Source organism: Streptomyces doebereineriae (genome assembly GCF_031845645.1).
Taxonomy (GTDB): domain Bacteria; phylum Actinomycetota; class Actinomycetes; order Streptomycetales; family Streptomycetaceae; genus Streptomyces; species Streptomyces canus.
Genome location: NZ_JAVREZ010000007.1, coordinates 57,672 through 115,342 on the forward strand (window position 1 = coordinate 57,672; position 57,671 = coordinate 115,342).

Annotated in this window: 45 protein-coding genes and 1 pseudogene (2 of these 46 cut by a window edge); 15 read left to right on the forward strand and 31 right to left on the reverse strand. The window is 70.8% G+C overall.

Annotated elements, in window-relative coordinates:
* A protein-coding gene (locus tag RNB18_RS21295) for a TetR/AcrR family transcriptional regulator (protein ID WP_069760480.1) crosses the window boundary here: on the forward strand, positions 1-286 show its final stretch. It extends 380 nt beyond the left edge of the window; only the last 286 of its 666 coding nucleotides appear in the window; its start codon lies beyond the left edge, outside the window; the stop codon is at positions 284-286.
* Positions 287-410: 124 nt separating this feature from the next.
* The gene (locus RNB18_RS21300; RefSeq protein ID WP_311715682.1) at positions 411-1,751 is read left to right on the forward strand and encodes an MFS transporter; all 1,341 of its coding nucleotides are present in this window, start codon (positions 411-413) and stop codon (positions 1,749-1,751) included.
* 90 nt (positions 1,752-1,841) lie between these two features.
* Here RNB18_RS21300 and RNB18_RS21305 read toward each other — a convergent pair whose 3' ends face one another.
* Together RNB18_RS21305 and RNB18_RS21310 are read right to left on the reverse strand one after the other, a co-directional pair.
* A complete protein-coding gene (locus tag RNB18_RS21305) occupies positions 1,842-2,252 on the reverse strand; it encodes a VOC family protein (protein WP_311715683.1) in 411 nt (136 codons plus the stop codon).
* Positions 2,253-2,408: 156 nt separating this feature from the next.
* On the reverse strand, positions 2,409-2,864 hold the full coding sequence (locus tag RNB18_RS21310; RefSeq protein WP_311715684.1) for a PPOX class F420-dependent oxidoreductase: 456 nt from the start codon (positions 2,862-2,864) through the stop codon (positions 2,409-2,411).
* A 158-nt stretch (positions 2,865-3,022) separates the two neighbouring features.
* Between RNB18_RS21310 and RNB18_RS21315 the strand changes: the two genes are divergently transcribed.
* Positions 3,023-4,249, forward strand: a complete 1,227-nt coding sequence (locus tag RNB18_RS21315) for a serine hydrolase domain-containing protein (protein ID WP_311715685.1) — start codon at positions 3,023-3,025, stop codon at positions 4,247-4,249.
* A gap of 15 nt (positions 4,250-4,264) precedes the next feature.
* Here the strand turns inward: RNB18_RS21315 and RNB18_RS21320 are convergent, their stop codons facing one another.
* From RNB18_RS21320 to ribA, 5 genes are read right to left on the reverse strand one after another with little or no spacing between them, the layout of a single operon-like run.
* Positions 4,265-5,419 carry a saccharopine dehydrogenase family protein gene (locus RNB18_RS21320; protein WP_311715686.1) on the reverse strand — a complete coding sequence of 385 codons (1,155 nt, stop codon included), beginning with the start codon at positions 5,417-5,419 and terminating at the stop codon, positions 4,265-4,267.
* Positions 5,412-6,476 carry a saccharopine dehydrogenase gene (locus RNB18_RS21325; protein WP_311715687.1) on the reverse strand — a complete coding sequence of 355 codons (1,065 nt, stop codon included), beginning with the start codon at positions 6,474-6,476 and terminating at the stop codon, positions 5,412-5,414. Before RNB18_RS21325 ends, RNB18_RS21320 begins: the two co-directional genes overlap by 8 nt.
* A complete protein-coding gene (locus RNB18_RS21330) occupies positions 6,473-7,621 on the reverse strand; it encodes an NAD(P)/FAD-dependent oxidoreductase (RefSeq protein ID WP_311715688.1) in 1,149 nt (382 codons plus the stop codon). Before RNB18_RS21330 ends, RNB18_RS21325 begins: the two co-directional genes overlap by 4 nt.
* Positions 7,618-8,580: an ornithine cyclodeaminase family protein gene (locus RNB18_RS21335; RefSeq protein WP_311715689.1), complete on the reverse strand. Its 963-nt coding sequence runs from the start codon at positions 8,578-8,580 to the stop codon at positions 7,618-7,620. The genes RNB18_RS21330 and RNB18_RS21335 overlap by 4 nt, the downstream gene beginning before the upstream one ends.
* 45 nt (positions 8,581-8,625) lie before the next feature.
* Positions 8,626-9,285 carry a GTP cyclohydrolase II gene (gene ribA / locus RNB18_RS21340; protein WP_311715690.1) on the reverse strand — a complete coding sequence of 220 codons (660 nt, stop codon included), beginning with the start codon at positions 9,283-9,285 and terminating at the stop codon, positions 8,626-8,628.
* A 38-nt stretch (positions 9,286-9,323) separates the two neighbouring features.
* Between ribA and RNB18_RS21345 the strand changes: the two genes are divergently transcribed.
* The gene (locus tag RNB18_RS21345) at positions 9,324-10,076 is read left to right on the forward strand and encodes a creatininase family protein (protein WP_311715691.1); all 753 of its coding nucleotides are present in this window, start codon (positions 9,324-9,326) and stop codon (positions 10,074-10,076) included.
* Between the two features lie 62 nt (positions 10,077-10,138).
* On the opposite strand, the pseudogene RNB18_RS21350 reads toward RNB18_RS21345, so the two are convergent.
* From RNB18_RS21350 to RNB18_RS21370, 5 genes and pseudogenes are all read right to left on the reverse strand, one after another.
* Positions 10,139-11,434 (reverse strand): annotated as a pseudogene (locus RNB18_RS21350) (lysylphosphatidylglycerol synthase transmembrane domain-containing protein); the annotation flags it as partial.
* Entirely contained in the window at positions 11,431-12,438 is a 1,008-nt protein-coding gene (locus tag RNB18_RS21355) for a class I SAM-dependent methyltransferase (protein ID WP_311715692.1), read from the reverse strand. The pseudogene RNB18_RS21350 and the gene RNB18_RS21355, both read right to left, overlap by 4 nt.
* Positions 12,435-13,610, reverse strand: coding sequence for a glycosyltransferase family 4 protein (locus RNB18_RS21360; RefSeq protein WP_394817652.1), 1,176 nt, complete (start codon positions 13,608-13,610; stop codon positions 12,435-12,437). Before RNB18_RS21360 ends, RNB18_RS21355 begins: the two co-directional genes overlap by 4 nt.
* A gap of 5 nt (positions 13,611-13,615) precedes the next feature.
* Positions 13,616-14,014, reverse strand: a complete 399-nt coding sequence (locus tag RNB18_RS21365) for a 6-pyruvoyl trahydropterin synthase family protein (RefSeq protein ID WP_311715694.1) — start codon at positions 14,012-14,014, stop codon at positions 13,616-13,618.
* A 115-nt stretch (positions 14,015-14,129) separates the two neighbouring features.
* A complete protein-coding gene (locus RNB18_RS21370) occupies positions 14,130-15,110 on the reverse strand; it encodes a zinc-dependent alcohol dehydrogenase (RefSeq protein WP_311715695.1) in 981 nt (326 codons plus the stop codon).
* A 120-nt stretch (positions 15,111-15,230) separates the two neighbouring features.
* Here RNB18_RS21370 and RNB18_RS21375 point away from each other — a divergent pair, with 120 nt between their 5' ends.
* The gene (locus RNB18_RS21375) at positions 15,231-16,022 is read left to right on the forward strand and encodes a CDP-alcohol phosphatidyltransferase family protein (protein WP_311716020.1); all 792 of its coding nucleotides are present in this window, start codon (positions 15,231-15,233) and stop codon (positions 16,020-16,022) included.
* A 19-nt stretch (positions 16,023-16,041) separates the two neighbouring features.
* Here the strand turns inward: RNB18_RS21375 and RNB18_RS21380 are convergent, their stop codons facing one another.
* The 5 genes from RNB18_RS21380 to RNB18_RS21400 all read right to left on the reverse strand — a co-directional run bounded on the left by RNB18_RS21380 (position 16,042) and on the right by RNB18_RS21400 (position 21,831).
* Positions 16,042-16,491, reverse strand: a complete 450-nt coding sequence (locus RNB18_RS21380; RefSeq protein WP_311715696.1) for a GNAT family N-acetyltransferase — start codon at positions 16,489-16,491, stop codon at positions 16,042-16,044.
* Between the two features lie 306 nt (positions 16,492-16,797).
* Entirely contained in the window at positions 16,798-18,009 is a 1,212-nt protein-coding gene (locus RNB18_RS21385) for an MDR family MFS transporter (RefSeq protein ID WP_311715697.1), read from the reverse strand.
* Positions 18,006-19,799, reverse strand: coding sequence for an ABC transporter permease subunit (locus RNB18_RS21390; protein ID WP_311715699.1), 1,794 nt, complete (start codon positions 19,797-19,799; stop codon positions 18,006-18,008). Before RNB18_RS21390 ends, RNB18_RS21385 begins: the two co-directional genes overlap by 4 nt.
* A gap of 3 nt (positions 19,800-19,802) precedes the next feature.
* Positions 19,803-21,287, reverse strand: a complete 1,485-nt coding sequence (locus tag RNB18_RS21395; RefSeq protein WP_311715700.1) for an ABC transporter substrate-binding protein — start codon at positions 21,285-21,287, stop codon at positions 19,803-19,805.
* Between the two features lie 7 nt (positions 21,288-21,294).
* Positions 21,295-21,831, reverse strand: a complete 537-nt coding sequence (locus RNB18_RS21400; protein ID WP_311715701.1) for a GNAT family N-acetyltransferase — start codon at positions 21,829-21,831, stop codon at positions 21,295-21,297.
* 116 nt (positions 21,832-21,947) lie between these two features.
* Between RNB18_RS21400 and RNB18_RS21405 the strand changes: the two genes are divergently transcribed.
* Positions 21,948-22,904 carry an ATP-binding protein gene (locus tag RNB18_RS21405; RefSeq protein ID WP_311715702.1) on the forward strand — a complete coding sequence of 319 codons (957 nt, stop codon included), beginning with the start codon at positions 21,948-21,950 and terminating at the stop codon, positions 22,902-22,904.
* 52 nt (positions 22,905-22,956) lie between these two features.
* Positions 22,957-23,349, forward strand: a complete 393-nt coding sequence (locus tag RNB18_RS21410; protein ID WP_311715703.1) for an SCO5389 family protein — start codon at positions 22,957-22,959, stop codon at positions 23,347-23,349.
* A 181-nt stretch (positions 23,350-23,530) separates the two neighbouring features.
* Here RNB18_RS21410 and fusA read toward each other — a convergent pair whose 3' ends face one another.
* From fusA to RNB18_RS21455, 9 genes are all read right to left on the reverse strand, one after another.
* Positions 23,531-25,567: an elongation factor G gene (fusA, locus tag RNB18_RS21415; protein ID WP_311715704.1), complete on the reverse strand. Its 2,037-nt coding sequence runs from the start codon at positions 25,565-25,567 to the stop codon at positions 23,531-23,533.
* 301 nt (positions 25,568-25,868) lie between these two features.
* Positions 25,869-26,981 (reverse strand): serine hydrolase domain-containing protein, encoded by a 1,113-nt coding sequence (locus RNB18_RS21420; protein ID WP_311715705.1) that lies wholly within the window; start codon positions 26,979-26,981, stop codon positions 25,869-25,871.
* 172 nt (positions 26,982-27,153) lie between these two features.
* On the reverse strand, positions 27,154-27,882 hold the full coding sequence (locus RNB18_RS21425) for a gamma-glutamyl-gamma-aminobutyrate hydrolase family protein (RefSeq protein WP_311715706.1): 729 nt from the start codon (positions 27,880-27,882) through the stop codon (positions 27,154-27,156).
* Positions 27,879-29,219, reverse strand: a complete 1,341-nt coding sequence (locus RNB18_RS21430; RefSeq protein WP_311715707.1) for a PLP-dependent aminotransferase family protein — start codon at positions 29,217-29,219, stop codon at positions 27,879-27,881. Before RNB18_RS21430 ends, RNB18_RS21425 begins: the two co-directional genes overlap by 4 nt.
* Positions 29,220-29,246: 27 nt before the next feature.
* Entirely contained in the window at positions 29,247-31,643 is a 2,397-nt protein-coding gene (gene hypF / locus RNB18_RS21435; RefSeq protein ID WP_311715708.1) for a carbamoyltransferase HypF, read from the reverse strand.
* Between the two features lie 12 nt (positions 31,644-31,655).
* Positions 31,656-32,687, reverse strand: a complete 1,032-nt coding sequence (gene hypE / locus RNB18_RS21440; protein WP_311715709.1) for a hydrogenase expression/formation protein HypE — start codon at positions 32,685-32,687, stop codon at positions 31,656-31,658.
* 80 nt (positions 32,688-32,767) lie between these two features.
* Complete coding sequence (locus RNB18_RS21445; protein ID WP_311715710.1) at positions 32,768-33,355, reverse strand: cysteine hydrolase family protein; 588 nt, start codon at positions 33,353-33,355, stop codon at positions 32,768-32,770.
* A 146-nt stretch (positions 33,356-33,501) separates the two neighbouring features.
* On the reverse strand, positions 33,502-34,911 hold the full coding sequence (locus RNB18_RS21450) for a condensation domain-containing protein (RefSeq protein WP_311715711.1): 1,410 nt from the start codon (positions 34,909-34,911) through the stop codon (positions 33,502-33,504).
* Between the two features lie 577 nt (positions 34,912-35,488).
* Positions 35,489-38,548 (reverse strand): condensation domain-containing protein, encoded by a 3,060-nt coding sequence (locus RNB18_RS21455; protein ID WP_311715713.1) that lies wholly within the window; start codon positions 38,546-38,548, stop codon positions 35,489-35,491.
* 308 nt (positions 38,549-38,856) lie between these two features.
* Between RNB18_RS21455 and RNB18_RS21460 the strand changes: the two genes are divergently transcribed.
* From RNB18_RS21460 to RNB18_RS21485, 6 genes are all read left to right on the forward strand, one after another.
* Positions 38,857-39,606: a 2OG-Fe dioxygenase family protein gene (locus RNB18_RS21460; RefSeq protein WP_311715714.1), complete on the forward strand. Its 750-nt coding sequence runs from the start codon at positions 38,857-38,859 to the stop codon at positions 39,604-39,606.
* Between the two features lie 8 nt (positions 39,607-39,614).
* Positions 39,615-40,901 (forward strand): MFS transporter, encoded by a 1,287-nt coding sequence (locus RNB18_RS21465; protein WP_311715715.1) that lies wholly within the window; start codon positions 39,615-39,617, stop codon positions 40,899-40,901.
* 1,127 nt (positions 40,902-42,028) lie between these two features.
* Entirely contained in the window at positions 42,029-42,208 is a 180-nt protein-coding gene (locus RNB18_RS21470) for an MbtH family protein (RefSeq protein ID WP_311715716.1), read from the forward strand.
* Positions 42,209-42,319: 111 nt separating this feature from the next.
* Entirely contained in the window at positions 42,320-43,084 is a 765-nt protein-coding gene (locus RNB18_RS21475; protein WP_311715717.1) for a 3-oxoacyl-ACP reductase, read from the forward strand.
* A gap of 50 nt (positions 43,085-43,134) precedes the next feature.
* Complete coding sequence (locus RNB18_RS21480; RefSeq protein WP_311715718.1) at positions 43,135-43,641, forward strand: DinB family protein; 507 nt, start codon at positions 43,135-43,137, stop codon at positions 43,639-43,641.
* A gap of 71 nt (positions 43,642-43,712) precedes the next feature.
* Positions 43,713-44,933 carry a phospholipase D-like domain-containing protein gene (locus tag RNB18_RS21485; RefSeq protein ID WP_311715719.1) on the forward strand — a complete coding sequence of 407 codons (1,221 nt, stop codon included), beginning with the start codon at positions 43,713-43,715 and terminating at the stop codon, positions 44,931-44,933.
* A gap of 5 nt (positions 44,934-44,938) precedes the next feature.
* Here RNB18_RS21485 and RNB18_RS21490 read toward each other — a convergent pair whose 3' ends face one another.
* Complete coding sequence (locus tag RNB18_RS21490) at positions 44,939-45,541, reverse strand: HD domain-containing protein (protein WP_311715720.1); 603 nt, start codon at positions 45,539-45,541, stop codon at positions 44,939-44,941.
* A gap of 506 nt (positions 45,542-46,047) precedes the next feature.
* Here RNB18_RS21490 and RNB18_RS21495 point away from each other — a divergent pair.
* Together RNB18_RS21495 and RNB18_RS21500 are read left to right on the forward strand one after the other, a co-directional pair.
* Positions 46,048-46,305, forward strand: coding sequence for an MbtH family protein (locus tag RNB18_RS21495; protein WP_311715721.1), 258 nt, complete (start codon positions 46,048-46,050; stop codon positions 46,303-46,305).
* Complete coding sequence (locus tag RNB18_RS21500; protein WP_311715722.1) at positions 46,298-49,105, forward strand: AAA family ATPase; 2,808 nt, start codon at positions 46,298-46,300, stop codon at positions 49,103-49,105. Before RNB18_RS21495 ends, RNB18_RS21500 begins: the two co-directional genes overlap by 8 nt.
* 384 nt (positions 49,106-49,489) lie before the next feature.
* On the opposite strand, the gene RNB18_RS21505 is transcribed toward RNB18_RS21500, so the two are convergent.
* The 4 genes in view from RNB18_RS21505 to RNB18_RS21520 are tightly spaced (at most 30 nt apart) and all read right to left on the reverse strand, a layout consistent with a single transcriptional unit that may run on beyond the window.
* On the reverse strand, positions 49,490-50,212 hold the full coding sequence (locus RNB18_RS21505; RefSeq protein ID WP_311715723.1) for a thioesterase II family protein: 723 nt from the start codon (positions 50,210-50,212) through the stop codon (positions 49,490-49,492).
* A complete protein-coding gene (locus RNB18_RS21510; protein WP_311715724.1) occupies positions 50,209-51,480 on the reverse strand; it encodes a cytochrome P450 in 1,272 nt (423 codons plus the stop codon). The genes RNB18_RS21505 and RNB18_RS21510 overlap by 4 nt, the downstream gene beginning before the upstream one ends.
* Positions 51,481-51,510: 30 nt before the next feature.
* Positions 51,511-53,823 (reverse strand): non-ribosomal peptide synthetase, encoded by a 2,313-nt coding sequence (locus RNB18_RS21515; RefSeq protein WP_311715725.1) that lies wholly within the window; start codon positions 53,821-53,823, stop codon positions 51,511-51,513.
* Positions 53,820-57,671: the 3' portion of a condensation domain-containing protein gene (locus RNB18_RS21520; protein ID WP_311715726.1), read on the reverse strand. The gene runs 744 nt beyond the window's last position; the window shows 3,852 of its 4,596 coding nt (coding positions 745-4,596); its start codon lies off the right edge, out of view; its stop codon occupies positions 53,820-53,822. Before RNB18_RS21520 ends, RNB18_RS21515 begins: the two co-directional genes overlap by 4 nt.

The following is a 57,671-nucleotide window of genomic DNA, read 5'->3' on the forward strand; positions in this document are numbered from 1 at the left end:
CATCGCCGCCTCCGAGAAGCTGGGGAAGATCGGCTCGCCCGCGCTCGACGTGATCCGCCGCATCCTGGCCTCGGGGCAGGAGTCCGGCCTGTTCACCGCCGACGTGGACGCGGTCGACCTGCACGCGATGATCAGTTCGTTCTGCTTCTTCCGGGTCGCCAACCGGCACACCTTCGGCGCGCTGTTCGGGCGTGATCTGGTCGCCGCCGAGCAGCGGGAGCACTACCGGACCATGTTGGGGGACATGGTGATCGCCTACCTGACGGCTGACCGCGCGGCCGACTGACCCGGCACGTCCGGACCCCTTGACACCCGGGATGCGCGGGCGCACCATCCTCGGCAACCGCTACTAACTATCCAGTGGGTTAATTAGCTGGATAGCTCCCGGAGTCCCCCCGAAGGAGCAACCCGTGTCCGTCCCCGCCGAAGCCGTCGGGCAACCGAAGAAGGCGGCCACCGCCGCCTGGATCGGCAGCGCCCTGGAGTACTACGACTTCTTCATCTACGGCAGTGCCGCAGCCCTGATCTTCCCGAAGGTGTTCTTCGACGAGTCCGACCCGGCCACCGCGACCCTGCTGTCGCTGGCCACGTTCGGTGTCGCCTACGCGGCCCGCCCGGTCGGCGCGCTCTTCCTCGGGCATGTCGGCGACCGGGTCGGCCGTAAGAAGATCATGGTCTTCACACTGATCCTGATGGGCCTGTCGACGTTCCTCATCGGCTGTCTGCCGACCCGCCACCAGGTCGGCACCCTCGCCCCGGTCCTGCTGGTCCTGTGCCGCGTCCTGCAGGGCATCTCGGCGGCCGGTGAGCAGGCCAGCGCCAACTCCATGAGCCTGGAGCACGCGCCGGCGCACCGCAGGGGCTTCTTCACGAGCTTCACGCTCAGCGGTACCCAGGGCGGACAGCTGCTCGCCACTCTGGTCTTCCTGCCGGTCGCCGCGCTGCCCGAGGACCAGTTGCTGTCCTGGGGCTGGCGGGTGCCGTTCTGGCTGAGCGTGGCGGTCGCCGTGGTCGGTTTCGTCATCCGCCGCAAGCTGGACGAGACACCGGCTTTCGAGCAGCAGGCCGCCTCCGAGGGCGTCCCGAAGCTTCCGCTGGTGGTACTGCTGCGGGAGCACTGGGCCGATGTGCTCCGGGTGATCGGGGGCGCGCTGATCGCCTCGGTCTCCACGATCTTCACGGTGTGGGCGCTGGCGTACGCGACGAGCGACGCGGTCGGGATGAGCCGTTCCTCGATGCTGTGGGTGGGCGCGCTGGCCAACCTCGTCGCGCTCGCGGCGATCCCCCTGTGGGCCACGCTGTCGGACCGCATCGGCCGGCGTCCGGTCTTCCTGATCGGCGCGGCGGGCAGCGCGGTGACGATGTTCCTCTACCTCTGGGCGATCTCCACGGGCAACTACCCGCTGACGCTGCTGCTCGGCATCGTCGCCTTCGGCGTCGTCTACAGCGCCGCGAACGGGGTCTGGCCGTCCTTCTACGGCGAGATGTTCCCCACCCGGGTCCGGCTGTCGGGCATGGCGATCGGCACGCAGATCGGTTTCGCGGTGGCCGGTTTCGCGGTCACCTTCGCGGCGCAGATCGCGGGCCCCGACGGCACCGACTGGTCCTCGGTGGCCCTCTTCACCGCGGCCCTGTGCGTCCCCCCGCTGATCGCCGCCCTGACGGCCCGCGAGACCCACAAGGTCCCCACGGAGGACCTCGGCTCCCGCACGCCCCGGGAGGTGCCCCGCCCGCAGAAGGTGACGGCCTGACCCTCCGCCTTCCGCTCTCCCCCCACGTCGAGCCCCCGGGCGCCCTGCCGGCACCGCACCGGGGGCTCGGGCCTGCCCGGTTCTCCACGCCTAGGCGTTCGACCAGCCCCGTGTGCACAGCACCAGCCGGTACCCGTCAGAGTCCTCCACCGTGACGCCCCACTCGTTCCAGTACGGGTTCGGCGACAGCACCCGTTTGCCGCCGTGGGCCTCGAGGCGGGCCACGAGGTCCTCCGGTACGGGCCCGTCGACGTAGATCACCAGCAAGTCCTCCTCGGTGGGGCGGGGTTCGACCGGGTGGCCCTGCTCGTGGACGAGTTCCAGGTGCCAGCCGGCGTCCGGCCATCCGAGCATCAGCAGGTCGTGCTCGCCGGGTTCGGGGCCGCCCTCGGCGCGCCACACGACACCCAGGCCGAGCCCCTCCACCCAGAACCGCTCGGCGGCGGCCAGGTCCCGGGACGGGCGGGCGATGCGGATGTGGCTGCGGCCGTTGACCGGCATGGTGACCTCTTTCCCGTTGACAGGCGACTTTTCCCGCAAGAACATCGGCACAAGCAAGCAGAAAAGAACAGACGCCGACGTCGTACTCCGCAGACCACCGCGCACTCCGGCCGGATTCAGGGGCGGCCGGGGTGCGCGGACCGCTGTCGAGGTTTGTTACGCCCCCGAACCGCCTGCGCGGGCCGGAATCCCGTACGCCCGCTCCACCCGCAACCGCAGCACCAGCCGCCGGTCCCGGACCATCGCCGCGCGGTAGTCGTCCCAGTCGGGGTGTTCGCCCTGGACGTCCCGGTACAGGCGGATGAGTTCCTCGACCGTGTCGTCGTGCGGGTCGTTCGCCACGGGGGTGAGGTCGGCCGTGCCCTCGGCGACCGTGTACGCCCATCGGTCCGGAGTCGTCACGTGGTACGAGGCGCGGGGGTCCCGGCGCAGGTTGCGGGTCTTGGCGCGGTCGTCGGTGAGGGAGACCCGGACGATCCGCTCGTCGGGGTAGTAGGCGTGGCTGACGTTCGACAGCTGGGGCCGGCCGTCGCGCTTGAGGGTGACCAGCACCCCGCCGTGGCCCTCGGAGAGCAGCCTGAGCAGTGCGTCCTGCGTCGCGTCCTGAGTCATACCACGATCAACCGGCCCGGCCGCACCCGGCATTCCCGCGACCGGCGAATCCCCGCCGACCCGCGGCTCGTCGCGGTTTCCTGAGCGACGATGATGTCTGAGGTGGTCCGGGCCGGGTATATCGGTCCGCACCTCGACGGACGCGACGGAGGAATGCGATGGCACAGCTTCGGCAAGAGGTCGATCCCGCTGAGGTGGGGCTGGACGGCAAGGCGCTGGACCGCCTCGACCAGCACTTCGCCCACTACGTCGACGAGGGCCGGATGCCCGGCTTCCTGGTGTCCGTCGCCCGCGGCGGACGCGTCGCCCACCTCACGGCGCACGGCCACCGTGACCTCGCGGCGGGCCTGCCGGTCGAGGCCGACACCCTGTGGCGGATCTACTCGATGACCAAGCCGGTCACCTCGGTGGCCGCCCTCCTGCTGGTGGAGGAGGGACGGCTGTCGCTGGACGACCCGGTCGCCGAGTATCTGCCGGCGTTCGCGGAGCCCCGGGTCCACGTGGACGGTTCCGGCGAGAGCCTCACCACCCGCCCGGCCGACGGTCCGATCCTGATCCGGCATCTGATGACCCACACCGCGGGTCTGACCTTCGCCTTCTACCACTGCCACCCGGTCGACGCCCTCTACCGCGAGGCCGGCCTGGAGTCGTCCGTGCTGCCGGGCTCGGACCTCGCCGAGACCGTCGCCGTGTACGCGAGCCTGCCGCTGCAGTTCGAGCCGGGCACGCAGTGGAACTACTCGGTCGCCTCCAACGTCCTGGGCCGGGTCATCGAGATCGTGTCCGGGCAGACCCTCGACGCCTTCTTCGCCGAGCGCGTCCTCGGGCCGCTCCGGATGACCGACGCCGGCTTCTGGGTGCCGGACGAACAGGCGGACAGGCTCTCGGAGTTGTACGGCGAGAAGGACGACGGCACCATCGAGCCGGTCCCCGGACTGCCGCTGCGGGGCCGCCCCCGCCTGCTGTCCGGCAGCGGTGGCATGGTGGCGTCCGCGTACGACGTCCACCGCTTCGCGGAGCTGCTGCGCCGCCGCGGTGAACTGGACGGCACCCGTCTGCTGTCCCCCGAGACGGTGGACCTGATGACCTCCAACCACCTCCCGGGCGGCACCGACCTGCGCGCCTTCGGTGCCAAACCCGCCCACGACGAACCCGGCAACGACGGCGTCGGCTTCGGCCTCGGCGTCTCCGTGGTGACCGACCCGGCCCGCACCCTGGCCCCCTCCGGCCTCGGTTCCTACGGCTGGAGCGGGGCGGCGTCCACGACCTTCTGGGTCGACCCGGGCCGCGACCTGACCGTGCAGTTCTTCACCCAGGTGCGACCGAAGACGCTGAAGCTGTTCCCCGACCTCAAGCGGCTGGTCCATGAAGCGGTCGTGGACTAGGACTTCCCGGTCCGCCTAGTGATCGACCCGGAGCGTGAAGTGGACGCCGTCGCGGGCGAGTTCCCCCAGCCACTGCTCGGAGCGGGCCGCCGTCTCCGCGGCCCGGTTCAGGCCTGGCGGGAGGGAGCCGTCCAGGATGTGACCGGTGCCGAGGGCGAGAGTGCGGGAGACGCAGCGGGCCATGGCGCTGTCCTGCTCGTCACCCACCAGGTCGAGGAGGTAGCCGCCGGACCAGGTGCGGCCGTCGTTCGCGCGCACGTCGAGGGAGACGGCGAGGACGACCCGGTCGCGGTCGGCGTCCGTCGTCGGGTACCTGGCCGCCAGTTCCTGGGCCAGGGCGGCGATCCGGGTGTCGTCGCCGGTCCTCAGCTCCTCGAAGACCGGCTCCCAGGCGCGCAGCCAGCCGTCCAGCCGTAGGGTCCCGCGCACGAAGGTCCGCGGTGTCCAGGTGGCGGGCAGCCCGTACTGCTCGATGAAGGGGACGCTGTCGCGGTTGGGGTAGACCTCGAAGGTCTCGCCGTCCACGACATGGCGCCGGGTCGCCTCCCAGGGGCGGTCGGCGGTGGTCGGGGTGCCGTTGTCGAGGTAACGGGCGGGCGAGCGCAGGGCGTTCAGGACTCCGGCGGGGGCCCAGCTGAAGCGGTACGTGAAGTCGTTCGGGACGGCGGGGACACCGCCGCAGTAGGAGGTGAGGCTGTACGACGCCGGTGTCGCGTCGCCGATCACACCGCGGGCCCGGGCGACGAGGCTGTGCGCGAAGAGGTGGTCGATGCCCGGGTCGAGGCCCGCCTCGGTGAGGACGACGATGCCGGCCTTCTCCGCCTCCGGCACCTGTTCGAGGACGGCGTCGGACACATAGCTGGAGCAGGCGAAGTGGGCCTTCTCGCGCACGCAGGCGGCGAGGATCCCGGCGTGTTCGGGCGCGGGCAGCATCGACACGACGACGTCCCCGGGCACCAGTGCGGCCGCGAGCGCGGACAGCGTGTAGGCGCGCGGCTCGGCCCGTCCGGTGAGCCCCAGTGCCGCGAGGGCCTCGGCGGCACGCTCCTCGGTGCGGTGCCACAGGCGGACCCGGTCGGCGGTGTCGCACAGCTCGGCCAGGCCGCTGCCGGTGGAGAGCCCGGCGCCGATCCAGTGGACGGTGCCGGTCGTGGGAACCAGGTCAGACACGGCGGAACTCCCCTTCGTCGATGCCGAGTTCACGGCACGCCTGATGGAACCGGTCCAGACAGCGCCCCCAGGGGCCGCCGACCCCGAACTCCAGCAGCAGGGGCAGCAGGGACCCCGAGAAGCCGACGCTGGACTCCTCCGGAAGCAGGGACGGCAGGTTGTCGATGGCGATCAGGTCGAGCGGGGGCTCCTTGTGCAGCCGGCGGACGGGCTCGGCCCACTCGGTGACGCGGTCGTAGACCGGCAGCACGTTCAGGGGTGAGCCGACGTCGCAAGTGACGTCGGAGAGGGTGCGCAACCGGCGGGTCGGGTCGTCCAGGTCCGCCTCACGGACGAAGGGCGGGACGGGAGTGGTGGCGAGGACACAGTTCACGAGCAGGTCGTGGGCGAGCAGGGCGGGGCGGTCCAGGCTGCGGGTCTCCTCGAGGTCCCAGCAGGCAGGCTCGACCCCGGCGGCCTTGAGCGCGACGCGCGCGCCCCGGCCGCTGCGGCCCAGGGCCCCGATCACCAGCGCCCTGAACTCCTCGTCCCCGGCGACGGGCCGCAGGACCTCCGCCAGTTCCTCCTGCGAGGTGGGCGTGAGGGGCACGGACAGCCTGCCCCGGTGCTGGAGCACGGCCAGGGCCGCACCCAGGTAACCGGCCCAGTAGCCGAACGCGGCGAGCCTGCGGCCGTGGTCGTCGACCAGGTACTCCAGGTCGAGGAGCGCCCCTCCCCCGGCGGCGAACCGGCGCAGCAGTTCCAGGGCGCCCGGCTGCTCCTTGTAGGCGTGCCCGAAGAAGATGTGCCGGTGCGGCAGGGCGGCGGGCTCGTCGGGGAGTTCCTTCAGGCCTACGACCACGGCGTCCAGCGGCGCCCGGGACGCCCAGGAACCCGCGGGCGCGACTGCGCAGCCGGCCGCCTGGTACTCCTCGATCGGGAAGATCCGTTGCGGGGACTCCTCGACGGTCAGCGTCACCCCGCTGTCGACGAGCCGCCGGGCGTCGGACGGCACGACGGGCGTGCGTCGCTCGGTGGAACGGACCTCGTGGCGCAGCCACAGATGGAGCTCGGTCATACGCGGTTGGCCTCCGGGCGCGGGGCGTCGGCCGCGAACCGGCCGGCGCTGAGCGGGCTGATGTCCACGAAGGGTACGCGGCCGAGGAAGAGGTCGCGGACGACCTCGCCGACGGCCGGCCCCTGGAGGAAACCGTGGCCGGAGAAGCCGGTCGCGTACAGGAAGCGGGAGACCGAAGTGGCCTCGCCGATCAGGGCGTTGTGGTCGGGCGTGAGCTCGTACAGGCCGGCCCAGCCGCCGGTGCGGCGCAGGTCGAGGAGGGCGGGGGCGCGATGGCTCATGGCCTCGGCGAGGCGGGGGATCCAGCGGTCGTGGGTGGCGGTGTCGAAGCCGGGTGTCTCGTCGGGGTCGGACATGCCGAGGAGGAGGCCGGGACCCTCGCCGTGGAAGTAGAGGCTGCTGGTGAAGTCGATGGTCATGGGGAGGTCGGGCGGCAGCCCCTCGACCGGTTCGGTGACCGCGATCTGGCGGCGCAGCGGCTCGACCGGCAGGTCCACGCCGACCATCGCGCCGACGGCCCGCGACCAGGCGCCGGCCGCGCAGATCACCGTGCCGGTGGCGATCCGGCCCCTGCTCGTCACGACGCCCGTGATGTCGTCGCCGTGCAGTTCGATGCCGGTGACCTCGGTGTGCCGCAGGATCGTCGCGCCGTGTCGGCGGGCGTCGGCGGCGTAGCCGTACACGACGGACTCGGGTGTGCAGTGGCCGTCCTCGGGCGAGAAGGCGGCGGCGAGCAGACCGTCGGTGGTGATGAGGGGGGACAGCCGGCGCGCCTCGGCCGGGTCGGTCATACGGCTCGGGACGCCGAGGGAGTTCTGCAGCCGCACGCTCTCCTCGAAGGAGGTGACCTCCTCCGGGCTCGACAGGAGGAACAGATAGCCGACCCGGTGCAGCCCGATGTCCTGCCCCGTCTCCTCCTCGAAGCGGCCGAAGGCCTCCAGGCTGCGCGCCCCGAGCCGGATGTTGAGCTCGTCGGAGAACTGCGCCCGCACCCCGCCCGCGGCCTTCGAGGTGGAGCCGGAGGCGAGTTCGTCGCGCTCGACGAGCACCACGTCCCGTACGCCCGCGCGCGCCAGGTGGCGGGCGATGCTCGTGCCCATGACTCCGCCGCCGATCACGACGACGTCGGCCGTGTGCGTGTTCACCGGCGCTCCCCCTTCGCCGCCTGCACCACGGCCCAGGCCGCGGCCGCGTCCTGGATGCCGAGGCCGACGCTGTTGTAGTAGACGATGTCGCCGGGGGCCGTCCGGGCCACGGCTCGTCCGGCCAGGACGTCGCCGAGCCCGACGAGATCGGTCAGCAGCCCTGTCCTGAGCGCGTCCACGACCGGCCCGGCGTGCTCCGCCGCGGTCGCCGGGTCGTCCACGACGACGGTCGCGGATCGCCGTAGGACTTCGGTGTCCACCTCCCGGCGGGTGGGCTCGAAGGATCCGACGCTCACCACCGTGCACCCGGGCGCCAGCCACTCCCCGTGCACCACCGGTGTCGTGCTCAGCGTGCAGGCCGCGACCAGGGAGGCGCCGCTCACCGCCTCCTCGGCGCTGCCGGCCGCTTCGGCGGGGAAGCCGAGTTCCCGCAGCGTCTCGGCGGCGCGGGCGCGGTTTCGCGGAGTGGGGCTCCACAGCCGTACGGATTTCAGGTCCCGCACCCGGGCGATCGCCCGCACATGGGCCAGGGCCTGGGTGCCGGAGCCCAGCACGGCCAGGTCGGCGCTGTCGGGCGTGGCCAGCGCGTCGACGGCGACGGCGCTCGCGGCGGCAGTGCGCAGGGTGGTCACCGCGGCGCCGTCCATGACGGCGGCGAGGCGGCCGGTCACCGGGTCGAGCACCGAGACCACGGCGTGGATCGTGGGCAGCCCGGCGGCCGCGTTGCCCGGATTGACGCTGCCGAACTTCGCGACGGCCCCGGAGTCGGCGGAGAGCCGGGAGACGTACGCGAAGACCACACTGTCGTCGAAGCGGCTCGGATGCATGATCTTCGCCGGCAGGTCGGCCGCCCCGGAGCCGAGGGCGGTGAAGGCCGCGCGCTGCGAGGCGATGGCCGTGTCCGCGTCGAGCAGGCGCGTGACCTGCGGTCCGGAGAGGAAGAGGACGTCGTCGGTCATTCCCTCTTCCTGTCCGGATTTCCCGTCCCGGAATCAGTCCGGTGATCAGGACAGGTGGGCCACCGCGTCCAGATGGGGCAGGACGTGGTCCAGCCGCTCCCGCTTGGTGCGCAGATAGGTGATGTTGCTCTCGCACGGCGTGATGAGCAGCGGCACCGTCTCGGCGACCTTGATGCCGTGCCGCAGCAGTGCCTCGCGCTTGCGCGGATTGTTGGACATCAGGCGGACCGAGTTCACGCCCAGGTCGTGGAAGATCTCGGCGGCGACGCCGTAGTCCCGGGAGTCCACCGGCAGACCGAGCGCGAGGTTGGCCTCGACGGTGTCCAGGCCCTCCGCCTGGAGCGCCATCGCGCGCAGCTTGGCGAGCAGTCCTATGCCCCGGCCCTCGTGGCCCCGCAGGTAGACGACGATGCCGCTGCCCTCCTTGACCACGGCCCGCAGCGCGGCATCCAGTTGGTCGCCGCATTCGCAGTGCTGGGAGCCGAACGCGTCACCGGTCAGGCACTCCGAATGCAAGCGGACGAGGACGTCGTCAGAGCCGATGTCACCGTAGACCAGGGCGACTTGTTCGTCACCGCGGTCGTGATCGAGGTAGCCGACCGCCTGGAATTTCCCGTACACGGTGGGCAGCGGGGCATTCACCACGCGTTCCACGCCGGTGCGCTGTGGTGCCTTCTTGCCGAGGACGCCAACTTTATCTGTCATGATCTGTTTCCTAAGCAGAGACGAAAGGCCGTGAAAAGATGAGCGGTTCGGGAATGCGGTCGGCGGCGTACGGTCTGTTGCCGACGGACACTACGGAAGACGTACGGACGCGGGGCGCGGGCGTTTCAACGCAGGTCGCCGTCCTTCCGGTCGGAAGCTTCGAACAGCACGGTCCGTACCTTCCCCTGGCGACCGACACGCTCGTCGCCTGTGCCGTCGCGCGGGAGATCGCCGCGGCGTACCCGGTGCACCTCCTCCCCCCGGTGACGATCTCCTGCTCGCACGAGCACGCGGCCTGGCCGGGGACCGTCAGCATCTCCTCCGTCACCCTTCATGCGGTGGTACGGGACATAGCGGCCTCGCTGCGCCGCTCGGGCGTCGAGGCGCTGGTCGTGGTCAACGGACACGGCGGCAACTACGTGCTGGGCAATGTCGTCCAGGAGGCCTCCGCCCGCGGGGAGCGGATGGCGCTCTTCCCGGCCGCGGAGGACTGGGAGGCCGCCCGTGCGGAGGCCGGCGTGGTCACCTCGCTGCTCACCGACATGCACGCGGGAGAAATCGAGACCTCCATTCTTCTGCACACCGGTCCGGAAAGTGTCCGATCCGGTTACGAGACCTCCGATTTCGTCGCGGACGACCGTCGTCATCTCCTCACCCTCGGTATGTCCGGTTACACCGATTCCGGTGTCATCGGGCGCCCTTCGCTGGGCTCGGCGGAAAAAGGGAAAGCCTTGCTGGAGAGCCTCGCGGCGTCTTTCGGTGCGTATTTCTCGGCGCTCACCGGGGAGTAGCGGTTCGCCGGGCGCAGGCCCTGGTACCAGCGGACGACCAGGACGACCGCGCCCGGCAGGCTCGCCACGAAGCTGAGGACGCCGTACACGATGGCGGTCGCGAGGCCGGCGCCGGCGCCGAGGCCCATGGCGGCGAACGCCCAGGCGGTGACGCCCTCCCGGGGGCCGAACCCGCCGACGTTCAGGGGCAGTCCCATGGCGAGCAGGGCGAGCACGGCCAGTGGCAGCAGTTCGGCTACGGAGGCGTCGGAGCCCGCGATGCGGGCGGCGAGCACGAACATCCCGAGGTGGCCGGCGAGGACGACGGCCGAAGAGAGCGCGACGCCGGGCCAGTTGCGGCGGGACAGCAGCCCCTCGCGGGCCTCGCCGAGGGTGGCGCGCAGGACCCGGCCCCGGCGGGAGGAAGGGGTCCGGTTCATCCGCAGGGCCACGACGACGGCGAGGGCGCCCAGGCCGGCGAGGCCGACGGCGGGGGCGAGGTGGCGGGCCTCGGCCAGCACCGGGGACTCCATGGTGAGCAGCACGGCACCGCCGACGACCGCCAACGCGATCTGTCCGGCGACCCGTTCGAGGACGACCGCCCGTACGCCGCGGCCCATGTCACCGCTGCTCTGCCCGTGCCGCACCGCGCGGTGCACATCGCCGAGGACACCGCCGGGCAGGGCGGCGTTCAGGAACAGGGCACGGTAGTAGTCGGCCACGGCCTCGCCGAGCGGCAGCCGGATGCGCAGCCCGCGGGCCACCAACTGCCAACGCCAGGCGCTGAACACGGTGGTCAGTACGCCGATCGCGAGCGCCGCCAGCAGGGCGGGGCCGTCGATCCGGCGCAGCCCGTCCAGGAAGACGCCGGTGCCGAGGCGCCACAGCAGGACCGCGAGGATGGTGACGCCCGCGACGGTGCCGATGTGGGTGCGCAGGGCGCGGGAGTTGAGGACTCCGCGCAGCGCTGTACGCCAGCGGGGGGCCTGAGCGGGCAGGGGCCGTGCCGCGGTCACGATCACGCCGATCCGGTCCCGGGAGACGGCGGCGTCGGTCAGGTCCGCGACGGACTCTCCGGCTGCCTCCAGGATCCGGGCCCGGGCCACGAGCGCCTCGGCCCGCGCCGTGAGTACCTCGTCCCGCGTCTGGACGACTTCGGCCTGAAGGGTGAGGGCGCGGCGGGAGAGGGTGCCCGGCTCGGGCGCCTCCGCGGGTCGCCGGACGGGCAGCCGCGCCGTACCGTTGCCGGTGCTGCGGACCGGAAGAGCCCTTCGCTCGCCCGCCCCGGCGTCGTCGCCGTGCGTCGAGTGGTCCTCCTCCCGGCGTCCGGTGCGCTCCGCACGCCGGTCGGTGTCCGGCCGCACCGTCTCCACGCTCATGACGCTCCGCCCGTCGGCCGGGACAGCGCCAGCAGGTCGCTGTGGTGGACGACGACCTTCAACTCGCCCGCGCGGCAGGCTTCCAGGCGGTCCCGGAGGTAGCGCTCGGCGGGCACCTTCAGCTCGGGCCGCTCCTCGACGGCCGCGCCGACCCAGCCGCGCAGCCACTGGGCGGTGAGCGCGGACTCGGCGGGACCGAGGCGCCAGGCACTCGGGTGCAGCCGTACCGTCGCGCCCCGTTCGGAGAACGCCTCGCAGGCGGCGGTGACGGCGTCCGGGCCGAGCAGTCCGCCGCGCCGCTGGTGGGCGTTGAACGCGTCGGCGATCTCGTCGTCCAGCGGGTCGGACGGGGTGAGTTCGACGCGGCCCGCCACGGACAGGGTGAGCAGGGCCGGGCAGCCGGCGCCCGTGCAGGCCGTGGCGAGGGTCTCGATCTCCTCGCGGGTGAGGACGTCGAGGAGCGCGGAGGCCGTCACCAGGGAGGCGCCGGCGAGGGCGTCCGGGGTGAGCAGGCCGACGTCGCCGCGGCGGGTCTCGACGGTGACCCGGCTGCCGTCGGCGGCGGAGCGCGGGGAGGCGACCGCAGCGAAGTGCAGGAGGTAGGGGTCCCGGTCGTGCAGGATCCAGTGCTGGGGGCCGTCCAGGCGGGGGGCCAGCCAGCGGCCCATCGAGCCGGTGCCGCAGCCCAGGTCGTGGATGACGAGGCCGGCCTTGCCCGGCAGGTTCGCCAGCCGGATCCGCAGCGGGTCGATCAGGTCGCCCGCCCGCGCGGCCGCGTCGGGCCCCTCCCGCAGCTCGAGCCACTCGGGGGCGTAGCGGGGAGCGTCGTCGGGACCTGCGTCCCTGAGCCGTACGGTGGGGCGCTCGCCGGGGTGGGTGCTGGGACCGGCACCGGGGATGACCGATTCCGCGTCGGTAGGAACTCCGGGCTTCACGGACGCCACCTCCCGCGGCCCCGGCTGTGCCGGGATCTTCCCGCTCTGCTTGGTCGCCGTCTTCCTCATGCCGCCCTCCTGGGCTCGCTCGGGAGTCGGCCGAGTACTCCGGCCAGGCTGCGGGCCGTGGTCGCCCAGCCGTCCAGGGCGGCCCGCCGGCCCCGGGCAGCCGCCTTCAGTCGGCGTCGTACGTCCGCCTCGCCGAACCAGCCGCGCAGTTCGGCGGCGAGGGCGGCGGGGTCCTCCGGCGGGACGAGGATGCCGGGCACGCCGCCGTCGGGGGCGCGGCCGACGGCCTCCGGCAGTCCGCCGACGTCAGTGGCCAGCACCGGAATGCCGCGCGCGAGGGCCTCGGTGACCGCCATGCCGTAGGTCTCGGCGTAGGAGGCGAGGACCAGCAGGTCGGCGGCGGCGTAGCTGGCGTCGAGCTCGGCACCGGCCTGCGGTCCCGCGAGGTGCAGGCGGTCCTGGAGGCCGTACTTCTTGATGAGCATCCGCAGACTGGCGACGTACTCGGGATCCTGGGTGATCCCGCCGACGCACACGCAGCTCCACGGCAGGTCCTGCGCGCCGGCCAGTGCCTCGATCAGCCGGTGCTGTCCCTTGCGGGGAGTCACGGCGGCCACGCACAGCAGCCGTGAGACGCCGTCGGTGCCGGAGGCGAGCGGGGCGATGTCGGCACCCGGGGTGGCCACGTGGACCCGCTCGGGGGCGAGGCCGTGGTGCGAGACGAGTCGCCGTACGGCCCAGTCGCTGGTGGCGATGACGGCGGGCACGGCCCGCAGCACCTCGCGCTCCCTGGCGTCCAGTTCGAGGGCGAGATTCGGTTCGAGGCCGGTCTCGTCGCCGAGCGGCAGGTGGACGAGGACGGCGAGGCGCAGCCGCTCCGCCTCGGGGACGATGATCTCCGGGACGCCGCAGGCGACCAGTCCGTCGATCAGGACGACGGTGTCGTCGGGCAGGTCCCGCAGGGTGCCGGCCAGTTCGGTACGGGCCGCGGCGCCCGGCCGGGGCCAGCTGCCGGCCACCGCGTGGCGCTCGACCTGCCAGCCGAAGCCGGGCAGGTCCAGGCAGACCCGCCGGTCGTAGGCGTTGCCGCCGCTCGGCGCGGTCGAGTCGTCCACGCCACCGGGCATCACGAAGTGCACGGACCGCAGGGACATCGGGATGATCTCGGCCTTCTTGAGGGCGGAGTGCTGCACGGGCACGTAGTCGAGCGTGCCCGCCCGCCCGGTGGTCATGTCGGTCACAGCGCACGCTCGTAACTCGCCCAGGCGACATGCGACTCGTGCAGGGTGACGGTCAGGCCCGCGAGGCCCTTGGCGCCCTCGCCGAGAGCGCCCTTCGTGATGCGCTCGGCGAGCCGGTCCGCGATGACCTTGGCCAGGAACTCCGTCGAGGTGTTGATCCCGGCGAAGTCGGCCTCGTTGTCGAGGTTGCGGTAGTTCAACTCGCTGACGACGGCACCGAGTTCCTGGGTGGCCAGTCCGATGTCGACGACGATGTTGTCGTCGTCCAGCTGTTCGCGCCGGAACGTGGCGTCCACCAGGAACGTGGCTCCGTGCAGACGCTGCGCGGGCCCGAAGACCTCGCCGCGGAAGCTGTGGGCGATCATGATGTGATCGCGGACGGTGATGCTGAACAACGGACGACCCTCCAGGTGCGGCGCGTCTGGTCCCCGGCTGAACCCTGCCGGGGGATGCCGTGTAGTACGGCCCTTCGCGTCCCCTTGTTCAGCCGTATCTCACTCTTTTCTCAGGTCAGGCGCTCTTGCCGTACCTCACGAGGTGACAGAGGGCAGGAATTTCCCCCCTGGCCAGCTTCGGCATCACCTCGGGGAGTTCTTCGAACGCGCTTTCCCCCGTGATGAGGGCGTCGAGCGCCGGGTCGGCGAGCAGCTTCAGCGCGAGGGCGAGCCGGTCGCCGTAGCTGCGGTTGCCGCGCGCCGGGGACACGGTGCCGACCTGGCTGCTGCGGATGACGAGCCGCCGGGAGTGGAAGGCCTCACCGAGCGGGAGGGCGACCTTGCGGTCGCCGTACCAGCTCAGTTCGAGGACCGTGCCCTCGGCGCTGAGGAGTTCCAGGGAGCGGGCGAGGCCCTGTTCGGTGGCGCTGGCGTGGACGACGAGGTCGCAGTCGCCGAGGGCGTCCGCGGGGGACGCGAAGCCGACGCCGAGGGCCTCGGCGGTCTTGGCGCGGGCGGGGTCGGCGTCCACCAGCTGGACCCGGACGCCCGGAAAGCGGGCCAGCAGCGCGGCGACCGAGCTGCCCACCATGCCGCCGCCGACCACCGCGATCCGGTCGCCGATCAGGGGGGCCGCGTCCCAGAGGGCGTTCACGGCGGTCTCGACCGTGCCGGCGAGGACGGCCCGTTCGGCGGGTACGTCGTCCGGTACGACCGTCACGGCGCTCGCGGGAACTACGTACCGCGTCTGATGCGGGTACAGACAGAAGACGGTCCTGCCCTTCACCGCGGAGGGCCCCTCCTCCACCACTCCGACGCTGAGGTAGCCGTACTTCACCGGCCCCGGGAAGTCGCCCTCCTGGAACGGTGCCCGCATGGTCGCGTACTGGCTCTCGGGCACCCCGCCGCGGAACACGAGTGTCTCCGTGCCCCTGCTGACTCCTGAGTACAGCGAGCGGACCAGCACCTCGTCCTCACGCGGGGCAGGAAGGGTGACCTCCCGTATCTCGCCCTCGCCCGGAGAGCGGAGCCAGAACGCGCGTGCGGCGGCCTTCATCGAGAACCTCCTGAACGATCGGGAACCCGGGCACGTACCTCGTCACGTACCGAGATGTGCACAGGCCGCGCACAGTACGCGGCCTTGATCGACTCTGTCATCTGGCCGGAGGAATGTGCGGTGGCCCTGAACAACACTTACGAAGCAAGGCTGGTCCAGCAGGAGACCGCTGTGGGAGCGGGTCTGCAGATCCTGTTGCTGGCCCTGCTCGGCACGGCGATCGGCATGGGGCCCGCGGGCTGGCTGACCGGCCTCGCCTTCGCCGTCGCCACCTGGGCCGTGCTCTCCAGGGCGCTGCACCGCACCCGGCCCCGCTCCTTCGGTCCGGCCAACCGGGTGACCCTCGGCCGGGCGACCCTCGTCGGCGGGGTGACCGCGCTGGTCGCGGACTCCTTCCAGGACTCCCCGCCGGTGACGCTGTTCGTGGGCCTGACCGCGGTGGCTCTGATCCTCGACGGCGTCGACGGCAAGGTCGCCCGCGCCACAGGCACCTCGACCCCGCTGGGCGCGCGGTTCGACATGGAGGTCGACGCGTTCCTGATCCTGGTGCTCAGTGTGTACGTCTCGATGTCGCAGGGCCCGTGGGTCCTGCTGATCGGCGCCATGCGCTACGGCTTCGTCGCCGCGGCCCGCGTCTGGAACTGGCTGAACGCCCCCCTGCCGCCGAGCATGGCCCGCAAGACGGTGGCCGCGCTCCAGGGGATCCTGCTGCTCGTGGCCGCGTCCGGATACCTGCCGTACTCGGCGACCTTCGGGGTCGTGGCCGTCGCTCTGGGGACGCTGGTCTGGTCGTTCGGCCGGGACATCCTGTGGCTGTGGCGCACGCACCGGGCGGACCAGGCGGCGGTGGGCGAGCTGCTGGAGCTGGAGTTCGTGGCGGTGGAGCGGGAGCCGGAGGCGGTGGCCTCCTGAGGCCCTGCCGGCTCGAGGGTCAGCTTTTGAGCGGCACCCGGTACACCATCGACTCCCGCTGCCGGAACCCCTGCCGCTCGTACAGCCGGTTGGCCGCCGCCCGGTCCGGGCGGGAGGTCAGATCGACGGTACGGGCCCCGGCCTCCCGGGCGAGCCGGATGGCCTCCCGGATCAGCAGTCCGGCGATGCCCTGGCCGCGTGCCTCGTGATCGACGATCACGTCCTCGATACGGGCCCGCAGTCCGGCGGGCGCGGGGAACATGACCAGGGTGAGAGTGCCGATGACCGACCCGGCCGACGACCTGGCGATCAGCATGGTGTTGGCGTCACAGGCCAGGATGCGGTCGAGCGCCGCGAGGTCGAGGGCCTCGGCCGTCGAGGACAGCTGCGGCAGCATCCGCGCGAACGCGTCGACAAGCTCCTGATCCGCCTTCCGGGCGATCTCCACCCGGATGTCCTGAGTCTCCATGGGGGGACCCTATCGCCGAGAGCTCCGCGTCACGGCGGATCGAGCGGCCACGCCGACGGAGCGGCCGGGCGCGTGAGCCGTCCGCTGGGTTCCTGGGTGGGCCTGCCCGACCCTTCAACGGTTTCCTGACGTGGGCACTGTGCCCGACCGACCCTCGGTCCGCGCCAGAACCGGCACCCCCAGAACGGCGAGCCCGCCCGGAACCGGGCCGCCTCGCCCGCCGGTCCCCCCTCCGAGTCGGCGCCGACACCCGCCCCACGGCGAGCCCGACCGGAACCGAACCACCTCGGCCCGCCCGCACAGGGCCTACCGCCGCGGCAACAGACCGATCGCCGCGACCGGTACCACTGCCAGTACCAGCCACGGCACCGCGGCCGGCAGTCCGCTGTCCAGCAGCGAGCCGGTGACGGAGCTGCCGATCAGCACGATCAGCCCGGAGACCGAGGACAGCGCCCCGGTGTAGAGGCCGAGCCGGCCCTCCTCGGCGAGGTCCGGGACCCAGGCCCGGGCCACGGGGGCGACGAGCATCTGCCCGAAGGTGAGCAGGACGACGAATCCGGCCGAGGGCAGCAAGCCCGCCGTACCGGTCCAGTCCGCCGGCCGCGACACGGCGACGACCGCGAACCCCGCGCCGATCAGCAGCAGTCCGGCCACCATGGACCGGCGCAACGACAGTCGGGAGCCGACCCAGCGGGTGACGGGGAGCTGGGCGGTCACCACCAGCAGCGAGGACAGCGCGAACAGCCAGGCCAGCGCGGACTGCGAACCGGTCGCGCGTTCCACCTCGTCGGGGAGGGCGAGGTACAGCTGGTTGTAGGCGAGCAGGTAGGCACCGTACGCGCAGCACAGCGCGAGGAAGCGGCGGTTGCGGATCAGCACCCCCAACCCGCCTTCCAGCCGCACCCGTTGCCGCCCCGGAATGTGCTGCGGCAACATCCACGCGTGCCCGGCGAGGACGAGCACGAAGACCCCGGCCCCCGCCAGACACACCGTCCGGAAGTCCACCGACAGCAACACCGCGCCGAGCAACGGCCCGACGAACGCCCCGGCCTGCCCGGCGACGGTGAACAGCGCGAGCACGCGGGTGCGTTGACCGCCCGCTTCCTCATGGATGACGGCCTGTCGGGCGACCTCGGACTCCACCGCCGGCGAGAACAGGGCGGCGGCGAACCCGATGAGCAGCACGGCCCCGATGACCGCCCCCGACCGTTCGGCGTACCCCAGCCAGGCGAACCCGGCGATCCGCAGCACACATCCGGCCAGGACGACCGGCCGGATCCCGTACCGGTCGGCGAGCGCCCCGCCCACCACGAACAGCCCCTGCTGGCTGAAGGTCCTCAGCCCCAGCACGAATCCGACCAGCCAGCCCGCCATGCCGACGGCCTGTCCCAGGTGCTCGGACAGGAAGGGCAGAACGGCGAAGAAGCCGATGTTGAAGGCGAGTTGCGTGAGGATCAGCAGCCGTAGCAGCGGAGAAAGCGGGACGGGCTTCCGCAGATCGACTGACGTGGACGTCATACGACCTCCACCAACTCCCGGGCGGGCGAGGGTTGTTCGGTTCCGGTCGCGGTCGTACGAGGACGCGCGCGCCGTCGCGGCCACCGCACCCCGCCCGCCGAACTCACCGCCAGCGCGCCCAGCAGGGCGAGGGCGGCGGCGGGGGCGAGGACGGCCCAGGGGGCACGTTCGGCGTAGGGCTGGTTCTCGGCGAGGAGCAGGCCCCACTCCGGGGAGGGCGGCTGGGTGCCCAGACCGAGGAAGCCGAGGGAGGCGAGAGCCAGGGCGACTCCGGGCAGGCGCAGCAGGGCGTGCCGGGTGACGGGCGGCAGGATCGCGGGCAGCACTTCGTACCGCAGGAGGTACCAGCGGCTCGCGCCCAGACCTCGGGTGGCCGTCAGATGCGGGGTGGCGTGTTCCTGCCGGAGCAGCGAGGAGGTGTGCGCGGCGAGCGCCGCCCAGGAGACGGTGGCCACGGCGATCGCGGGCGTGGTGGCGCCGCTCCCGGCGACGGCGGTCACGAGCAGCGCGGCGAGCACCGGCGGTACGGCGTTGACGGTGTCTACGAGCGGCCCGGACAGCCGGGGCAACAGGCCCAGCAGGACGCCGACGACCAGTGCGGTGACGCTGATGGCGAGGGCGACCAGCAGGGTGTCGAGGGCGCCGTGGCCGACCCGGGCGAGCAGGTCACGGCCGAGCGAGTCGGTGCCGAACGGGTGCGCCCAGGAGGGGGATTGGAGTCGGGCGCCGGTGTCCAGGGCGAGCGGGTCGCGGAGCAGGCCGAGCGCGACGACGGCGGTCAGGAGGCCGCCGTACACGAGAGGCAGGGCGCTGCGGTCGGACCGTCGCGGCCGGTGCAGGGAGTCCAGGGCGCCGTCGCGCAGGGCCGGGCCGGTCAGGCGGCGGACGGCGAGTGCCGCGAGGCCGGTGGTGGTGACGGCGAGGAGCAGGAGGGCGAGGGTCCCCGCCTGGAGTACGGGCAGGTCCTGTGCGAGGGCGGCCTGCAGGGTGGTGCGGCCGAGGCCCGGGATGTCGTAGATCTGCTCCACCGCGACAGAACCGGCCGTGAGGCCCACGACGAACAGGCCCAGGTTGGGCAGCAGTGCGGGGACGCAGCGGCGGACCGCCTTGGCGGCAAGGGTTCGGCCCGGCAGTCCGCGGGCCTCCGCGGCCAGCACCCAGGGTTCGGCGAAGGCACCCGGCAGCAGATCGTCGAGGAGGCGGCCGAGCACGGCCCCGGCGGGCAGGCCGAGGGCGAGGGCGGGCAGCACCGTCCACTGGGGGCCGTACCAGCCGAGGGCGGGCAGCCAGCCGAGTTGTACGCCGACGACGGTGGCCAGTACGGAGGCGGTGAGGAACTCGGGCAGCGCGGCGAGCATCGCCGAGGCCCCACCCCCGGCCCGTCGCCCGTCGAGGCGTCGGTGCGCGCCGAGCCACAGCGTGCGGGCGCACACCAGGGCGGCGGTGGCGGCGGCGACCGCGAGTGCCACCGTGACCAGCAGCAGGGTCACCCCGAGTGCCTGGACGACGCTCGGGGTGACCTCCGTGCCGTTCAGCCAGGACCGGCCGGCGTCCCCGCGGGGCAGCCCGCCGAGCCATTGGCCGAGCAGGTGCAAGGGGCCCTGGTCCAGGCCGAGTTGGGCCCGGATGTCGGCCAGTACCCGCGGCGTCGGGTCGCGGTCCGCCGAGCGGGCCTTGAGCACGGTGAGCGCCGGGTCGGTGCGGGACAGCCAGGGCAGCAGGCCGATCCCGCACACCAGGGCCGCCGCGAGCAGGACCCGCCACAGCAGGGAGGCCACTTGATGCCGCATGGATCAGCGTCGCGTTCCGGTGCCGACCAGGGTCCGCTCATACGGGTCGAGGAGCACGCCCCGCACGTCGGTGGCGACGCCGACGATGATCCCTTGGTGGGCCAGCGGGACCACGGCGTCCGTGCCGAGGATCGCCGCTTCGGCGCGCATGGCCGCGCCCTGCCGCTCGTCGGTGTCGGCCACGGCGTCGGCCTCGGCGACCGCCCGGTCAACCCTCTTGTCGCACAGCCGGGCGAGGTTGTAGCCGCCGTCGCAGGTGTAGTCGCTCGCGAGGACGCCGACGGGGTCGCCGGTGTCGACGAGGCTGTTGCGGGCGCCGATGAACGCGTCGAACTTCCCGTCGAGCGCGTCGCTTTCGAGCCGTGAGTACTCGCGCACCTCCAGGGTGACCTTGAACCCGGCCTTCTGGAGCTGCTGTTGGAGGACCTGGGCGACCTCGGGGAGTTCGGGCCGGTTGTCGTAGGTGGCGATGGTGACGGCGGTGCCGTTCGGCTTGGCGGCGCTCGCGCGTCCGGTGGGCTGTACGCGCTTGCCCTCGGCCCAGGTCACGGCCGGTCCGTAGATGCCGGCGCCGGGATCGGCGTACCCCTCGAAGACGCCCTTGACGACGGCGGAGCTGTCGACCGCCTCGCGGGCGGCGGCGCGCAGCTTCGGATCCTTGAACGGGCCGGACCGGGTGTTGAGTTGCAGGCTCGTGGTGCGGGTGGTCGCGGTCTCCTTGAGGGTGGCCTGGTCGAGGGTGGCGGCCTGGGCGACGGGGATCGACTCGGCGATGTCGACCTGGCCGGTGCGCACGGCGTTTGCGCGGGCGGTGCCGTCGGCGATGAAGCGGGCGTCGATGCCGGAGGCCTGGGCGCGGCCGCCCCAGTAGTCGTCGAAGCGGTCGAGGGCGGCGGAGGTGGAGCCGTTGACCTTGGTGAGCTCGAAGGGTCCGGTCGCGGTGCCGACCGGGTCGGCGCCGTCCTTGTAGGCCTTCGGGGAGAGCACGGCGAGGCTGGGACTGGACAGGCGCAGGGGCAGTACGGGGTCGGGGTTCGTGGTGGTGATCCGTACGGCGGCGCGCTGCGCCTTGGCCGTGAGGGTGACGCCGGAGAGGGCTGCCGGGGCGGGCTTGGCCTCGGTGGCGTGGGTGAGGGCGGCGGCGACCGCGGCCGGGGTGACCTCTGAACCGTCCTGGAAGGTGGCCTCGCGCAGGGTGAACAGCCAGGTGCGGTCGTTCTCGCGGCGCCAGGACTCGGCGAGCGCGGGAGCGGCGGCGCCGTTGGCGTCGAGGGCGGTCAGGCCCTCGGTGACGCCGAGGCGGCTGAGAAGGGTGGCGTCGGCACCGTACGGAGAGAGGTTCTCGGCGGGCGGGAAGGCGAGGGCGACGCGGAGGCGGGAGCCGTCGGCGTCGCCTCCGGGGTCGCTGCCTTCGGAGCCTCCGGAGGCGAAGCAGGCGGTGAGGACGGGGGTGAGCAGCAGGGAGCCAAGTAGGTGACGGCGTCGCATGGTTGTCCTATCGCCCCATCGGTATCTCGAAGTGGACGACGCTGCTCGCGCCGCCCGTGGTCTCGCGTTCGTCGTGCACGACCTTGCCGATCGTGCGCCAGAAGGGTTCGGCGCCCGGGACCGCGGGGTCGGTGTGCAGGTAGACGGAGAGGTAGCCGCCGTCCGCGGCCGCGAAGGCGAGCAGTTCGTCGACCAGGCGGCGGGCGAGGCCGCGCCTGCGGTGCTCGGGGCGGACGTAGATCCGGCGCAGCTGGGCGGTCTCGCCGGAGGGGTAGCGCTCGGCCAGCTCGCGCGGGTTCGGCGGGTGGGCGGGGCCGCGGGAGTCGAGGGCGGCGGTGGCCACGACGGTTCCGTCCTCCGGGTCGAGGGCGACGAGGAGGGTGTGGCGGGCCGGGACGAGATAGGCGGCGGCCGGGTCGATGACGTCGCCGTGCCAGCGGGGCACGTACCCGGTTCTGAAATCGCGGTAGACGGTGTCGAGCATCACGGCTCGCGCACCTTCGAGGTCGTCCGGGCTCGCGGCCCTGATGCTGTAGTCACGCACTTGCACATCATATGCATTAAGCCTTCCGCCTTGATCGCGGGGCGATTTGACAGTGATCGAATGGACGCCATAGAACCTACCAACATGACATCCATTTTCAAAAAGGTGGAGCGGTAGTGCGCATCGCGTTCGTCGGCAAGGGCGGCAGCGGCAAGACCACCCTGTCGGCGCTCTTCTCCCGTCATCTGGCCCGCTCCGGAGCACCGGTGCTGGCCGTGGACGGTGACATCAACCAGCATCTCGCCGAGGCGCTGGGCCACGACGGCGACGACCTGGGTGGCCCTCCGCTGGGCGCGCACGTGGCCGACATCAAGGACTTCCTGCGGGGCAGCAACCCGCGCATCGCCTCCCGCGAGGCGATGATCAAGACGACCCCGCCGGGCCGCGGCTCACGTCTGCTTCGGCTGCTGGGCGATGACGAACTGCACGCCAGACACGTCCGGCGGGTGGGTGACGTGCCGCTGATGGTGACGGGCGAGTTCGACGAGAGCGATCTCGGCGTGGCGTGCTACCACTCCAAGCTGGGCGGCGTGGAGCTGTACCTCAACCACCTGGTCGACGGACCCGGCGAGTACGTCGTCGTCGACATGACGGCCGGCGCGGACGCGTTCGCCTCGGGCCTGTTCACCCGCTTCGACGTGACCTTCCTGGTGGCGGAACCCACCCGCAAGGGCGTCTCGGTCTACCGCCAGTACCGGGACCACGCACGGGAGTTCGGGATCCGGATCGCCGTGATCGGCAACAAGGTGACCGGCGAGGACGACCTGCTCTTCCTCAAGGAACACGTCGGCGAGGACCTGTTGACCCACCTGGTCCAGTCACCCTGGGTACGCGCGTCCGAACAGGGCCGCGCAGAAGGCGACTTGGAGTCGCTGGAACCTCACAACCGGCACGCCCTGACGATTCTGCGCGAGGCCGTCGACTCCCACCCCCGCGACTGGTCGGCGCTCCACCGCCACGCGGTCGAGTTCCATCTGCGCAACGCCCGCTCCTGGGCGAACGAGGCGACCGGCCTCGATCTGACGGCCCAGGTGGACCCGGACTTCGTACCGGGCCCGACCTCCCTCGGCTGACCCCTGACCCCCTCCTTTCAGTTCACGACAACAGGACAGGAACCCCCCTCACATGTCTCTCGACGTCTCCCCGAAGCTCCTCGCCGAAGCCGAACAGGGCCACATCCGCGAGGAGGACTTCGTGGACACGGTCCGCACGTCCCTCCCCTACGCCTACGACCTGATCGCCTCCCTCTCCACACAACTCAAGGGCGGAATCGCCGAGTTCACCGACAACCAGACCCCTCCCCCGTCCGAGCGGGAACGCGGCCAGCTCCTGCGCGCCCTCGCCAGCGACGCCATCCGCGGCAGCCTGGAACGCCACTTCGGCGTGGCCCTGGCCTTCCAGAACTGCCACCGGGTGGCAGCCTTCCGCCCGGAATCGGTCACGGGTGAGACGTACGCCCGCTTCACGTCGGTACGGTCACAGGTGCTGAATCAGTCGCCGGAGTTCAGGGACTGCTGAGCCCCCCGGTCGTCGGTCGGTGGGGCACAGCACTGGTTCTCGCTGCGCCCCACCGACCCCACGTCGTGCACGGAAGGAACGAACCGCAATGCCTGCCGGTCTCGCGTGGATCGCCGATGCCTGGCGGACCTACGACCCCGCAGGAGCCCAGCCCGCGGTCACGGGACTTCCGTCCCGGCCGTCACCGTGCCGTTGTCACCGCCGGCGCCGGTGCATAGCCCGTCGGCCGGGCCGTGAAGGTGCCGCGGCCCTGGGTCCGGCTGCGCAACCTCGTCGCGTAGCCGAAGAGTTCGGCAAGCGGCACGGTCGCCGTGACGATCGCCGAACCGCCGCGCGTGACCGAGCCCGAGACCCGGCCGCGGCGTGCGGCGAGGTCGCCGAGCACGGCGCCGACGGCGTCCTCGGGGACGGTGACCGTGACCTCCACGACCGGTTCCAGGAGGACCATCGCGCAAGCACGCAGCGCCTCCCGGAGGCCGAACCGGCCCGCCGTGCGGAAGGCCGTGTCCGAGGAGTCCTTCACATGGGTCGAACCATCGGTGAGCGTGACGCGCAGCCCGGTCACCGGGTGCCCGCCGAGAGGACCCTCGGCCAGGGCGTCCCGGCAGCCGGCCTCGACCGCGCGGACGTACTCCTGCGGGACGCGCCCGCCGACGACGGCCGAGCGGAACTCGAACCCCTCCGCCGACGGCTCCACGTCGAGCACGACATGCGCGAACTGCCCCGCCCCGCCGTCCTGTTTGACGTGCCGGAAGACCAGCCCGGACACCCCGCGTCCGACCGTCTCGCGATAACTCACCCTCGGGCGGCCGACGTTGAGCGTCAGGCCGTGCTCGCGCCGCGCCTTCTCCACAGCGACCTCCAGATGCAGTTCACCCATGCCCGAGAGCAGGGTCTGACCGGTCTCGGCGTCCGTGCGGACGACGAGCGACGGGTCCTCCTCGGTCAGTCGGGCGAGCGCCGAGGCCAACCGGTCGGTGTCGACGGACCGCTCCGCCTCGACCGCCACCGACACGACCGGCTCCGCCACGCCGGGCGGTTCGAGCACGAGCGGGGCGTCCGGGGCACACAGGGTCGAGCCGGCGCGGGCCGACTTCAGCCCGACGACGGCGACGATGTCGCCGGCGACCGCCCGTTCCAACTGGGCGTGCCGGTCGGCCTGTACGCGCAGGATCCGTCCGACACGCTCGGTGCGCCGCGCGCCCGCGTCCCACACGGTGGCTCCCTTCTCGATCGTTCCCGAGTACACGCGTACGTACGTCAGCCGCCCCGTCGGGGTGGCGTTCACCTTGAACGCCAGGCCCGCGAAGGGCGCCGCCGGGTCGCAGGGCCGCACCTCGCCGTTCTCACCGCGTACGGCAGGCACGTCGAGCGGCGACGGCAGATACGCCACGACGGCGTCCAGCAGCGGTTCGATGCCGCGGTTGCGGTAGGCCGAGCCGCACAGGACGACCACGCCGTCGCCGCTGAGGGTGAGGTCCCGCAGGGCGGCGGTGAGAGTGCCGGCGGAGAGGGTCTCCCGGTCGCAGAACTCCTCCAGGGCAGCCGGGTGGCGTTCGGCGACCGCTTCCTCCAGCAGTCGACGTCGCCGTAGGGCTTCCTCACGCAGACCGTCCGGCACGGGCCCCTCGTCGCCGGCGGTGGTGTCGTCCACCCAGGTCAGCGCCCGCATCCTCAGCAGATCGACGACTCCGGTGAAGCCGTCCTCACTGCCGATGGGCAACTGCACGACCAGCGGGGCCGGGTGCAACCGCTGCCGGATCGACTCGACGGCCGTGTCCAGGTCGGCGCCCGCGCGGTCCAGTTTGTTGACGAACGCGATCCTGGGCACGCCGTGCCGGTCCGCCTGCCGCCACACCGACTCGCTCTGCGGCTCCACGCCCGCGACCGCGTCGAACACCGCGACCGCCCCGTCGAGCACCCTCAGCGAACGCTCCACCTCGTCGGCGAAGTCGACGTGACCCGGGGTGTCGATCAGGTTGAGGCGGTGCCCGTCCCACGCGCAGCTCACGGCCGCCGCGAAGATGGTGATCCCGCGGTCCCGCTCCTGCGGGTCGAAGTCGGTGACGGTGGTGCCGTCGTGGACCTCCCCGCGCTTGTGCGTGGTTCCGGTGGCGAACAGGATCCGCTCGGTGACGGTGGTCTTGCCGGCGTCGACGTGGGCGAGGATGCCGAGGTTGCGGACGACGGCGAGCGGGTTGGGGTTGTTGGTGCGCACGGCCCATGGCCTTTCGGATGCAGTGATGACAGGGCTGCGCAATGGGCCCGTACGACGACATGACGGCACGTCACATATGCGTGCTACGGCGGTACTCGACCGTTCAGACAGTCGTCACGGGCATCCGGTGCCGGCCGCGCAGCGGGCACCGGAGGGTCGGGGACACGAGGATCACGTCGTACGACGTCCGGGGGACGGCGACAGCTGTGCGCACGCACATGGCCGTACTCCCCTCACTCGTCTTCCCTGGTCATGGCGAGTGTAGGGAGTCGGCTGCGTCGGCGCACGGGGTTTTCCGCGGTCAGCGGCCCAGCCCCTGGAGACCGTCGTAGGCGGACATGACGAGGTCCAACCCCCGGGTGTCCTCGGCGGGTTCACGCATCTGGTTCGTCGCGTACGCCACCACCATGCGGGCGTCGGGGTCGATCATGACGAGGGAACCGCCCCAGCCGCCCCAGCCGAAGGTGTTGCCGAAGAGGCCGTAGCCCAGGCCGTACCGCTGTGTCATGCCGATCACCCGGTCCTCGCCGGCGAACTGCTCCTCCCGGGCCCGCCGGGCGCCGGCGGCCGACAGCAGCCGTACGCCCCGGACTGTGCCTTCGCACGCGAGCGCGGACTGCACGAGCGCGATGGAGCGGGCGTTGCCGAAGCCGCTGGCCGCGGGGATCTGAGCGCGCCGCCACGCCACGCTGTTGCCGTCCCGGACACGGAGGGCGGTCCCGGTGGAGGGGGTCGCGTCGGGGCCGGGGGTGGCGGCGCCCGCGGTGTAGTCCTCGTCCCTGCCGGGCGGCGGGACCGTGAGGGCGACGCGGTGATCGTGTTCGGCGGAGAGTCCGATGTGAAAGTCTGCGTCGAGGGGGCCGGTCACCTCCACGGCGAGGAACTCACCCACGGTGCGGCCGGTGATCCGGCGCAGGACCTCGCCGACCAGGAAGCCCTGGGTGAGCGAGTGGTAGCCGGCCGCGGTGCCGGGCTCCCAGAGCAGCGGCTGGGCGGCGAGCCGGGCGGTGGCGGAGGTCCAGTCGTAGAGCTCCTCGACCGGGCCCTCCCAGTGGGGCAGTCCCGCGGTGTGCGAGAGCAGATGCCGTACCAGCACCTTCTCCTTGCCGGCGGCGGCGAACTCCGGCCAGTACCGGGCGACCGGGGCGTCCAGATCGAGCTCGCCGCGGTCGGCGAGGACCAGCGCGCACAGTGCCGTCATCGTCTTGGTCGTGGAGAAGACGTTGGTGATCGTGTCCCGCTCCCACAGGGCCGTTCGGTCGGCGTCGGCGTAACCGGCCCAGACGTCCACCACCGGTTCACCGCCCACGAAGACGGCCACGGATCCTCCGAGATCCCCCTCCTCCAGCAGCGCTGCCAGCTTGTTGGGGACCGCGGAGAACAGATCGTCGTACGTGCCCTGGATGTCGGCCATGCCGGGTATTGAGCCCGCTCCGCACCGGTCCGGTCAACCGAAATACCGGCCGGTGAAGGAGGCCACGCTCGCCGCGTCCCGCCTCTGCGCGTGTTCCGCGGCGGGTTCGCGATGTCCGGCGGGCGGTGTCCCGGGGCTCCGGCGTCGGGCGACTCCCGTCACCGGTCTCCGTTCACAGTGCCGGTACGGCGGGCGGCCGGAGGGGCCCGGTGCGGCTGGCGCAGGCCGTGATGAAGCGAGCGAACAGGGCATCGTCACCGGAGACTTCGGGATGCCATTGGACACCGACGACGAACCGCCGGGCGGGGTCCTCGGCGGCCTCGGCGAGGCCGTCGTCACTGCGGCCGGTCACCCGGAGACCGCCGGGGTCGTCGATCCCCTGGTGATGGTGCGAGTTGACCCGTGTACGGGGCCCGTACACCTCGGCCATGACGCTGCCGGGGACGAACTCCAGCCCGTGTTCACCGAATACGCCCTCCGCGGGACAGTGCCCGGTGTGCCCGAGCACCTCGGGAAGGTGCTGGTGCAGGGTGCCGCCGTACTCCAGGGCCAGCAATTGCAGTCCGCGGCAGACGCCGAGGACCGGCAGGTCTCGTTGCAGCGCGCCGCGCAGCAGCAACCGCTCCCCGGCGTCACGCAGCGGCTGGGCACGGTCCGTCTCCCGATGCCGGGCCTGGCCGGACAGGGCGGGGTCGATGTCCACGCCACCCGGCAGCAGGAGACCGTCGAGCCGGTCCAGAACCTCAGCGTCGACGTCATCCGGCGGCAGGACCACCGCACGACCTCCGTTCGCGCTGATGCCGCGCACGTAGCTCTCGTGGATCACCGCGGCACGAGCGTCCCAGATGTTCCAGCGCGCCTGCTCCAGATAGGCCGCGACTCCGATGACGGGGCGGCTCACGAGGCGATGACCTGGGCGGACCGGGAGACCAAGGGGTTCGTGCGCAGGGCGTCCGCGCAGAGTGCGAGGGCGTTCTCCAAGAGCGGCGAGGTGCTGCCGACGGCCGCACCGAAGCGCGTGCGAAGACGCAGTGCCGCGATCCGTCCTGCGAGGTCCTCCGAGGGGCTGGTGTCGTGCACGGCCGCGGCGAAGACATCCGCGAGTTCGACCAGGTCGTCCCCGGCCAGGCCCTGGTAGGTGGGCTCGTTCAGGCCGATGCGGACACCCTGTCCCGGGAATCCGGGGAGGCCCGCCATGAAGTTGACCCGCAGGCCCGCGGCGAACAGCCGGTCGCTGGCGACCTTCGGGGCGATGCCGTCGGCTTCGGTGTCCAGCCACAGCTGGTGACCGGCCGAGTAGCCGCGTTCCTTGGCGGCAACGGTGATCCCGCGTTCATCGAGCAGCCGGCCGAACCGCCGGGTGTGGGCGACGACTGCCCGGGCGTACTCGGCTCCACCGCAGTCGCGGAACTCCAGCAACGCTATGCCCAGGCCGATGGTGGAGGCGAAGTGGTGGCTACTGATCAGGTAGTCCTGGGTGTCCCGCACACGCTGGTCGATTCCGGCGTCGCGCGTCAGCACCACGGCCTTCTGGGGGCCGGGGAACGTCTTGTGGGTCGAGCCGCTCACGCTGTCGGCGCCCTCGTCCAGCGGGTTGCGGAATGCGCCGCCGAGCACGAGCCCGAACCAGTGGCTCGCATCGACGTGCACGAGCGTGCCCGGGGACGCCGCCCGGACGGTGGTCACCAGGCTCGCCACGTCGATCGGGAAGAGGCAGTGCGACTGATCGACGTAGACCAGCGAGGGACGGACCCGGGCAACCAACTCGGCTGCGTGGTCGAGGTCCAGTTCGTGGGGCCCGGTTCCGCGCAGGAACTCGACCTCCAGGCCCAGCCGGCGTGCGACGCTCGGGGTGGCGAAGTGTCCGCCGTTCTCCGGGGCGATGGTGACGACCGTGGAGCCGTTCTCACCGCCGAGCGCGGCGAGCACCAGCGTCATCGCACTGAGACCGCTGAGGGGCCGTACCGAGACGTGTTCGGCGCGCCCCAGTTCGCGCAGGAGCGGCACGGTGAGATTCATCTCCAGGTCGCGCAGTTTCTGCGCGCCGCGGAAGTGCCAGCGATCGGGGTGGTCCGACTCGTTGAAGAAGTAGCGGTGGTACGGGTCGAGCAACATGGGGAGCTTCGATATCCCTGACATGGCGTTCTCCGACGGCACCATGCTCAGGCCTCGCCGGGCCTCACCCTCGTTCTCCGCGAGGAGCCGTACGACATCCGCCAGCGTCACGGTGGCATTCATGGTTGGTGACTCCCTTTCTGAGGTGGTTCACTCGGAGACGCGGGACATCGTGCGGAGCCGGGCTCCGGCCACCATCACCTGGCCGAGGGCGATGCCGCCGTCATTGGTGGGGACCAGTCGGTGCGACCGGGCGTCGAAGCCCGCATTCCGCAGCTCCACAAGGCAGTTGACGAGCAGGAACTCGTTGAGGAAAACACCGCCGGAGAGGACGACCTGGTCCACTGCGTGCAGGGTACGCAGTTCCTTGCAGCGCTCGACGACCATGGCCACCACCGCCCAGTGGAAGCGGCGGCTGATCGTCGCGGTACCGGTGCCCGCGGCCAGGTCTGCTGCGATCTGTCTGATCAGGGGATTCGGGTCGATCACCCTGGGGCCGCCGTCCGTGGGCACCGTGGTGCCGAAGCGGTAGGGCCGGTCGGCGGGTGCGAGGTCTCGGCCGAGCAGTCCCTCCAGCTCGATCGGGCCCTGGGCCTCGTACTCGGCGTACGAGCAGACATCGAGCAGCGCCGCGATGCCGTCGAAGAGCCGGCCCATGCTGGAGACGGCCGGAGCGTTCACGCCGCGTCGCACCATGGTGTCGTAGACGAGCCGCTCCTGGTCGCTGAGGATCCGCAGTGCGGGGAAGGCCGCCAGAGCGGCGTCGGGTGCGCCAAGGGCTTCGAGAGCGAGTGCGAAACCGGTCCGGATGGGCTCGTGTACCGCTTTGTCTCCGCCGATCAGGGGAATGGGACGCAGGTGCGCGACCCGGTCGGTGTCCTCGAAGGTGCCGAGCAGGAACTCTCCGCCCCAGATGGTGCCATCCAGGCCATAGCCTGCACCGTCGAAGACGACGCCGAGAGTGGTGCCGGTCATCCGGTTCTCCGCCATGCACGACGCCATGTGCGCATGGTGGTGCTGGACCTCCACGACGGCCTCGAAGCGTTCGTCGTCGGCCAGTACGTGAGAGCGGAACGAAGGGTGCATGTCGACGGCCACGTGCCGGGGCTCGAGTTCGTACAGTTCGGAGAGGTGGGCGGCGGTCTGCTTGTGGGAGGCGAAGGTCTCGCTGTTCTTGAGGTCGCCGATGTGCTGACTGACGTAGACCTTGGAGCCGGTGCCGAGGGCCACCGTGGTCTTCAGCTCGGCACCGAACGCCAGTACGGGCTCGGGCATCCTGTCGACCTCGACGGGATACGGGGCGTATCCGCGGGAGCGACGCAGAAAGGTGACCAGTGGTTCGGCGAGCTGGGGATGCTCGGAGCAACGGACCACCGAGTCGTCCACGCGGACATGGATGTCGCGGTCGTGGTGCAGGACCAGGTCCGCCACCTCGAAGAGCCGGAGGAGAGCGTCCTCGTTGCGGTACGAGATGGGATAGCCGGACAGGTTGCCGCTGGTCGTCACCAGGACGTCGAGCCCGGGACGATCGAGCAGCAGATGGTGCAGCGGCGCCGAGGGAATCATGATGCCCAGGCTCGGGTTGCGCGGGGCGATCTCCTCCGGGAGCAACCCGCCCGGCCTCTTGCGCAGCAGCACGATCGGGCGGGCCGGGGACTCCAGCAGTTCCGCCTCGGCGGCACCGCACTCGGCGACCGCCGCCGCGGCGGCGAGATCGGCCACCATGAGGGCGAAGGGTTTGGAGTCGCGCTTCTTGCGGGTACGCAGCCGGGCGACGGCGTCCGCGTCCCGGGCGTTGACGACCAGGTGGAAGCCGCCGACGCTCTTCACGGCGACGATCTTCCCGGCAGTCAGCGCGTCGGTGCTCCCCCGCAGGGCATCGTCGGCCTCGGCGAGCGGTCCCCGAGGTCCGGACAGGGTCAGTCGGGGCCCGCACGACGGGCAGGCGTTGGGCTGCGCGTGGTACCTGCGGTCACCCGGGTCCTCGTACTCCCTGCGGCACTCGTCGCACATGGTGAACGACGCCATGGTCGTCTGCTCGCGGTCGTAGGGAAGTCCCTTGACGATGGAGTAGCGGGGTCCGCAATGGGTGCAGTTGGTGAAGGGGTAGCGGTAGCGCCGGTCACTCGGGTCACGGATCTCCTGCAGACAGTCGCCGCAGACGTGCGAGTCGGGAGCCACGATCGTGTCGGAGCGGCCGCTCTTGGCGCTCTGCCGGATCTCGAAGCCGTCAGGGGCGTCGAACGGGACGGAGGTGCGGGACTCGACCCGCACCTCGTCGACTCGTGAGAGCAGCGGAGCGTCATCGCGCAGGGCTGTGGTGAACGCCGACAACTGCGGTATCGGGCCGCGTACTTCGGCGAGCACACCCTGGGGGTCGTTGAGCACCCAGCCGGTGAGCCCCAGGGACTTCGCCAGGGTGTAGACAAAGGGACGGTAGCCCACCCCCTGCACCACACCGCAGACCCGGACAACCCACTGTCCGGTCGACGCAACGTCCGTCGGCCCGGTCGCGGGGCTGTCACCTGTCGTAGTGATCCGCTGCACGATTCGCTCCGATCAGCAGAGTCGCGGCAGTTCCGCGCCCTGCAGCTCTTCGATCTCGCTGACCCTGCCGTCCTTGCCGACCATCTCGACCGCCTTCTCGGGCCGGTCGGTGATCTCGCCGATCACCGTGGCCTTCCGGCCGTAGGGGTGGGTACGCAGCGCCTTCAGGACGGCCTCGACCGCGTCCGGCTCGACGAACAGGGCGAGGCAGCCCTCGTTCGCGGCGTTGATCGGGTTGATGCCGAGCATGTCCGAGGCCATCCGCGTCTCGAAGTCGATCGGCAGGGCCTCCTCCTCGATGCGCACCGCGTGCCCGAGAGCCGCGGAGTACTCATGAAGAACGGCGGAGAGGCCGCCGCGAGTGACGTCGCGCATGGAGCGCACGGCATCCTCGGCAACCGCCTCGTTGACCGAGTCGATCAGGCCGTTGAGCGGTGCGCAGTCGCTGAGCACGTGCTTCTCGAAGCCCAGCCCCTCGCGGACGGAGAGGAGATGGACGGTGTGGTTGCCGATGGGGCCACTGAGGACGATCTTGTCTCCGGGGCGAACGTCGGTCATGCGCTTCGGTGGACGGTGGAAGACACCGATACCGGTGGTGTTGAGGAAGATGCCGTCCGCCTCGCCGGGTCCGACGACCTTGGTGTCACCGGCGACGATCTTCACTCCGGCCTCGATCGCGGTCTCGCGCAGCGAGACCAGCGCCTGGTGGAGCCGGCGGATCGGGAAACCGGTCTCAAGGATCATCGCCAGGGTGAGGTACCGCGGCTCGGCTCCCACCACGGCGAGGTCGTTGACCGTACCGCAGACGGCGATCTTGCCGATGTCGCCGTTGCCGAAGAAGGGCGGGTCGACGACGAAGGAGTCGGTGGTCATCGCGATATTGCCGGCCGGAACCGGCAGCATCGCGCTGTCCTCCATCTCGCCTATGTAGACGTCTCCCAGCACACCCACCATGAATGCGACGAGTTCCCGGCTGAGCCGGGCGCCGGTGCCGTGGTCAAGGACGATCTGCTGGTCCAGAAAGGATTCCGTGGCTGTCTGCAACGGTGCTCCCTCTCGGTTCGGAGGCTGGGATGCGTCGGGGGGACATCGGCCCGCCGACCCGGTGCCCGCTGGGTGAGCGGTCAGGGAGTGAGGAACACCTTGCGGGGCAGCTCTCCCGTCTCGTCGAGCAGGCCGATGATCTCGGAGGAGGTCTGCACCGTGGCGCAGTAGCCTTCCAGCCACTCCAGGGCACGGATCCTGTCGTGGTCGCGGGCCGAGACGACGCAGTCGCTGGGGACCCAGACGTTGTAGCCGCGGAAGAACGCGTCGGCGGCCGTGGTCTGGACGCAGATCTGGCTCTGCATGCCGGTCACGATGACCGTCTCGACGCCGAGGTTCTGCAGGCGGTCGTGCAGGTCGGTCTCGTAGAAGCCGCTGTCCTTGTTCTTCTCCACGAGAATGTCGGACTCGTGGAGAAAGACCGGAAGGATCTCGGCGCCCTTCGTGCCCTTCTGGACCGGAAGGTGGCCTCCCTCGTAGCGCTCGGCGACCGGGTCGTCCTCGAGGTTGATCAGCTGCAGGTGGAGCACATGGTGGCCGCGCTCGCGGATGTCGTTCAGGAACTGGGAGAAGACCGGCGTGGACTTGTCCACCGCGTCGATGCGCTCCTGGTTCTTGTTGACCAGGTCGTGCTGCAGGTCGTTGGTGAGTACTGCAATCTTGCTCATCCCTGGCTACTCCTCGGCTTCGGGAAGTGCGGCTCACGATCCGCGACTCATCGTGATCCGAAGATCCCCCTCAAGAGGGCCGACCCGGTAGTCGGGGGATCTCCTGACCGGCTGCTGCCGACCCTGGTGCGGACTGCGGTTCGCGGTCAGCCGAGAACGTGGCGATCGCCGTGCAGCGTCATCTCGGTGAGTACCGCGTGGAAGTCCTCCACGAGCTGCACCACGCGGTTCTCGGAAAACACGTCGGTGCTGTAGATGGCGAGGCTGCGTGCACTGTTCTCGTCGTGGCGCAGCCTGAGGCTCAGCGGACGCGAGACGTAGGGCATCGGCGGGATCACCCGCTCGACGCGCAGCGCGCCCAGCGCGGCAGCCACGTCGAACTCGCTCTCCGCGGTGAATTGCACGTGGAAGAGGCGGTCCAGCAGTCCCTGGTCGCCGAGGTGCGGCTCCAGGAGGTGCGCCGGCACGTCGTGGTACATGAAGTCGCGGTTGGTCTCCGCGCCGACCTTGGCGATGAGCTCGTCGAAGGTGGGGTTGGCGGAGAGGTCCGTTCTGACGACCACGTCGTTGGAGAAGTCTGCGACCAGGTCCTGCACCTCGGTGCCGTCCCGGTAGGAGATGGGCGCGCGCACACAGATGTCGCGCTGTCCGGAGGCGCGGGCGAGGGTCACCTGAAAGGCGGCGAGGCCAAGTGTGTAGATGGTGGTACGGGCTCTGCGCGCCAGCTGGGTCAGCCGCTCGAAGACCTCGGGCGGGACCGCGAGTTCGCGCAGTGCGCCGTATGGCGTCGGTTCGGCGGGAGGTGTCAGGTCCGTGGGCAGTTCGACGGGGGCGGCACCCTGCAGCCGCGCCACCCAGTACGCGTTGACCTCGGCCCCGCGCGGACCCTCGACCAGGGAACGGTGGGCGGCGGCGAAGTCCCCGTAGCGCAGCGGCAGCGGAGGCAGCGCCGGTTCGGTCTTGGTGGTGCGGGCGAGGTAGCAGGCGCCCAGGTCGCGGACCATGACTTCCACGGACCGGCCGTCACCGATGATGTGATGCATGATCAGGAAGGCGATGTGCTCGTCCGGCGCGACCCTGAGCAGCCGTAGCCGGGCGAGCGGTCCGACCGCGAGGTCGAACGACTGATCCACCTCCTGGTGAGTGAAGTGCCCCAGTCCGCCGGGAGCCAGCTCGACGACGGGCACGGTCAGACGTACGGAAGGTGCGATCACCTGGGTGAGGCACCCGTCCTCCATCCTCAGGACGCTGCGCAGATTGTCGTGTCGGGCCACCACGTCGTTCCAGGCCTCTTCCAGCGCCGCGGTGTCCAGCGGCCCGGTCAGTCGTAGACCGCCTGCGATGAGGGCCGGGGTGGACCCCGGCCCTCCCCGGAGGGAGTGCCACATGCCCTCCTGCGCCACCGAGGCCCGGAACCGGAGCTCGGTGGGGCCCGCTTGCCGGTCGGCGGCGGGTGCGGGCGACTCGGTCCGCCTGGAACGGCGAGCGCGCAGCAGGGATTCCTCCAGCCGCCGCCTGGCGGCGAGATCCGTCTTGGACAGGTGTGTTCCGGTCATCTGGTCGCCTCCTTCATCGGTCAAAGGCGACCAGACCGTCGGTGGCGTCCGGCAGTCGGGGCTTTCCCTGGTGTCCTCACCGGTCAGCCGCCCACTTCTCACCGCCGGCCTGGACGGCGACCATCCCGGCAGTGCCGAGCCGGTGAGTGTCCCGGACGCTCGTCGTCGTTCCGAGGCACCCCAGGGCAGGGGAGATCCGCGGGACCGTCCGTGAGTCACCACCCGGGTCGAGGAAGTCCTGGTCCCTCTGCAGAGCGGGTCGCCGGGCCCTGAGGGCGCCTTCGAGTGGCCGGAGCCGGTGGCACCCCTCCTCGTCCCGCAGGTCCGCGTCCAGTACGGCAATGGACTGCTTCCGCCGCCCCCTGCTCCACGCCCCCCGCCAGTGGGCCGCAGGCATCCCGGGCAGGGGCCCGCGTGGGCTGCACGCCCGCGTCGTTGCCGGCGCGGTCGGCCCGCCGCCCCACCACTCGGCGGCCTCGCGGCCGGATGTCGCCTCCGGGATCGGTCGGTGGGAACGGCAACACGGTCCCCGGGCGGGAATCGCCTCAGGTCCGGTTGCGGTCGGACCGGTGCCGGTTCAGGCCTCGGCGCCGGCTTCTGCCTCCACCAGGCGTTGCAGGACCTTCCAAGCGACCTCTGCCACCGTGAAGTCGTCGTAAAGCTCCCGGAGCACGATGTCGATCCCGAAGTCCTCGCGCAGCCGGACCGCGAGCTGCACAGCCATCAGCGAGTGGCCTCCGAGTTCGAAGAAGTTGTCGCTCACGCCGACGCATTCGACTTCGAGGAGCTCCTGCCAGATGCGGGCGACCTCTTCCTCGAGCGGCGTACGGGGAGCGGTGTACCCGCCGTCGCCGTCGACCGACGCCTCCCCCGGCAGCGGAAGGGCGGCCACGTCGATGTCCCCGGACGCGGTACGGGGAATCTCGTCGACCCCGACCACACCCGACGGCAGCCACATGGCGGGGAGGCTCTTGGCCAGGCGATCGAGCAGAGCGGGGGCGTCGACGTGCGCTCCCCGGGCGGGGACCACGTACGCCGTCGGAAGCGAGGTACCCGACGCGGTGGGCCGAAACAGCACCGTGCATGCCTCGACGCCGGGCAGGACGGCGAGGATGCGCTCCGTCTCCCGCAGATCCCACCGGAGACCGTCCACCAGCTGCGGTCCGTCCGTGCGGCCGAGCAGTTCCACCGTGCCGTCGGGCAGTCTGCGTGCCCGATCTCCTGTGCCGAGCAGCCGGGCGCCGGGCCGGGATCCGTGCGGGTCCGGGACCAGTTGCACGGCGGTCAGTCCGGGCCGCCCCCGGAAACCCGGGCCGAGCGAGAGGCCTCCGACGTACAGCTCACCCGTCACCCCGAGGGGCACCGGTTCCAGCCGGTCGTCCAGGACGTAGAGCTCGTGGCCTGGCATCCGCCGCCCGGCCGCCGTGACCGTGGCGGGAGGGAGCTCTCGTCCCAGGAGCGGGCCGGCCGTCTCGGGCAGGCTCAGGAGCTGGACCAGCCGGGCCGGGCCTCCGACGATGAGCTCGTGGGCCCGGCGGACGGACTCCGGGGTGTCGCCCACGACGACCCGGGTGATCGTGCCCGCCACGCCGGGGAAGTCCTCGGGCTGCAGTCCCGCCAGGGACAGCACGGAGGCACCGGACACCGCTTCCTCGGCTGCGCCGGAGAGGACGAGCTTCGCACCGTGGAGCAGCACGGGGAACATCTGCCGGAGCATCTGTTCCGGTTGCGGAGCCGGGCAGAGCCAGTGGTCACCGGGGACGAGGGAAAGGAACCGCGCGGTGTCCCGGGCTCCGGTCAGCACGGCGCCGTGCGTCAGGCCCGCCGTCACGAAGCAGCCCTCCCGGGAGGCCGTCCAGGAGAGCACGGCGATGTCGTGCGGGCCTGTCGTGTCCTCCGCCTCTGCCGCGTCCCCGTCTGCGTCCCCGGCCTCGTCCGTGGACCGCATCCCCGACTCGGTGAGGACGAGCACGGCACCAGACTCGGCCACCAGCCGCCGGACCAGGTCCTCGGGCAGCGCGGGGTCCACCGGGAAGCAGCAGCCACCCGCCTTGAGCGTGGCGAGCGCCGCGACGGCGAGGGCGCAGGACGGCTGCATCGACAGGGCCACCGGGGTGCCGTTCCGCACACCGGACCGGCGCAGTTGGAGCGCCAGTTCGGTGGAGCGCCGGTCGAGTCCGCGGTAGTCGAGACTTCCGTCTCCCGCCGTCACGGCCGGCGCACCGGGTGTCCGGGCCGTCCACTCGGCGACGGCCCGGTGCACCTGTCCGGCCACCGGATCGGACGCCGGGCTGTTCCACTCGCTCAGCAGAGCGTCCCGCTCGTCGACGGAGAGCAGCGCCAACTCCGACACGGCACGGTCCGGCCGTTCGGCGATGCCTTCGAGTACGGAGACGAAGTGGGCGCCGATGCGCTCGGCCGTGCCCGTCTCGAACAGATCGGTGCTGTACTGCAGTACGACATGGTGGCCGGAGTCGCCCGGCCGTATGTCCAGGATCAGGTCCGCCTTGGTGGTGCCGGTGTCGATGTGCACCATCTCGAAGTCCAGACCGGCCGCCTCCCAACGTACGGGCGCCTTCGCCTGGAGCACCATCATCACCTGAGCCCGGGGCTGTCGGCCGGACGGGCTCTGTCGGCGCACCAGGTCCACCGCCTGCTCGAAGGGCAGTTCCTGGTTTCGGAAGGCGCTGAGGCAGGCGGTGCGCACCCGGTCGAGCAGTTCAAGGAAGTCCGGATCACCGGTCAGATCGGTGCGCAGAAGCAGGGGGTTGACGAAGTAGCCGATGAGGCCTTCCAGTTCGGGACGAGTGCGCCCGGACATCGGGGCGGTCACCGTGATGTCGTCCTGCCCGCTGTAGCGAGCGAGGAGCACGTTGAACGCCGCGAGCAGCACCATGAACGGCGTCGCGTTCCGTCGGCGGGCGAGGGCCTCGATCCGGGTCACGAGAGGAGCCGGGAGGGTGAAGTGGTGCGCTCCGCCGCGGCCGGAAGGGCCGGCCGGGCGCGGCCGGTCGGTCGGCAGCTCGGGTGGCAGGGCTCCGGCCAGCGCCTCGGACCAGTGCTCGGTCAGGCTCTGCAACCGCTCCCCGGCCAGGTGGTCGCGCTGCCAGACCGAGAAGTCCGCGTACTGGATGGGCAGTTCGGGGAGCATTGGCCACTGTCCCGCCAAGTGGGCCTGGTAGGCGGCCGTCAGCTCCTGGAAGAGGATGGCCGAGGAGGCGCCGTCGGTGACGATGTGGTGCATCACCAGGACCGCTACATGGTCCTGCTCCCCCAGGCGCAGCAGGCGGAGCCGGACCAGGGGCCCCTCGCGCAGGTCGAAGGGGGCCGCGAGTTCCGCACGGGCCACCTCTTCGAACTCCCCAGGAGTGGTGTCGACCACCGGTACCGTGAGCGCTGGCATCGGCCCGATCACCTGGACGGGCTCCCCCTCGTCGAGGTCGAAGACGGTACGCAGAGCCTCGTGGCGTTCCACGACCGTGTTGAGGGCACGTTCGAGCACCCGGACATCCAAAGAACCCCGCAGCCGCACCGCCGCCGTGACGTTGTACGCGGACTGACCGGGGTCGATCTCGTTCTGCAGCCACAGGCTCTGCTGGGCGAACGACGTGTCGACCACCAGGGATTCCTCGGTCATCGGCGTACGTCCTCCTCGCTCGCGCCAGCCGTACGGGGCCGGCGCCCGTCCCGGGCAGATGAACGGCTCGTGGGATCTCCTGGGAGCCCACCGGTGCTCGCGCGGTGCGGCGGTCCCTCAGCAGACGCCATGGCCTGCAAAGGATGGTCCATCGGGTCGCCCGCGCCCGGTAGTCGGGGGACTCCCCTACCCGACCCGCACGGGGCCGGCAGGGAGCGACGTGGGGTATTCCCCCGACTCCTGCCGGGGCCCCCGCGTTGCCAGGATCAGCCTCCTTCCCCTGTGCCGTACAGAAAGGGGGCACCGAGGTGTCCGAGCCGACCAGCGCAGCGCACCCGGACCTCACTCACCCGGCGAAGTCCGCCGCGGTTCGGAACCTGTCCTCCTGGGGCGGGTACTTGCAGCCCGCGGCCGAGCAGTCCGAGCTCATCGGGGCGTCACCGCAGGACTGGGACCGGTTCGCCGAGCACTGGGACGACTTGACCGTGGACACCTATATGCGGGACGGCGGCACCTACCGCTACCGCCGATACGGGCACTTCCGGCTCGACGCCGCTGTCACCGAGCTCACCGCGCTGCCGCACCGACCCTACCGGCAGGAAAGTGACATCAACCCGCTGAACGGCGGGATCGAGCGCCACTTCGACCCCCTGACCGACGAGTTCCTCGCCGACCCGCTGACCCGTTCCGTCGTGCTGGCGCTCGGTGAGATCTTCTCCGCCGTCGAGGGGAACACCGACTGGGACGTCAAACTCCACCCGTTCCGCATCGTCACCAGCTCCGCCGAGACCGGACGGCCCGCCCCGCAGGGGCGCCACCGGGACGGCTCCGCCTTCGTCACGTCGCTGCTCGTCAACCGGACAAACGTAGCGGGCGGCGAGAGCTCGCTCTACTCCCCGGCGGGCAAGCAGCTGCTCACTGCCACTCTGACCGAGCCCGGTGACCAACTGCTGGTCGATGACCGCGCCGTGCTGCACGACGTCACCCCGGTACGACCGGTCGACGCTGCCCTGCCCGCCTACCGGGACGTATTGATCGTCGATTTCGACCGGTTGTGAGCCCGTTGATGGCCGACCGTCGCCGCTTCGGCAAGGGCTTCTGGCAGCTCTGGACCGCCACCACCGTCTCCGGCCTCGGGGACGGAGTCCGGCTCATCGCGCTGTCGGTGTTCGCGGCGACCCTGACCAGGGACCCGTTCCAGGTGTCACTGGTGACGGTCGCGGGCCAGCTGCCCTGGGTTCTGGTCGGGCCGTTCAGCGGAACCCTCATCGACCTGGTGGACCGCTGGCGGATGCTGTGGGTCTGCGACGCCGCGCGGTCGGCCGTCCTCGGCTGTTTCTTCTTGGCGATCCTCACGGACCGGGTGGGCATCGCCGTACTCGTCGTCACGGCCTTCCTGCTGAGCTCGATCGAGACGATGGCCGACAACCTGTCGCAGGCCGTGGTACCCGATGTGGCCGGCGCGCGCAGCCTCGACTCGGCCAACAGCAAGCTGCTGACCGGACGGCTGATCACCATGGAGTTCCTCGGCGCGCCGATCGGCACCGCGCTGTTCGTCGTCGCCCAGCTTCTTCCCTTCGGCCTGGCGGCCTTCTGCTTCGCCGTTTCCACGGTGCTGATCTTCGCCGCCCGGCCCGAGGCCGCGACCGCTCCAGGGGTTCCTCTCACCCTGCGGGCCCTCGGGACCCAGACCGCCGAGGGCATCTCCTGGCTGTGGCGCCACCGTCTGCTGCGCACCGTCTGCCTCGTGGTGGGTGCGCTCAACTCGGCCGTGCTCGCCGTCATCGGCATCGCGGTGCTGTACGCCCTGCACATCCTCCACGTCAGCACGACGGCCTACGGCCTGCTTCTTCTCGTGATCGCCGGTGGTGGCCTCCTCGGTCTGCTCGCGGCGGAGTACCTCATCACAGCACTCGGACGCGGCCGGATCCTCCATCTCGCCCTGGCGATCTGCCCGTTCGCCTTCACCGTCAGCGGGCTCGCCACCGATGCGCTGGTCGCCGCGGTCGCCTTCGCATTCGTGGGCGCGAGTGTCGCGCTGGTCAACGTCATCACCACCACCCTCCGGCAGGTACTCATCCCGCCGGACCGGTTCGGCCGTGTCAACGGCGCCTACCGTCTCGTGGTCAACGGACTCTCGCCACTCGGCGGACTCGGTGGCGGCCTGCTCGCGGGGCGGTTCGGGCTGCGCGCTCCCTTCTTCGCGGCGGCCGTACTGCTCGCCTTCTGCGCTGTCGCAGCGCTGTTCCTCCTCCCCGGACGAACCATCAATGCCCTGCCGGAAACGCCCCAGGAACCCGGCTCCGGTGGCCCGGACACCGGACTCTCCCCAGCAGAAACGACCTCGTCGTGAGCGTTGGTGCACTTCTGCTCGCCCCTCGTCGGCCCGGACCCGCAGCCTGCGTCCACCCGATCGAACGCACCATCGCGCATCGCGCGCCCCAGCCGCTCGTCGCCCCGGTCGACTCGGGCATCCTGGCCCGCGTCCGTGACTGTCTCGTGCGGGAGTTGAACCCGCTCGACATGAAGCCGGCGCCCGGTCACGGCGTCAGATTCGGAACCGCCGGGTGCTGCACGCACGACCGGGCCGACGCCCGCGCCGGGGGCGAGCGGGTCTCCTTGGAAAACGCCCCCCGGTCCGAGACCGTCGCCTGGGCGGTGCCCTGCTCCGGACACGCCCTGACCGCCAAGGCTGACCCGAGGGACACGGTCTCCGTTGCAGGCCCGGATCCCGGTGGCGCCAGGGACGGTCGACACCGTGGACCTCGCCTTCACCGACGCCGGTTTCCTGCTGACGGACCCCGTAAACGGTTACGCCGTGTCGTCCTGGAAGCGGGGATACGGCGACTTCCGGCTGTCGCCCGATCTCACGACTGCGCGCACGGCTCCGCGGCTGCCGGGCGCCGAACCGGCCCCAGCCGACCCCGCGCGGGGACGGCGGGCAACGGCCGGCACGGAGCCGGAGTTCGTCCAGTACCGGAGCTGCGCCCGGCGACGACGAACCAGGTCGGCATTACACTTCTCGGCACCTCGCACACCGAGCCGCTGATGCGCCGCATCCGCGCCCCCGTGGTCGGCGCCGGCCTTCAGGCGGAGGCGGCCGAGAGCGAGTGCAACCCCGGTCAGCACGAGATCACCTTGCGGTACGCTGATGCGCTCACCACCAGCGCGAGGGCAACTTGTGTCCCCTCCGCATCTCGCTGCCGTCCGACGGAGGCACACCTGTTCCTGCGGGAAGTGGACCCTGCGCGCTGTCCCGAAGCAGTGAGCGCTCCCCGCCGGGCAGCTGTCCGCGCATCCAGCCTGCTGGACGCCCCGCATGTCAACCGCGGGAACCGCCTTCCCGGCGGCGACGTGGCCCCGTGTGCGGCCTCGCGGAACTGCTCACCGCCGGCCCGGACGAAAACGAGACCAGCCACCTCCGTCCCCTCGTACCGGTGCCGCACGGCGCCTCCCCCCTGTCCAACAGAGAGGATCACCATGCAGGAGACCCAGGACTACGCGGTCGTCGTCAACGTCGAAGAGCAGTACTCGATCTGGCGCACCGACCGCGAGTTGCCGATCGGCTGGCGCATTGAGGGCTTCGCCGGTTCCAAGGAGAACTGCCTCGCCCACATCGACGACGTCTGGACGGACATGCGTCCCTTGAGCGCCCGCTGAGTCCGGTCGGAGGGGCGGTCGCCTGCACCCGGGTGCGGCCGTGTCACCCGGCTGAAGCACCCTGCTCGATCACCGTGTTCAACCATCGAGAAACCGGAACGAGGAGCGACCATGAAGCGACTTGAGGGCCGCGTCGCGGTGGTCACCGGCGCCGCGAGCGGCATCGGCCTGGCAACTGTCCGCCGGTTCGCTGCGGAGGGCGCCAGTGTCGTCTGCGCCGACGTCGACGAAACCCGCGGCAAGGCCGCCGCGGACGAGGTCGGCGGGCTCTTCGTCAAGGTCGACGTGACCGACCCGGAGCAGGTCGAGGCCCTGTTCAAGACGGCGTACGACACCTACGGCAGCGTCGACGTCGCCTTCAACAACGCGGGCATCTCCCCGCCCGACGACGACTCCATCCTGGAGACCGGTCTCGAGGCCTGGAAGCGCGTCCAGGAGGTCAACCTGACCTCCGTCTACCTGTGCTGCAAGGCGGCGATCCCCTACATGCGGCGCCAGGGCAAGGGCTCCATCATCAACACGGCGTCCTTCGTGGCCCGGATGGGCGCGGCCACCTCGCAGATCTCCTACACCGCCTCCAAGGGCGGCGTGCTCGCCATGTCCCGCGAACTGGGCGTGCAGTTCGCGCGGGAGGGCATCCGCGTGAACGCCCTGTGCCCGGGCCCGGTCAACACCCCGCTGCTCCAGGAACTGTTCGCCAAGGACCCCGAACGGGCCGCACGCCGCCTCGTGCACATTCCGGTCGGCCGGTTCGCCGAGGCCGAGGAGATCGCCGCCGCCGTCGCCTTCCTGGCCAGCGACGACTCCTCCTTCGTCAACGCCAGCGACTTCCTCGTCGACGGCGGCATCTCGGGGGCGTACGTCACACCGCAGTAGGTCTCGCCCCGTCCCCGCCTCCGTCCACCTCTCCTCACAGAAGGTCAGAGATGTTCCCACGAACCGACACCCCGCCCACCTTCGACGAACGCGCCACACTGGTCACGTTCCTCGACTACGTCCGGGCCACCGTCCACGCCAAATGCGAGGGGCTCTCGGACGAGGACGCCCGCAAGGCGCTCCTGCCCGAATCCCCGCTGATGACGGTGGCCGGGCTGGTCAGCCACGTGCACTGGGTCGAGAACTACTGGATCAGCGTCGTGCTCCTGGGCGGCGAGAACATCCATCCCGGGACCGAAGAGGACCCGGACCGGGAGTTCCGCATCGCTCTCGACGTGCCGCTCGCGCAGCTGCTCGACGCCTACGAGAAGCAGTGCGCCGAGTACCGGGAGCTCGTCGTCGGTCTCGACCTGGAGACGAGGGCCGCGCTGCCCATCAGCGACGGCCGTCACGTCACGCTGCGCTGGGTGCTGATGCACTTGGTGGAGGAGATCGCCCGGCACAACGGTCACATCGACATCCTCCGCGAACTGGCGGACGGAGTCACCGGCGCCTGAACCTCACACCGGCCCAGGGTCGCCGCCACCTGCCCTGGGGCCGCGGCGCAGCAGCCCCAGGAGAACCCACCATGACGGCCCCGCATGTGAGCCCGCCAGGCCCGCTCCCCCGCACACCGCTGGTCGCACCACTCCGCGGGGACCGGGACCGACGCATCCGACGTCGACTGGAGCGGCTGATCGGCACGCCGGCGACCGAGCACAACAGCTTGCTGCCCCTACGCAACGGCGACGAGATCTTCTCGGCCATGCTGGCGAGCATCAGGGTGGCGCGCCGGACCGTCGACCTCATGACCTTCGTGTACTGGCGAGGCGCCGTCGCTCGGGAGTTCGCGGATGCCCTCGCCGAGCGGGCCCGCGCCGGGGTCCGGGTCCGGCTCCTGCTCGACGGCTTCGGTAGCCGGCTCATCGAGCGGTGCCTGCTCGCCACCCTGAGAGAGGCCGGCGTCCAGGTGGCCTGGTTCCGCAAGCCGATCTGGCTGTCCCCGCTCAAGCAGAACCACCGCTGCCACCGCAAGGTTCTGCTCGTCGACGAGACGACCGCCTTCACAGGCGGGGTGGGCATCGCCCAGGAATGGGCTGGTGACGCCCGCCACCAAGCCGAGTGGCGGGAGACTCACTTCCGGGTGCGGGGGCCCGCGGTGGACGGCATAGCGGCGGCCTTCACTCAGAACTGGGCCGAATGCCACGGCGGCCTCTTTGACGACCGGGACCGGTTCACCGAGCACCGGCCGGAGGGGAACGCGATCGTCCAGGTGGTACGGGGTTCGGCGAGCGTCGGCTGGCAGGACATCAAGACCCTGCTCCGGGTGGTGCTCGAATCAGCTGAGACCCGGATACGGCTCACCACCGCCTACTTCGCCCCCGGCTTGGACTTCGTCGAGCTGCTGGGGTCCGCCGCGCGACGCGGCGTCGAGGTGGAACTCCTGGTACCGGGCCGGTACACGGACAAGGCAGTGTGCCGGGCGGCGGGCCGGCGCCTCTACGCGGGACTGCTCGACGCCGGGGTGAAGATCTGGGAGTACCAGCCGACGATGATGCACGCCAAGGTGCTCACCATGGACGGCACGCTCTCCCTCATCGGGTCGGGCAACTTCAACCGCCGCTCCCTCGACCACGACGAGGAGATCATGCTCGCGGTATTGGACGAGGAGCTCGCCGCCACTCTGGACGGCCACTTCGAACAGGACCGGACGGCCAGCAAGGGCATCGACCCCGCTGCCTGGCCCGCCCGCCCGGCTCTGCAGCGCCTTCAGGAGTGCGCCGTCGTTCCCCTCCGCCGGTTCCTGTGATGCGGTCAGCCGGTGCGGTCCAGCTGGTTCGCGAGGATCCGCTCGGCGATGTTGTCCCGCAGTGAGGCGGCGGGCGAGCTGTCCGGCTTGCGCACCGCCTGATCGCGGAAGCAGGCGAGAAACTCCTCCGCGATGCCCAGGCGCGGGTACCGCCGCAGGACCTCGGCCTTGAAGGGGGCGGAGAAGTCGTCCATGTGACGTCCCGAGATGTCCATGCTGGTCGAACGCTCCAGAAGGTGTCCCTCCGGGTCCGCGGCCACGTCGACCGAGTCGAGCATGTGGCTGATCACCACCTCCACCAACCGCCGGCGCCGCGTCACCGGCCACCCTGCCCCGGCGCCGAACACCCACGCCACGTGTCCACTGGCGACGTCGAAACCCGCCGTGTGGTTGTCGAACTCCGGCATCAGGGCGATGTCGTGGAACATCGACCCGACGTACAGCAGCTCCGGGTCGAACGCGATGCCCTGCGCCTCACCGTATGCCGCCGCCCATATATAGGCCCGTACGGAATGGTTCAGCAGTGCCGGGGAGCAATAGGCGACTGCCACTTCCAGGGCTGCGGCGCACACCGGGGTTTCGGGAATCTTCAGCGCGTCGAGGGTCATGCCGATGAGTATGCCGCAAGCACAGACCGAGACTGAGTGACTGTCAGATCTTCCCGGTGACCCGGCGCACACAGAAGTGCGCGGTGTGTCACCCGGTCGGGCTTGACAAGGGAGCTTTGCGTCAACCCTGCAATTGCACATCCGCAAACAAACGCGACCAAGGGTGCGGTCCGCCCGAGTCCGGAACGCCGACGAACCGTCAACGCGGCCGTCCCGTCACACTCGCCCGAGCCGGATCCCATTCAATGGCTCGTTAAACACCCCGAGCAGACACGGCTTGAAATGGCTCATGATTGAAACAGATCTTGGCCACCACTCGGACGACGCCTTGCGGACGCCACTCGTCCCGATTTACAGCGCAGTCGCGTGAGGGCAGAGATCACCATGAAGTGATCGAGGGCTTAACCGGCCTTTTCAAGGTGCAACGACTTCAGTTAGATTGAGCCGCGGTACGGATGGCCATGGCCGTTCACCTGCAGTAACGGAAACTTAACGTGGGGAGAAGCATGCCCGAGAGGTCCGATCGCCATCTCGTTGTCGTCAACGAAGAGGAGCAGTACTCAATCTGGCCCGAGGGAAGGACTCTCCCGGCCGGCTGGCGAGCCGTGCAGGGGCCTGCTCCGAAAGAGCAGTGCCTGGAATACATTGAAACGCACTGGACCGACATGCGGCCTTTGAGTCTGCGCCGCGCGATGGCGGACGAGAGGCGCGCGTCGGACGCGGCGGAGACGCCCGCCCAGGGGGAGCCCGCTGTTCATGGCTGATGGTGAGTCATCTCCGCAGCATGCATCTGCGGAGCGAGCCACGCTGACAGCGCAGGACATTGCCCACCTGCTCGATCCAAAGCGTTCCGAACCTGCAATTGTGGAGATTCAGGGTGAACCCTGGATCGGCAAGACCCGGCTGTTGCAGCAGCTTCTCGGGACAGCGAGACGGCAGGGCTGGGCCGTCGCCCACGCCGCGGCAGACCCCCCAGCGAGTGCTTCTCCCTACCAGCTCTTCTCCGATGCCTTCGAGGAGACTCTGTCCGAACGTACCGACGCGGTACTCGAGGCCGTACCAGAGGTCTACCGGCACGTCCTCAGCCCCGTGTTTCCCACCCTCCACCGGAAGGCCGACTCCGATCCCGCGCCCTCCCCGCCACCCGCACCCGCAGGAGCGGTGGGTTCGGCGCTGCGCCAGGCGTTACGTGGGCTGGCCGGAGGAAACGGCCTGGTGCTGGCGCTGGACAACGCCCACTGGGCGGACCCGGCCTCGCTGGACCTGCTGGAGAGCCTCGTGCGGAGGCCACCCCATGTCCGGCTGCTGATCGTGGTCGCGCACCGGAACCGGCAGTCGCCGCTGGGCCTGCGGGGACTCCTGGCATCCGTTCCCGGATCACACAGGATCGCACTCGGTCCCCTTCCCGACCAGGAGCTGGCCGCGCTCTTGCCGAAGGGAACCGCGCGACCGGTGCGCAGGGCCCTCCTCAGCCGTGCGGCGGGTAATCCGGGACTGTTGGCGGCCCTGTTGACCTCCTCTGACGCCCACGAGGGGACCGTGCCCGAGAACTCGGGACTCGCGCCGTTCGCCCGCTTCCTGGACGAGTTCCGCACCGTGTCCTCCGACGGGTGGCTCGCCGCGCAGTACGCCGCCATCCTGGGCGACAGGTTCACGCTCCAGGAAATGCAGTCCATAGCCGCTCTGCCCACCGAACGCCTTGCGCGGGCCGTCACAGAACTTCTGCGCGAGGACATCATCCGGCTCTGCGAGATCCCGGGCACCTACCGTTTCCGCCATTCCGTACTGCGCGCGACGGTGTATCACACCACCGGCGACGAATGGCGGCTGGCCGCGCACTCCGCAGCCACCCAGCTCATGCGACTGCCCGCCCCGTGCGCTCATCCGGGACTGGAACCGATGCCGACCCGGACGCCGGTGTCCGACCAGGTCCGATCAAGACTGCTACCGAGAGACTCCGGCCATTCCCTCGCGGATGAGACCAGGCTCTACAAGCAGCGCATCCGCACGGGTAAGGCGCTGGTTGTCGCGGGCCGGCCGAACGAAGCCCTGGACATCCTCGATCGGACCTCGCGGCCCGGCATTGATGTTCCACTCATCGTCCGTGCGGAGGCAGCCGAGTGGCGGGCCTGGGCCCAGCGTCTGCTGGGCAGGCATGCCCTCGCCGAGTCGCTGCTCGAAACAGTGCGAGCAGATGTGGCCGCCGAACCCGAGGCGCTCGCGCTGGTGGAGCTGGCACGACTGGCGGCCATGCTGGAACGGGGAAGCCTGCCCGACGGTGAACCGCCCGCCGTACGGTGGGCCACCGGACAGCGCGACCCGCTGGCCCGTGCATACGCCAGGGCTCTGCTCGGTGCCCAGGAGGCGGACTCCGGCCGCACCGAGCAGGCCTCCATCCGGCTCCGTGAGGTCGCCGACCTGCTCGACGGTCTGGACGACATCACCCTCATCGGACGGCTCGACGCTCTCTACTGGCTGGCCAGAGCCCAGGCGCGTCTGGAGCAGGATGCCGAGGCGGTACGCCACTTCGAGCGGGGTCTCGGCATCGCAGCGGCGTATGAGCTCGAGTATCTGATCCCGCAGTTCGCCACCGGGCTCGCCGAGGTCTGCCTACGTCTCGGGCGAATCGACCTCGCGATGGAGTCGGGACGCCAGGCGGTCCGCGCCGCGGACCGGATCGGGGGTGACTGCCTCATGGCCGAGGCCGGTGCCGGGCTGGCCCGGGCCACCTGGATCAGCGGCGACCAGGCCACTGCCCGAGGCATGGCACACAGGGCCACAGAACAGTCGGAGGCGTGGCGAGAGCCATGGGCGGACCGGGTGCGCCTGTCCCTGCTCGAAACGACGTTCGGCGCTGACGATCAGGAGCTGCGCAACGGGATTCTGTCCATGGGGACGGTGCAGCGCGCCGCCGCGTTCCCGGTTGCCGCGCTGGTCCCGGCCGTCGGTGAGGTCCTTGCCCGACTGGAGTCGGAGGGGAACGGATCGGACGCGGAGGCGGGGCGGTGGGCGACGGCAGCCGAAGAGGCCGCCGGCCCACTGCAACTGCCGGGAGCCACCGGACTGGCGCTGCTGGCCCGCGCGCACCAGCACCGGAGCACCGATCCGCTCCTGGCCGCCGTCTTCGCCGCGAGCGCGGTCGTGACGCTGACCCGGGCGGGGCGGCCGCTCGACGTGGCCCGCGCGCACCTGGCTGCTGCGGGAGCCTGGACCGTCATCGACCCCGCGCTGGCACACAGCCAGCTCGACGAAGCACGGCTGTTGCTCGACCGGCACGGGGCACACGGCTATCTGGAACACCCCGTCAGCCTGGCCGCGAACAGACCCCGCCGGTCGGTCGACGCCCAGCTGACCCGTCTGAGTGGCCGGGAACGCGAAATCTCGGTGCTGGTCAGCGACGGCTACACCAATCAGCAGATCGCCCGCGCGCTCAAACTGAGTCACAAGACGGTGGAGACCCATCTCGGCCGTATCTTCAAGAAACTCAAAGTGGGTTCGCGAGCCCAGGTCGCTGCCTGGATCAGCCAGGCGACCAGGGCCACGGGCACACAGTTGTCCGGCTGACCAGACAAAACGACGCTCGGATCAGATCGTGTGGCAACGCGCCCCTACCGGAGGTACTTGCCTGCATCGACGCATTCCTTGACCGCTGCCCGCGCAAGCGTAAGAGAAACTGTCAGCGCCAGCTTTATCGGAGCGATAACCGGCGCACCCGCAGCTTCGCCCAAGTTTCGACCCCCGTATTTCTCCACGAAACTCGGACGACGGGTATTCGGCGGATTCCGCGACGGAAATCAGGACGTTCCGGCGGCGGCGTCCCGCTGGTTTTTCATGCGGCCGCGTGCGGCAGCGCCCCGACGGTGTCAGGGCGCTGTCCGTCGTTCGCGGAACGAGAAGAGATCCCGTTCGGGTGTGCCAAGGGCCCAGCGCGCGCTGCCCCGTCGTCGGTCAGGCGCACAGATCCGCGAGGAACGCGTCCATCAGGTCCTCCGGAGCATCCATGAACCGGTAGTGCGGTCCTTCCAGAACCCTGAAGGTGGTCTCTCCGCAGTCCGCCCAGGAGTTCATCAGCCGGTGGTCGACCTCCACGTCCTGGTCCCATCCCAGCGCGGTGATGGGGCAGGGCAGGCGGACGGGCTCCTCCGGGTGGTAGCGCTTGTTGGTCTCCACATCCGCCCGCAGAATCTCCAGGCTCAGCTCGACGAGGTCAGGATGCGGCTTACCGCCCAGCTGCACGATCAACGTGTGGACCTCGTCGGCCAGTTCGGCGTCGGACATCTTCAGGAAGCGGCCGTGCGGACCATGGTGCGGAGCGACCTGTGAGGAGACGAACAGCCGGTCCGGGGTGGGATATCCGCGCTCCAGCAGTCGGACTGCGGTCTCGTAGCCGGGCAGCGCGGAGCCGCAGTGACCGAAGATCCCGAACGGGCGGTCCAGGTACGGATGCAGTACCTCGACGAGATCATCGGCGAGGGCCTCGTACGTCTTGTACGACTCCTCCCGGAAGCGGTTCTCCCGGCCGGGAAGCTGGATCGGGACGATCTCCAAGTCGCCCAGGAATCGCGGCCACTTGCGGTACATGCTCGCCCCGCACCCGGAGTAGGGCAGGCAGAACAGGCGTGAGGCACTTTCCTGTGACGGCTCGCGCAGGAACCACTTCGAGGCGCTCACTTGACCAGCTCCGTCTGCGAACGGACGGCTGCCGCACGAGGCTTGGCGATCATCGGCATGTGCTTGATGCCGGCGACGAAGTTGGAGTGCAGGTGCTCCACCTCGCCCGCGAGCTCGAAGTCGTCGAAGCTCTCGAAGAGCTCGGTGAACAGGATCTTCATGGTCATCCTGGCCACCGTGTGGCCCACGCAGTAGTGCGGACCGCTACCGAAGGCCATGTGCCGATTGGGCTTTCGGCGGATGTCGAAGGTGAAGGGGTCCCCGAACACCTCCTCGTCACGGTTGGCCGAGCCCAGCCAGACGACGACGGCATCGCCCGCCCGGATCTTCTTGCCGCGCAGCTCGATGTCCTGCAGCGCATAGCGCATGAAGTGGTTGGTCGGCGAAGACCAGCGCAGCGCCTCGTCCACGCCTGTGTTCAGCAACTTGGGGTCCGCACGCCATTCGTCCAGCGCCGGGGTGCCGACGATCTCGGCCATCGCACCGGTCGGGACGAACGGCGTGGTGACGTTGGCGCCGAGGATCAAGCTGTAGCAGTTCGACAGGATAGCGCCGGTCTCCAGACTGCGGCCGTCGATCTCCATGCCCAGCAGCAGGCTGATGAGGTCGTCGCCGAGGTTGTTGCGCCGCTCCCGCAGAATGTCGTGGAAGTAGGCGAACAGTTCCCGGTGTGCCTCCTTCAGCGTCTCGTCGGCGCCGTTGGGGCCCGCGAACTCCGGGTCGTCCGGGGCGATCGACATCGTCGTCAGCTGGGTCAGTCGGGGCCAGTCCGCACGTGGCAGGCCCATCATCGTGCCGGCAGCGGTCATCGGCAGCGTCATCATCGACCCGGCGAAGTCGAACTGCTCCCCGCTCAGGGCAGGTTCCAGGAGTCGGCGCACCTCGCCGGTGACCGCTTCCCGGTACTTCTCCACCTGCTTGTTCGTCAGCGCCCGCTGCATGGGGGCCCGCATCCGGGTGTGCCGGGGCGGATCGGTTGCGGCCATCTGCCGACCGCGCGCCGGGTCCTCCTTGCCCAGCAGGAAGAGCATCGTGCCGCGCTGGGAGGTGAACAGCGTGTGGTCGCGCAGGACGAGGTCGGCATCGTCGAACTTGGTCACCGACCAGAACCCCAGAGTGTCGTCGACCTGCTGCCAGCGCACCGGGTCGCGCCGGCGCATGGCGTTCCAGATGGAGTGCGGGTCGCCCTTCCCGTAGAGGACGGAGTCGGTCAGATCGACGGATTCGAGGTCGATCTGCTCCGGGTCCACCGGCTGGCTGAGCTTCATTTCGGATGGTCTCCCTGTCTCAACGGCGGTTCAGGCGGTCGTCTGGCTGTCGAGCTCTTCGGCCAGTTCGGCGACGGTCGGGCGCAGGTAGAGGGTGCGTGCGGACAACTCCACGTCGAAGCGGTCCTGCAGACGCCCCAGCAGGTCGGCCGCGATGAGTGAGTGGCCGCCCAGTTCGAAGAAGTCGTCGTCCATACCCACCGGTTCGACGCCCAGCAGGTCGGCCCACTCCTCGGCCACGGCACTCTCCGTGACCGTACGGGCGGCCAGGTACTCGGTGGTGAGCGACCGGGCGGCCCGGCGGGCAGTGGGCAGGGCCGCCCGGTCCACCTTGCCGTTGCGGTTCATTGGCAGCTCGGGCAGTGTCAGGATGGCCCACGGGACCATGTAGCCGGGCAGTTCGCCTCGTAGCCACTCCCGCAACCGTTGCCCCAATGCGGCCGGACTGTCGTCCTCGGGCCGCTCGGCGGTGATGTAGGCGAGCAGCCGCTTGCCGGAGGCACCGTCGCTCTGGGCCACGACGACGGCCTGGCGCACGTCCTCATGCCGGTCGAGCACGGTCTCGATCTCGCCCGGCTCCACGCGGTAGCCCTGCACCTTGATCTGCCGGTCGGCCCGGCCCAGGAACTGCAACGTACCGTCGGGCCTGCGGGATACGAGGTCCCCGGTGCGGTACAGGCGCGCACCGGGGTCCGCGGCGAACGGGTCGGGGACGAAGCGCTCCGCGGTGGCACCCGGCCGGCCCGCGTACCCGTGGGCCAGCCCCTCGCCGCCCGCGTACAGCTCGCCCGGCACACCGACCGGCACCGGCCGCAGCTCCGGGTCCAGCACCAGGGCGCGGGTGCCGCTGATGGGCTTACCGAGCGGGACGAAGTTTCCGGCCGGGGGCTCGGCGGAGGTCCAGCAGGTGGTGAAGGTGGTGTTCTCGGTGGGCCCGTAGCCGTTGGTGAACACCAGCCCGGGGTGGGCGCTCAGAAGACGCCGTACATGCATCGGAGAGACCACATCGCCGCCGGCCACCACATGGCGCAGACCCGCGAATGCGTCCAGATGCTGGTTGACCATCTGGTGGAAGAGACCCGCGGTCATCCAGGCGACGGTCACCTTGTTGTCCACGAGGGTGGCGGCGAGCTGCTCGGTGGAGAGCGGACCCGGCGGATGGACGACCATGCGCCCCCCGTTGACCAGCGGCGCCCACAGCTCGAGGGTCGAGGCGTCGAAAGCCACCGGAGCCAGCTGAAGGAAGACGTCCTGCGGACCGAATTCGGCCCAGTCGGGCTCGACGACGAGCCGGGAGACGGCTGCGTGCGGAACGCGGACACCCTTGGGAGTCCCGGTCGATCCGGAGGTGAAGCTGACGTACGCCATCGCGGTGGGCGCCACTTCGACGCCGACCGGTGACACCGCGTTCTGGACGGCCGCGGTCAGCGGCAGCACGGTGATGCCCGCGGGCACCGAGGCGGCGTACTTGTCCTGTGCCAGCACAGGACCGACACCGGCGTCAGCCAGCGGTTGGCGCAGCCGCTGGGCCGGGAGGTCCGGCTCGAACGCGGCATATGCGGCCCCGCACTTGAGGATGGCCAGGAGGGCGACGACGAGCTCGGACGACCGCTCGGCGAGGACACCGACGACCCGGCCGGGGCCCACGCCCTCCTGTTGCAGGCGCAGGGCGAGCCGGTCGGCGCGAGAGGTGAGTCCGCGATAGGTCAGCTCCGCTCCGGCGCAGCTGACGGCGACCGCTTCCGGAGTACGTTCCGCCTGCTCCTGGATCAGCAGGTGCAGCGGACGGGCGGGCACGGGAGCTCGGCCCGTACCGGCCTGGGCGCCCACCAGCACCAGGTCGTCGGCGGTGGCGAGCGGGAGCACCGACAGCGGCACGCCGGCGTCGGCCGAGGCGGTCCGGTGCGCGGTGTGCAGCAACCCGGTGAACCGCTCGGCGTCCGCCTCGGTGTACCGCCCGGCGCCGGCGGTCGCCCGCCACCGGGCGGGCCCGGCCTCGACAGTCAGCCCGGAAGCAGTTCCCTCGGGCTCGGTGTCCCATACGAACCGGACATCGGCCACCGTTGACCGGTCCTCGTCCGCACCCTCCGGGTCCCGGGCGAGAGCCGCCAGGGCCGCGTCCGCCTCAGCGATCAGGGTGGCCGGCGTCGGGTCCTGGGACACGTCGAACGACAGGACGCCTACGACGTCGGCGTCCTGGTAGGCGACTTGCACCGTCTCCTGCAGCGTGCACCGGTGCAGGACCGCGACCACGCAGGCCACGGCGGTCGCGGGCTCCCCGGCGAACACCTCGCCCTGCGGACCGCCCGGCACATGCCCCTGCGGTTCGGCCATTGCTGTCATGAGTTCTCCTTGGAGAGGGCGGACGCGGCCGGGGCGGCACCACGGCGCCGGCGCAGGGCGGACCGATCGGCACGCTGGATGGGGGCCACGGCCTCACTGGGCTTGGCGAGTTGCTCGTCCACGTACGCCGCGACGGCTGCGATGGTCGGCGACTCGAAGAGCAGGCCGAGCGGTACGTCGACGCTGTATTCCTGGCGCACGGTGTCCATGACCTCGGAACCGAGCAGCGAGTGCCCGCCGAGTGCGAAGAAGTCGTCGTGGACACTGACCCGGTCCACGCCGAGGGCCGCCGACCAGATGACGGTGAGCCGGCTCTCGGTCTCGGTGGAGGGCTCCCGGTACGCCTCGGCCGCAGCGGCCGCGAGGTCGGGGTCCGGGAGGGCCGCCGGGTCGGCCGCACCCGCGCGGCCGGTGGGGAAACCGGGGACGAGCAGAACGTGGTCGGGAACCGCGTGGGCGGGCAGCCGCTGCTGCAGATGGCGACGCAACCTCGTCACCGCGGCCCGTTCCCGGGTGACAGTCAGCGGGTCGTTGTACAAGGTGTCCTGCGGGGCCGTCGTGGTGCCGGCCGCCACCCGGCTGCCGAAACCGGACGGCAGCAGCTCGGCGGGGCTCGCCTGCGAGGTTCCGGTGACCTCCGCGCGGGTGAGCAGCACCTGGACAGTGCCGTCGGACGCGTTCTCGGCGCACTGCACCAGGGCGGTGTAGCCGGCCTTCTCGGCCAGCCCCGCGAACAGATGCGGATCCACCGCCCCGCCGGGCTCCGCGCGGCGGGGGGCGAGCGCCGCCGCGGTGTCGGAGACAGTGGAAGTGCGGCCTGCCATCAGGTCCGAGAAGGCGCGCAGCCGGGTGTGGACGCGGCTGTCCGGCACGGCGGCGAGCAGCACCCGCCGGGGGGCCCGCTCCCGCAGGAGCTCGGTCACGGCGTAGGAGGTCAGGCCGTCCGTCTGCCAGTCGAGGGTGAGGTCGGCTACGCCGGGTGGCACCTGCTCGCCGACCCGCAGCACCACGTCGTAGCGGTACGCCCCCAATTCATTGCGATGGCGTCCGAGCCTGGGGAGCAGATGGACCTCACCGACCCCGGACATTCGCTCGGCGAGGTGGGTGAAGTACCGCGGATCCAGGGCCAGTTCCTGCTCCTGGCCGACGCGAGCGGTCAACGCCTGACACAGCGGGCCGGCGGGGTCCGTGGTCTGGAAGCGGTCCAGCTGCCCTGGCAGATGAAGGGCGCCGAGCAGCGGGAGGCTGCGTACCGAACCGAGGTAGATGTGGCCGCCGGGGCGCAGTAGCCGCACGGCTCCGTCCAGGACCCGCTCCAGGTACCGCGCACTGGGGAAGTACTGGATCACGGAGTTGAGCACGACGGTGTCGAAGCTGCCCGCGGCGAGACCGTCGTAGTCGTCGGCGGCTCGCTCCAGGAGCTCGACGTCGTCGACCTTGCTGGCGAGCCAGTCACGATGGTCACGGATGTGCTGCAGTGCGTAGGCGGAGAGGTCCGTACCGGTGTACGAGGTGCAGCGTGGTGCCAGCCGGAACAGCAGCCCACCGGTCTTGCAGCCGATCTCCAGCACGTGAGCCGGCTCGAGCGCGAGAATCTGCCGAAAGGTGGTGTCGGCCCATTCACGCATTTCGGCGGCGGTGAGGTATTCACCGGTGTGCGGGCTGTTCCAGCCACCCGCATTGAGTGTCGGATCGTCTTCGGCGGCGCGCGTGGAGTAGATCTCCGCGAACCTGGCGCGATCCGTGATGCCGCTGTCCGGGTCGTCTTCCGTGCACAGGGAAACATGGGCGATCAGGCCGGGTTGCTCGTCGCCCGGGCGTGCGGTGAGCATGGCTCGCTCGACGCCTGACGCGCCGTGCAGCACCGCCTCGACCTCGCTCGGTTCCACACGGTGGGTGCGTACGCGGATGTCGTCGCCCAGCGGATCGAGAGTGCCGTCGGGAAGGCGGCGTACGCGCTGATGGGTGCGTATCAAGCGGGCGGCGCCTTCGCGCAGCGGGTCGTCGGCCAGCAGCAAGTGGTTCTCGTGCGGCCTGCCCAGGTACCCCTGGGGCAGCGGGGCACCGCCCAGCCAGAGTTCGCCCGGCACACCGATCGGTACCGGCAGGCCCGCCTGGTCCAGGATGCGCAGCGTGGCACCGGACTCGGGGGGACCGGCCGCAGAGGTGAGGACGTCAGGGCGGCTCTCGGCCTCGAACCGCTGGGCGATGATGTCCAGCGCCGCGTGGGCGGGGCCGTACTGGAGATGGACCCGGCAGCCGGGAGCGACCGCGCGCAACCGGACGGTGAGGGCGGGCCAAGGACGCTCGTCGCGCAGGACAACCTGGCGCAGGGCGGCGGGCACCTCGTCGGCGTCGAGCAGCGCGGCGAGTTCGGAAGGGGCACACCGCAGGACGGTGACCGCCGCGCGGGACAGGGTCCCGGCCAATGCGGCGGGCTCGTCGCTGTCGGCGATGGCCAGGGCTGCTCCGGCCGCCGGGGCCCAGAGGAACTCCCATGGCGAGAGGTCGAATCCGGCTCCGGTGGACAGCGCAGTGTGCTCTCCGCCGTCCTCACCGCCCCCGTCCAGCCAGGTGGCGGCGGCCCAGCGGAGCCGATGGGCGACGCCGGCATGGGTGTTGACCAGGCCTCGCGGCGTGCCGTCCGGCGCGTGGACGTAGTTGACGAACGCGGCCTGCTCCGGTGCCGGGGCGGCTGCCGGGCTGTCGGCGGGCCATCGCGCCAGATCCGCCGTGACATCGACTGAGCCGACCATGTGGTCCAGTCCGTCCGGCCCCTCGCCGTCGAGAAGGACGAGTCCGGTGGAGCAGTCCAGCAGGACTTCGTTGATGTCGGACACCGGATGGCGGGGGTTGAGGGGGACGGCCGTACCGCCGGCCTTGAGTACGGCGAGCAGTGAGACGACGAGGTGGCCGGAGGGGGGCATACAGACCGCGACGGGCTGGCCCGGGGTCACGCCCAGGTCTCTCAGCCACCAGGAGAGCCGATTGGCGCGTTCGTCCAGATCCCGGAAGGTGAGGTCGCCGTCGCGGTGGCGGACGGCGACCGCGTCCGGGCGCAGTCGTGCCTGTTCCTCGACGAGCGCAGGAACGGTGGCGCGGGCGTCCGCCCGTACCGGGCGCACATCACTGGCGTCCCGCAACAGCGTCAGCTCGCGCTCACCGACGACCGGCAGGCAGGTGGCAGGCACGTCCGGGTCCTTGCCTGCCCCGTCCAGGACCGTGCGCAGAGAGTCCAGCATGCGGAGCACGATGTCCTCGGTGAAGACGTCGGTGGCGAAGTAGACGGTGCCCGTGATGCCGCCGTCGTCGGCGGGTGACAGGTCCACCTCGAGGTCGAAACGCGCCGTGTTGTTGCTCAATGCCTCGATGGAGATGGAGAGTTCGGGCATCTCGACACTCGAGCGCGGCTCGTTGTGGAAGCCGAGTTGGTGCCGGACGAGAGGCACCCTGGCGAGCGTGTCGCGTTCAGGGCCGACGACCTCGACGATCCGCTCGAAGGGCACGTCCTGGTGGTCGTAGGCGCCCAGGCAGACGTCCCGGGCCTGCCTGACGAGGTCGCGGTAGGTCGGCGCCCCCGAGGTGTTCATGCGCATGGCGACCTCGTTGACGAAGCAGCCCGCGAGGTGTTCCAGTTCGGCGTGCCTGCGCCCGGCGACGGCACAGCCGATGACGATGTCGTGCTGGCCGCTCCAGCGTGAGAGCACCACTGACTGAGCCGCGATCAGCGCCATGTACGGAGTGGCCCGTTCGGCCTCGGCCAGGTCGGTGATGCGGCGGACGATCTCGGGGGCGATCCGGTACTGGAGAGTGCCGCCGTTCCAGGTCAGCTCGGCCGGCCGGGGCAG

Bases quoted from the DNA above. Each gene is read 5' to 3' on its own strand.
- ribA (WP_311715690.1), bottom strand. From the start codon at position 9,285: ATGACAGATAAAGTTGGCGTCCTCGGCAAGAAGGCACCACAGCGCACC.
- RNB18_RS21380 (WP_311715696.1), bottom strand. From the start codon at position 16,491: ATGGAGACTCAGGACATCCGGGTGGAGATCGCCCGGAAGGCGGATCAG.
- RNB18_RS21395 (WP_311715700.1), bottom strand. From the start codon at position 21,287: ATGCGACGCCGTCACCTACTTGGCTCCCTGCTGCTCACCCCCGTCCTC.
- RNB18_RS21490 (WP_311715720.1), bottom strand. From the start codon at position 45,541: ATGACCCTCGACGCGCTGAAGATTCCCGAAACCCCGGTGTGCGCCGCA.
- RNB18_RS21390 (WP_311715699.1), bottom strand. From the start codon at position 19,799: ATGCGGCATCAAGTGGCCTCCCTGCTGTGGCGGGTCCTGCTCGCGGCG.
- RNB18_RS21305 (WP_311715683.1), bottom strand. From the start codon at position 2,252: ATGCCGGTCAACGGCCGCAGCCACATCCGCATCGCCCGCCCGTCCCGG.
- RNB18_RS21315 (WP_311715685.1), top strand. From the start codon at position 3,023: ATGGCACAGCTTCGGCAAGAGGTCGATCCCGCTGAGGTGGGGCTGGAC.
- RNB18_RS21345 (WP_311715691.1), top strand. From the start codon at position 9,324: ATGAGCGGTTCGGGAATGCGGTCGGCGGCGTACGGTCTGTTGCCGACG.
- RNB18_RS21465 (WP_311715715.1), top strand. From the start codon at position 39,615: ATGGCCGACCGTCGCCGCTTCGGCAAGGGCTTCTGGCAGCTCTGGACC.
- RNB18_RS21325 (WP_311715687.1), bottom strand. From the start codon at position 6,476: ATGACCGAGCTCCATCTGTGGCTGCGCCACGAGGTCCGTTCCACCGAG.
- RNB18_RS21450 (WP_311715711.1), bottom strand. From the start codon at position 34,911: ATGACCGGAACACACCTGTCCAAGACGGATCTCGCCGCCAGGCGGCGG.
- RNB18_RS21515 (WP_311715725.1), bottom strand. From the start codon at position 53,823: ATGACAGCAATGGCCGAACCGCAGGGGCATGTGCCGGGCGGTCCGCAG.
- RNB18_RS21470 (WP_311715716.1), top strand. From the start codon at position 42,029: ATGCAGGAGACCCAGGACTACGCGGTCGTCGTCAACGTCGAAGAGCAG.
- RNB18_RS21445 (WP_311715710.1), bottom strand. From the start codon at position 33,355: ATGAGCAAGATTGCAGTACTCACCAACGACCTGCAGCACGACCTGGTC.
- RNB18_RS21410 (WP_311715703.1), top strand. From the start codon at position 22,957: ATGTCTCTCGACGTCTCCCCGAAGCTCCTCGCCGAAGCCGAACAGGGC.
- RNB18_RS21485 (WP_311715719.1), top strand. From the start codon at position 43,713: ATGACGGCCCCGCATGTGAGCCCGCCAGGCCCGCTCCCCCGCACACCG.
- RNB18_RS21355 (WP_311715692.1), bottom strand. From the start codon at position 12,438: ATGAGGAAGACGGCGACCAAGCAGAGCGGGAAGATCCCGGCACAGCCG.
- RNB18_RS21480 (WP_311715718.1), top strand. From the start codon at position 43,135: ATGTTCCCACGAACCGACACCCCGCCCACCTTCGACGAACGCGCCACA.
- RNB18_RS21510 (WP_311715724.1), bottom strand. From the start codon at position 51,480: ATGAAGCTCAGCCAGCCGGTGGACCCGGAGCAGATCGACCTCGAATCC.
- RNB18_RS21335 (WP_311715689.1), bottom strand. From the start codon at position 8,580: ATGACCGACGACGTCCTCTTCCTCTCCGGACCGCAGGTCACGCGCCTG.
- RNB18_RS21360 (WP_394817652.1), bottom strand. From the start codon at position 13,610: ATGACCACCGGGCGGGCGGGCACGCTCGACTACGTGCCCGTGCAGCAC.
- RNB18_RS21430 (WP_311715707.1), bottom strand. From the start codon at position 29,219: ATGAATGCCACCGTGACGCTGGCGGATGTCGTACGGCTCCTCGCGGAG.
- RNB18_RS21420 (WP_311715705.1), bottom strand. From the start codon at position 26,981: ATGGCCGACATCCAGGGCACGTACGACGATCTGTTCTCCGCGGTCCCC.
- RNB18_RS21495 (WP_311715721.1), top strand. From the start codon at position 46,048: ATGCCCGAGAGGTCCGATCGCCATCTCGTTGTCGTCAACGAAGAGGAG.
- RNB18_RS21370 (WP_311715695.1), bottom strand. From the start codon at position 15,110: ATGAAGGCCGCCGCACGCGCGTTCTGGCTCCGCTCTCCGGGCGAGGGC.
- RNB18_RS21310 (WP_311715684.1), bottom strand. From the start codon at position 2,864: ATGACTCAGGACGCGACGCAGGACGCACTGCTCAGGCTGCTCTCCGAG.
- RNB18_RS21455 (WP_311715713.1), bottom strand. From the start codon at position 38,548: ATGACCGAGGAATCCCTGGTGGTCGACACGTCGTTCGCCCAGCAGAGC.
- RNB18_RS21385 (WP_311715697.1), bottom strand. From the start codon at position 18,009: ATGACGTCCACGTCAGTCGATCTGCGGAAGCCCGTCCCGCTTTCTCCG.
- RNB18_RS21475 (WP_311715717.1), top strand. From the start codon at position 42,320: ATGAAGCGACTTGAGGGCCGCGTCGCGGTGGTCACCGGCGCCGCGAGC.
- RNB18_RS21500 (WP_311715722.1), top strand. From the start codon at position 46,298: ATGGCTGATGGTGAGTCATCTCCGCAGCATGCATCTGCGGAGCGAGCC.